This window comes from Legionella sp. W05-934-2, from assembly GCF_964199965.1.
Classification (GTDB): Bacteria; Pseudomonadota; Gammaproteobacteria; order Legionellales; family Legionellaceae; genus JAFIFT01.
Genome location: NZ_CAXMZT010000009.1, coordinates 57,672 through 115,342 on the forward strand (window position 1 = coordinate 57,672; position 57,671 = coordinate 115,342).

Genomic DNA, 57,671 nt, shown 5'->3' on the forward strand with positions numbered 1-57,671 from the left:
TCAGGTGAAACCTTGCCCCAGTCTTGGTTATCAAGCCATGGAATTACCCCATAATTAGCAAGAAAATAGTGTCAAAGCCAATGGTTGGTAAAATTGGGGGTAGGGGTTTATTAAAGGCTCTGTGGGTTAAAATTGATCAGTGGTTGATTTTTGTTATAATGCCTTTTTGTCCATTTTAAATGGTGTTATGCGGATAATTCAATTTTACCAAAGCAATCATCAGCCAGCCTCTTCTCAATCTGATAATCCTGCAAATAAAAAGGTTGATTCAGAACTTTTTATTTATGGAGGCTCTGGTGTTGGTAAAGGGGAATTGATCAAAGTTGCTCAAGGTGCTGAATTTGATCCCTATCCATCTCCATTAAAAGAAGAACGTACCGATTTAATAGTACCTTATGGAAATCAAGAGGTTAGGTTTAGTGTGTTTCAAAGCCCCGAGCGCGAGAAGGGGGCGGGTCTGGCGTTTTATGGCCAAATAAGACTATTAATTGTGGATATGACCTCCAGGGCATCCCTGGATGAATGCAAAAAGGTTTGGGAATCGTTTGCAACCGGTTATCAATTTGATAAAACTTCAATTTTCCTGGTGGCTACTAAATCTGATTTGACGCAGGAGTATGAGCTGAGCAATGATGAGCTTGTGGCTTATGGAGAAAGCCTGGCAGAGAAACATCGCCAGTTTGCAGGCCTTGCTTTTGTCAGTGCCGCAAATCCTGAATCCGTTCATGGCCTGATGCAGATTATAGCTCAGGAAGCGCTTTGGCATAAAGGATTGGCAGAGCAACCAGTATTTAAAAATTCGCCAGATCCATTTATTGCTTTGGCCAATCAAAGCAATTCCGTTGAACCATCTGTTAAAAGAAAATACTTTATCACATTTTGTGATATCCCTGTTGTAACCTGCATTACAAATGAATTAAGTGCACAAGCTGTATTAAATGATGTTTTAAGTAACAGGGGAAAAAGGAATAAAAAAATACTGATTAAGAGAATGCCAGCGCGAATGGGTTATGCTAATCACCTGGAAGAAACCAGAAATCAGGGATATAGGACGGTACGTACTTTATTTGATTCTGGTGCTGATTTTAATTATTTTGACAGTATCAAAGAAATTCAGGGGTACTGCGCTTCTTTTTTCGCCCAGTTAAAAACGTTCGGACTGTGCATTATCGGTGAGGTAGTTGATGATAATCTGGTTCAGGTTTTTGCTCTGAACTTAATCAGCTTCAAAGAAAAAGTCGAAGATCATCAATATTATCAGAGCATTCTGCCTCTTACTGCAATCGATGAGCAAACTACATTGGGAGAATTAACCCGTACTTGGCGAGAAGCGGTTACTCTTGCCCAGGCGGTGTACCATTTTAATTTGTCGCCCGTAAAAGAACCCTCAAGACAAATGATAGCGGAGCAGGGAGATCAACTGGTTTTACCCTATGTTATTGATGATGGAAGGCGTTCTATCTATAGCCAGCATTTAACGAGTTCAGAAGATGATTTACCTGAATTTAATACGATGTTGGCAATGACTCTTGATAGCATAAAAAATACACCTGTTTTATACGGTGTGGATTATACAACGTATAATCTCATAAACTTTATCCGTTTGAAATTTACCTTGATGACCGGGATGCAGCAGCAGATTCTGGCAAGGACAGCTGATATAGAACTTATTAATAATGCAGATCTCAGGAGTACTCTGATCCAATTGCTGGAATTGATTTACCACATGACTTTTAAGAAAGGTAGAGAAAAGCAATTAGTTATCAGCAGTGAGCATGATGTTTATTCTATATTAAAAAAGGCTAATAGTACTTTGCTATCAGAAAGAATGGCACTTCCTGGATTGGTCAGCGAAAAGAACTTGCGGTATTTGTTAACTGACGAGGCCTCTTTGCATGTCTTGCGTTCATTTGCTATTGATGTTTTGTTTCTTAACAGGGTAAAAGCGGCGAAAATGGTTCATGAACTCAAAGAATTGATTTATTTAAAAGCTTATGTATCCATGCCTCCTACCATCAGCAAGCGTTACCTGGCATTACAAGACAGCCATATAGGCTCCATGTTTTTTACTTTTTTCTACTTAAACCAATTTAATGTCCCTCAAGTTAACCATGTACAGCTATTAGCGCAACAGGAATTACCCAAGGTATTCCATGCTTACATCGGGCGGAATAAAAGTGAGGTGGGAATCACACGTATGAGCTCTGAAGCAGGGTTTTACCTGGTGATAAGTCCAAAAGACAGTGCTGTTCTTCAGCGAGTTTCAGCGTATATGTTGTTTACTTCAAAGTGGGGGATTCAGTTTGATTTTCCTTCCATGCGTAAGGCTACATTAAAAGAAAGCAATGAGTACTATGGTCCTTTAGCGCCCCAATACCAACATAATGCGGAGCAACTGTTATTCCAGCAACGTCTGGCATTTAATAAAGAGGACATTCTTGATGCTTTGATCTTTTTACTGCATCATCATTTTATACCCGATCAAGAGCCTGGTTATTCACAAGGTTATTTTTGTAGCTGGATAGTTTTGTTGCTTTATCAGGCTGCGTATTTTGATGTCTTGCTGAGAAACGACCTTGAGCTTAACAAACCTGAGATTACCAACTTAGAAGGGTGTAAACATTATGCTTTAGGTTTTTTTGCCCGGAAAGGCGAAAGGGATTTTATCAATGCTCTACCACAAGGCTTAAGGATATCTGCAAAAACTACAGCACCTTTTACTCTGGCTCACTCCTTAATTCAAGATAAGAAACATTTCAGTACAGATGGTTATTTCGTTAAATCGCCAGAGCTTTGAGACTATGGATATTTATATTTTTATCAGAAAAAGAAATGAAAGAGTCTATAAATTTGCGGTGTATGCAAAAAATAAAGAAAATGCGGTGTTTCATATGCAGCAAATGCATCGTTTGTTTGTTGAGCAGTATTCAAAACTGGAACAAGCTAAACTGGATGCTTCTTTTAATGAGTCTTCAGAGAATCAGGCGAGTTGGCAAACCGTTGTTGAAGAAGCTGAAACACTTTCAGATTATATTTTTGATTTTGGTAGTGAAGAATTAAAGTGTCTGGAAAATCAATTTAATGACTATCTTGGTCGACGTTTGGGCGAGCCCTGGTGCATGTTTACGGTTTTTGATGCAGAAATGAAACAGGAATTATGTCATTTTCAATTACCATCAACCGAATTCAATACATATCCCGAACAAGTGAAAAAGGACATAAAGCACTATGAAGAAACTAATAGCATTGCAATACCTGCTATAGAACATTTTGTCACTGACTTTTTTAAATTAAATCCCAGAAATAAAGAATTACACGATATTATGAAATTGGTACGAGATCGCAAGCATTTAAATGAGGTGTACCAGTTAGATAAAATTGACAGATATCTATTGAGTGAGGAATCAAAGATTCTGCTCGAGCTTCCGCAACAATTTATTGATGAGTGTGTCAGAAAATATGCAGATGCTATTGCTGCAGATCCATTGTTTGATCAATTTATACTGAACTTGCGCCAAAAGCCCACCTATGTTGCCGTTGAGCAGGCAGCCAAGCATCAACTGGACAGAAAAACGCGCTTAACACCCTTGATGTATGCAGTTGATCGGAGAACAGTCTGGGGGAAGAGTACTGAAGAAGCAAAGATGTACGCATTAAAATCCTCCCGGTTGCTACTTGAAGCAGGTGCTGATGTTGGTGCGCGAGATTGTTGGGGACGGACGCCATTAATGTATGTAGTGCTGGGTAAATACTCTTTGGACAGGTGCCAGCAAACTATGCCAGGAAGGGAACAGGTAGCGCGCTTATTGCTTGAGTACGGTGCCGATCCAGGAGTAAAGGATAAGCTGGGATTATCTGTCATTGATCATTATATAGCTGAATGTGGTGAGCATCACCCAGTGGTTACTTTGTTGCGATGCGCAATAGTGTTACGGGATTTGGCTACAGTATTTGGCAACAGTTCATCTGAAGAGCCGAATTCTCATCTTGCGGATCATTTGGATAAAGCCGAGTTAATGCAATTTATCTTTTTTGTTGCCCATGAATTTAAATCTCATCCTGGGAAATTGCAGCAGTTTCCTTTTGAATCCATGAGGTATCTTCATGGAAAGATAGACGAGATAAAAAAGAGTGAATATTTTGCTGGTTTGGAAAACGAAACCCAGCAGCATTTTCTGTCATTATTCGTTCGATCTCCTTATCCGCATTTTTTAAAAGATATACCCATTAAGGTTATTAAGGTTAATGATTTATCAGAAGGTAATGGAGCGAATGCGGCGAGGCTTTCGATAAGCGATAAGGCAGAGTTGAATTTAAGGAATCATTTGTTTTTGTTGGGGGCAAGCCAGCGGGATTGCAAGGTTACCGAAAAGGATCTGGATGAACATTTGAGTCGGTATAAGATATAAAGAGGAACGGTTGTTCTGCACACCCTCCCCCGGGGGAGAAGGCGCATGCAATAGATTACATCAGAGAAAAAGTGACAGTCTTGTTTCTTTGGTTTAACTTAAGCTCTTCCTGTAGTGTTATAAGCCATTCACGATTTGCGATAGCGTTCTGTTGTGTTTCAGGATCCATTGTTCCATCAAAAGTCATTATATGAGCCAAATGTTCTGAATTATGGCATTCCTGATAAAAAATTTTTCCAGCCTCAGGATGATTGTTAATTCCATTAAGCACAGTGCGTAAATTAGGATGAGCGCCTATACAAGTAGCAAGACGTTTGAGATAGGATTTTTCTTTCCAATCATACCATGATAAATCGAGTGCTTTCAGGCTTTGGTTATTTTCCAAATAATTGAGACAGTCCTCATATTCGCTTTCTAAAGTAAATCGTACTCCCGAATACGATAAATAGGAGAGTATTTGGCCATTTTTTTGCGCTTTATTTAAGGCTTTAAACAGCTGATTCAGCCTGCTTTGCTGATCTTTTGTACCAGTAAATTTATCACTGCATTTACGCAGGAATAATCGTTCCAGGGATTTGTTTTTTGCTAGGGCAGTACATAATTGTGCAAATTCCTGATCGCTTATTCCAGCCGGTGATGCTAAGCCAAGAAAAGCCAGATTGAGTTCTTTGATTTCATTGTCTTCAAGTTTCTGCAGAATAGCAGGTAAATCAAAAGGAATGTATTTACGGTAAAGAGCCAGCAGATTACCACCGTTATGAGCATCATTATTGGTATAGTGCCAGCCTTCGAGGAACAGGTTATTAGCATTAGGACCAATCCAGCGTTTGAACAAGGTTGTTACTTCCATTGCAGTCAGTTTATCCAGATCGATTTCCAATTCTTTAATCAACAATGCTGGATCAACAGTTTGGTATTGTGCGGGAATTGTAGCGTTGTATTTTTTAGCCAAAGAGAGATTCAGTCCAAGACCTAGACGAATGTTCAGTGAGAGCAGCTTTAATTCCGTTTCCAGATTCTTGAATGCTCCATGGGATAATGCATTGTCAAAAATATCATAACAGTATTTGATCTGTGTTTCTGCTAAAGCCAAGTCTTCAAGTGCTTCAGTCGTCTGACGCAAACGCGTTTTGGCGGAGGTTCTTTCCAGGAGGACAATTAATCCTTCAATAGGTGCAAACTGAGTGTAATTTACCTGGTGCAAGCAGTTCAGCGCCTGTAAAGAGTCCTCCTTTTTAATAGTGACTGGATCGCCTTGTGCATCAAAGTCATCATAATCCTGACAGTTAGAAAATTGGCGACCTAATTTGTTATAGGCAATAGCCATTTCCAGATGAAGTACTTGTTTTAAAGAGGATAAACGTTGGGTAATTACTTTATTGTCCGAATGTTTTTCTATAAATGAAAAACATTCGCGCAGCTGATTAATGGCAAATTCAGGTATTACCTGTGCTCTGGCCAAATGAATGTTTGCCAATAATTGCAAATAAGTATGAAGCGCGCTTTTGTCAGATATTTTCTTCGCATTTTGAATAAAGGAAGTGAGGTACAGTTGTGCCTCTTCATAATTACCTGAAATCACATACAGACCACCAAGAACAACTTGTGCACTTAACTTTTGGTAGGCGGTGAGACCAGTGAGTTCTACGTAAGAGCGCAGTGCTTTAATTGCCATATGGTATTCACCCAGATAATAAGCTTGATGTGCCAGTTGCAACTGCTGTTCTGGGGTTATTTCCAGAGAGGTGAATTTGGTATCCAATGGCCTGATGTTAATGCCTCGGTCGAGCAACTCCTGTTTTGTCAGTAATTGAACATTATTTTGTTGCGCTATCTCAACAAGCTGATCTATTTGATGGTAATTGAAATCACCTGGCTCGGGTTTTACTATAGCGAGACACCGACTTTTGTCTTTCGTGTTCATGGGCATGAAAATTTGAGTGCCGCCGCCATCACACCAGACCTTTTTTCCTGTCTGTGACCAGAAATCCGTTACTGGGCTTGCTATGGATACAGCAACAGGACTGGAGAGCTCATCAATTACTATTAATTCAGCATGCACACGGTCTATCGATTGTGTAGGATCGTTTGGATCGCTGATTTGATCGGCTATGCCTAGTTCACTGGGTTTAAAGTGAATTTCATCGGTAGCATATTCGCCAAGCCATCCTTTAGGACGCAGATATTTGAAAATCCGACTGCCTACGGGAATTCGCATAAAATGAATCGGCTTCCTGGTTTCTGCTGCATTAACATGGCTTGGAATCTTATTTTTCTGCATACGGGAGGTAGGATCTTTGGCGAAATCTTCATAAATTTTGCCTAAAGCAATGGCTTCAATCCCCTCAAGACCCAAAGCTCTGGGATTAACCATTAAATTGGCAAAAAGTAAATCTTCAAGAAATTGAATTTTTTTCGTTTGAATCGATTCACCTTGCCTGGTGAAATAATGGTTGGGGCGGTATAGACTATCTTGTGATGGTTTGATATCAAAAAGATTGCCTTTGTCGAATTGCCTCATCATGAGTTTAAGAAACTGCATGAGTGTAGAGGAGATCATCCTGCTTTTGTCTCTTAAGGTTACTTTGAAATTGTTAAGCAGTGAGTTCAGGCTTTCCAGAGCGGGTTGATAGAAAAGGTGTTCATGTCCTTGTTCATCAAAACCCTTAATCGTTTTTGTTTTCGGATTACGACGTGCTTCTGTGCCCATTCTTTTTAGTTCTGGCGCAGTGAATAAAATGATGTGATCGTTTTCTGAAAATTCAATAAGGATGTGTGCTAGTGCAAATAAATGCTCTGCATTTTCCTCCTTATTGAGTAGTGTTTCGATTTGAGTACTTAAAGGTGGTTGTACTGTTTTTAACAGTTCCTGAGCATATTGCCTTATTAAAGTATAGTCTTCTGTGCTGTAAGGTTGGTCTTCCGGATGTTCATAGCAAATCCTGACCGCTGCTTCATAGGCTTTAGCTGTCTTTTGTAAATAGCTATTGGAATCCATGATCAATTGCTGTTGTTTTTCCTGTGAGCCATATATCGGGATAATGATATTCGCATGGAAGGAAATGCTGCGTTTTTTTTGATTGATGAAATTATTTAAATTGGCTGCTATTTCTTCAATCGTATTGCCAGGTCCTGCATGTAACTCTGCAACAGACAGCAGTACCTGATCTTTACAGGCGGTATAGAACGGGTAGCCTAATTCTTCATGCAATTCTCGTAAAGCCCCATCCATCAAGGTTGCATCCTGATCCTCAATAACTCCTGTAGCTGAAACCAATACTCCTCGAGCATTATCGCCTTTACGCTGGCTGTGTGCGCCTGCAAAAAGCAAGGCTCCATCGTCTTGCAGCAAACATGGGGTAATCCCGGCATTACAACGTATTTTTTTATTCAATAGTTCCTTCAGTTTAACGAGATCCAGTTCAGGTTGGCTTTTTCGCAGTATATTCATCAACTCATCATCAGTCAGTTCAGGTTGATTGAGAATATGGGTTTTGATGAATTGGCCGTATGTTTGTTGCAGAAAGTCTTTAGAAAAAAAAACATCGAAGGGTAGGTCTAGCATGGTACTGCATCCTTAACAGATTTGGGTTGTATGTACTGTAGGTGGGGCCCTTGGCCCGGTAAGCCATTGGGCCAAGGGGCAACCTGCAACTATAAACTGGATACTACTTTTAACTCTTCACTAGGGACTACGAGGCTTCTTGCAATCTCGCATGGTTTGGAGATGAAGGGAGCAAGGAACGCCAGATAAGAGTTAATTCGGCTTGGGTCAAAGGTCAAGTGTGAATGAAGATTACTGAAAACAGTGTTTATCTGTACAGCAATTTGATCAATTATTTTATTGTCATCCACTTGAGCCAGCCAATTTCTGGCGCTTGAAATCTCTGGTTCAATTTCGTTGGTTACGTGTGCTTGTAAAGTCTTTACTATGGCATTAAAGATATCTTCATTTCGAGCCTTGATAAATTCAGGGGTTGCTTTATCTTTACCCAATATCTTTTGCAAAGCTGCATAGTCTTCAATACCGCGGGGCTTAAATACGGATTTGTCGAATAATCGTTGTAATAAAGTATTTTTATCGCCAGCTTTAAGTGTATTCTCCCAACCCAAAGCCACTTCAGTAGAGCGTGGGATTATAAAATCGTTTTGTCTTGGCAGACGTGGGCCAGTTAAATCAATGTTCACCAATTCCCAATGCTCTTCCCTTTCAATGAGAAGCATATTGTCCATGCCCAAATCAGCGCTTTCACCCATTAAATGACGGAACAGGATTCCTGCACACAGTCCTTTTATTGGTTTGCCTTTTAGTTTTGCTACTAAAGTGTCGCAGCCTCTTGCAATCCACGCTTCGTTGTCTTCACCTGGTTTTTGTTCGGTTGCAAAAGGTTCTATGAGGAATTCGTGCAGGCTGATTGCGTTTGGAACGATGTTGGAAATTTGATATAAACCCATTCTGTTGCGGGTAACCAATAAATGGTGGTCTGCAATAGTAATACCCGGGATTATAGATTGCATGTAAATGTTGTTTAATTGTTGTCCGAACGCGCACATTTGATCAGTAAAGGCACAGTAGGCAAACATATCGCGTAAATCAGGTTTCTTTTGAAACAGTTTTTCTGCAAGAGAATAAACTTCATTCACTGTAAGAGTTTGCTGTACAGAAGTTTTATCGTTAGATAATGCTCTGTTGATGCGGGTCTGCATTATGTTGTCGAGCATCTCGATGCCTTCTTCAGAATTTAGAAATTCTGAAAAGCTTTCAGTAATGTCTGTCTTTAATTTCGTTTCTTTTTCTTTTTTAGCTGTTTCGCGCGCGATTTTATCTTGTTTCGACTCATTTTTTGGTGCTTCTGGCTCTGTCAAACGTAAATAGTTGCCTACAATATAGCCCAGTAAAGTGGCCCATTTGGAACTGGATTTCAGGGTATCTTCTGTTGCTTTTGCGATAGTTTCAGCAACTTTACGTTTCTTGGCAGGTGGTAGGGTTGAAAAGTTGTTCAGATCACTCTTAAGTTCATCGGGAGAATTTAAAGCAATTTGGAGCTTACTGTATGCATTAACGTATTGTTCTAAAGCTTGCATTAATAGAGAAAAATTAATACCTATTTTAGCAATTGCTTCCTGGTTGCGAAATGCAAACACATGACCTACATCAGTGCCACCTGGCTTTTCTCTCAGGTAAGGTAAAGCGGTTTTGGTGTTTCTATCACCCATATCCTCATCAGTAGAAATAACAAAACCGGTGAAAGGATTGGCTTCGCCTGGTTGGAATATACTTCTCTTCTCTCTTCTTTCTTGCATAGTTACGACTCCATAAAAATGAGTCGTTATTTTCTACTGGGTGATTTAATTGTGTAATTGGTGGATCTGCCCGGGTAGATCTACCTATTGCGTTTTTTAGTTCTACGATTGCAGGGTGCACTGTGTTACTCTGTGCCAATAATGGCTATTCTTGATCATTTAACTTTCTTTAAGCTCTTTAAATAAAAGCTGGAAGAATTCTTTGTATTGACCGACCAGATACCCCAATTGGAAGGGGCTGTATACTTGCAGTTTTAACTTAAGTTGTTGCACGTATTTCTCTGCTGTTCTGGGCGATATGTTTAAAATCAGAGCTATTTCAGGTACGGTTTTACCCTGATACAGCCAAAAAAGAGATTCCAGCTCTCTGGGAGTCAGATTACCCAACTGATGGTTTTCATGGGGGATGAGCATATCCTTTAACAAGAATTCAGGTTTTGGATCCGGGTGCAGAGCAAACTGGTTTTCACAGCAGTGCTTTTTTAACAGGGGGTGGAGCAGTAGCTGGAATTGAACGAAATGATTAATCTGGCGAAAGTGTTTCATCAATAAATTATTTACTTGATGATGTCCTCTGCCAAGTGCTATTTCGAAAATATCGACATAATCATTATTTTTGTAATAAAGAACCAGTTCGGAGACTATATTAAAATCATCACGCAGGGGTTGTAACAGCTGGATTATTTTTTCAGGAGCAGACGGCCAGGAATCAGATAAGGCGAAACCTGAATGATAAAACTCATAACTTCGCTCATTCATTCCCAGTAAATATTTTTTTTCAGAAAAATACCATTCTAACGCATCTGGCCTGGTAGTCAGGATAGCCAAGGTATTATTTTTGAATAATCGGGTCAGGCGAATAAAGCTCAGGGGTAATTTATCAATTAAAGGCTGGCAAAGCGCTTGAAAATGAGATGACTGATCCAGCGTGGATTTTAACCAGGGTTTTAATTGAAGTTCGTTCATAATTCATCAGGCTGAAGACGAGGTTCAATAATAACACAGTGTGAGTTGATTTGAATGGGTCATAGTGCTCGCATTACTCTCAGTTTTAATATAATGAACCCAAATCATGAATTTGATGACATCACAAGGAGCACGTCTTGCCTTGCAGCACGAAGTCGCATCGCATAGGTTTTATTATGCATACCGATTGCATCAAGACTACGCTTGCTACAGCTTAAACAATTAAATCAATAACATCAGAGAAATAGCGTGGCTTCTCTACTCTTGTATACCATGCAAGTACTAGTTTATTTTCATAAGAGAGGCCGGAATTGAGTAATATTAACTCTTTCTTATCTAGATAAGGTTGGCATAATTCGGTGGACAATACTCCAAATCCATACCCATTTATAAACAACGATAATAATGATTCATTGATGTTAACAAAATGGCGTTCTGTTTGAATATGCTCTAGTAAATTATAGCGCTTGAGGTAATTTAAAGTCATAGGATCAGATTCATCAAAATCTATTATTCGTTCTGTTTGCAATATCTCTTTAAAATCCCTTGACTTCCAAGATGAAGTGCATACCAAGACATAATTCTCCGCTTTGATAGGCTTTACTTGCATTTCTTTGAAAATATGTTGAGGCTCAATAATTACAAAATGACTAATACCAGTTTGCAAAGAAGTAATTCTTTGTGCGGAATCATTTACATTGAAGGTTATTACCAAATTAGGGTATCGTTTCATTAATTGACCGCACCTCGGAATAATGCGAGAAGCCATAATACTGGTGGGACCACTAATACATAACCTCACTGTTGAATCAACCCCTGCACCATGAATGTTGGCTAGTGTATGGCCTTCTAATTCTTGTGAGGCATAACAATATTGAAGCAATGCTTCACCTTCAGAGGTTAATAATACACCATGGTGTGTACGTATAAATAAAGTTGCGCGTAAACGTGCTTCTAAAGTTCGTATTCGTTGAGTCACTGCTGTTTGAGTTAAATGAATAACTTTGGCTGCAGCATGCATACTTCCATGTTGAGCTACAGCAAAAAATACTTGGAGTTGAGGATCGAGTAAAGTAACTAATGATTTCATTATATCCTATTTATTAATTAGCACCATTAAGGACGAATTTAAACTGAAAAAACTGCGTCTGTATATGAATTACAATTTTTTTTGATAAAGCTCATGCCTCTTTTATTAGGTAAGGTGTATTTACCTAGTTCTACTAAATAAAATTGCTCAAATCCAGGAATAATATATTTTACACAATGAAATCCAGTATCAATATCTGCGATTGTTTTGGTATAGATTGCAAAATCTTTATCTCGAATTCGTTGGACGATTGTATTAAGTTGTTGTTTAAGAGACCTATCTCCATTATATGAGGGAAGTGAGTTGAAATTTACAATTTGAGAATTTGGAGTAAGTTGCGCAATATCTGCTTTTGCGCATTTTGCTAATAATGGGGTAATAGCAAAATTATTTAATGTTTGGATTTGATTCTCAGCTAAATGTTGATTAAATAAATGCAAAGGTTGTAATGATTCCAGAAGAGCTCTTTCTAACGCATAGCCTTTGAATAACGAAGTCCCACATCCAATAGGCTGAATAGCCATGGATTGATTAGTCATGGTTACAAGGATGGTAGGGATCCCAATGTCGCTGGTTATGTCTACAAGAATCAGCTCTTCAGCATATTCCTTTTCAATCCGATCAATTATCTTTTTTAAGTATTCTGGTACAGTTTGTTTATCGATTATGGAAATTTTTTTATTCAGTAAAAATGCTTGAATGAGGAATAGAGAGTAAGCATCTCGCTCTACAGCTTCATTTAATGCATGGATGCTTGCCTCTTCTCTACTGGTCCCTGAAGCTATACCAGAATCACAAGCATTCCATGCATAAGGTTGATAATTAAATTTATCTGAAGAGGGGGGATTTTTTCCATATCGGGGATCAAGAAGATAAAAAGGATAGAACAGAAATTCACCAGTTATCAATTCTTCGCATTGTGCAAATGGGATCTTTTCTTTGTGCAGGAAAATTCCAGGATCTAAAAGGTCGAGCTCTTTAAGCTTATCAACAATTAATGGATTATCTAACGAATAATAGTGTTCCTGATTATGATTATATTGGCAAAACGAATGAACTGCATAATGCTCTATAGCTTCAAAGCAAGCACTGACCTTGGATTGAACTCCTATACCTTTACCACAACCATAAAATATAGTGTTGTTTTTTGTGTCTAATAATTTGCAATGATAGGTTTTAAGCTCGTTACCATAAAAGCTGAATTCGGCATGTAACTTTAATTTAAGTATCGTAGATTCCGCAATCTTCATAGCCATTTCTGGTAACATCTGTCTTTCACAATGGTTGTTCATTAAATATCTCCAAACCACGGGTTTTTATTGGTAAAAACTTGGCATCTCTAATCAGACTAAAGTTTTCTAGCTCAGGGATGAGGGTATAAGTTATCGCTACTCCAATGGATGACTTATATAAGACTTGCGTGTATATATTTGCACCCTGTTTGGCTAAAAGATTCACCATAAACTGGATTTGTTGGGGAAGGCTTTCATGCAAGGAATAGGATGAAATATTGTTCCAGTCTATTTCGGTATATAATTTGTTAACTATGAGATATTTTAGATCCCCAATCATTGCTTTTAACAATAAAGGACAGCTGGATAAAAGGGCAACATTTTCCTCCCTATATTTTTTGGCATTTTGATTAAATCTATCTTTGTATTGTATTGATTCAAAAAGTGCCTGTATTAGAGCTTTTTCTTTGAAAAGTGATGTGCCAAAGCCCTGAGGCTGTAATAACATGTTTTGCTTTGTAAAACTAACTACAAATGAAGGAATATTAATATCGCTTGTCATATCCATGATGATTAGTTTTTCATTAAATTGCTTCTCTATTGTTGAGACTATTTTAGCGATGTTTTCAGGAAGAGTTTCTTTTAAAAGCAATCGAGCAGGGCATGGGTTTTTGTTAATTATTGTTTTTAGTAAAAATAAAGAATAGGCATCTCTTTCTACCCATTGATTTATACCATGGATAATTGCTTCATCAGTAGTCGCACCTATTGCTAATCCTGTATTATCGCTGAGCTCACTCAGATAATCTTGTCTAAAATTTTTTAATCGTGGCGTTGAGGCATAAATTAAACCTAGAGGGTAATGGATTTTTTGAGTTGGATTTTGATAATGAATTAACTCAATCCAGGGGTACCTATTATTTTGATAAATTTCTTGCAATAAAAGCTTGGGCATTAACCGTTTCTCAAGCAAAAATTGAGTTGATGGGGATGACTTAGTGGAAAAAAAATACAGTTCATCAATCAAATTATTGTTACATATCTTGAAACTAATAGATTTTTCTAAAGACTCATATAATGCTTTTATTTTAGAAAGTTGGGTAAAACCGCTAGCGCCTCCTATAAAAGATAGTTTTAATTGGTGATTATTTGTAGAACAAAGATAAGTACTTAGATGGGTGTCTTCGTGCTTAATATTATTAAGACCTTTGAACAGAGGCGTAATATGATTTTTTGCGGCTTCTTCTAGACCTATCAATAAGGCATCATCAAGTTTATATGCCCGTTGATTGATTGCTTCAAGGGAATTATTCATAGCCACTACTCCTTCAACGGGACCATAAAAATTATTTAAGCAATTCTTCTAATTCTTTATATTGCTCCAGATCAAACTCGCCATAACCTGGACCCGCAAATTTTGTACGCCCATAATCTTTATCGAGTGTTTTATAGGTAATGATGCTTTCTTGTTCATTGTTCTCATCGAGTATTTCCATCGTTTGTATTCCTTATTTTTTATTTGAATTGATAAGCAAATTTTTTCTTATCATTCTAGATAATATGACTTTTTATATGATTATAAATAATGAAAAAAATGAGTTACGTGATAAGGAATTATCATATCTACAATAAGTGAATAATGGCGTTTCAGCAGGTGGTACGCATTTTGGAAACCAAGTACTCTATCATTAAAATTGAGCAAAATAGAAATATATTAAATCATGGTGTTCTATTAATGAGCGACAAGTACTGACTTAAGGACACGTTTTGGTCACAATTGTCCTAAAAACCAAGTTCTCTACATTAAAATTATAATCTTAACTTGTTGAATTTAAAGTAAAAAATGGCGCGCTCGGAGGGATTCGAACCCCCGACACCTTGGTTCGAAGCCAAATGCTCACTATTTAAAGTCTTTAATAATCAATACCTTACGATGCATCAAAATCGTAAAATACTGCCTAGAACCGTCTAGAACAGCCTAGTACTGCCACAGTTATGCCACAAATCGTGACACAGTAATGTGAGATAATTTATGCCACATTTGGTTTAATCTTTATTACTCTGAAAGATATGATTTTTGCAGCGGGCGCTGCAAAAAGAGAGATTTAAATTGATAACAAAATTTAGCATAATATGCTATTATTTGTTATATATATATATATATTATTAGGAGCGATTTAAATGAACATTTCACTTACCCCAGAGCTTGAACATTTCGTACAAGATAAAGTAAATAGTGGCATGTATACCTCAGCAAGTGAAGTGATTCGTGAATCATTAAGACTACTGCACACGCATGATGATTTACAAAATCAACGTATTAAACAGTTGAATCAAGAGATTGATATTGGATTACAACAATTAAATGCCGGAAAAAAAGTTCCCGCACATGAAAGTTACAAGCGTATGAAACAAAAAATTAATAAGTTGGCTAAGGATGCTAAATGACTTCAAGATGTGTTCTATCTGTCGTCGCAGAACAAGATATTGATGAAATAATCACTTATCTTGCACAAGAAAATCCTGTAGTGGCTCAAAAATTTCTTGATGCGCTATTTGATGCAATGGATAAGTTAGCTGAATATCCAGAACTTGGTCATCTTCGTGAAGACCTGACTGATAGGCCCGTAAAGTTTTGGCCGTTTAAATGGCATTATCTTATTATCTATAAACCCACTTCACCTCTTGAGATTGTCAGAGTTTTAAGTGGGTTCCGTGACATTATTAGCTTGATCGGGTGATTATACTATGGCAGTTCTAAATGATTATGCCATTATCTTTTTCCTCAAAACTAGCTATCAAGTCAGGAATAATATTGATTAGTTGTATCATCGTTTGCAGTACTTGATTTACTTGCTCTATACCTAAAGTTTTTTGCTCTGATTCCTCCCTGGTACAGGCTCGCTCGATATTATAAACCATCCAATTAATCCAATTACCTAAAACGGCATTAAAAGCTGCTTCAAGAACAGTTTTATCTAATTGTCCACCTGAATTGCTATAAGTCTGTATCATTTTGATAAAAATAGCCTGATTGAAATGGGTGGTAATTCCACTCCAATCTAAACTTGCATTGACTATTTCATAGGTTAGATTTAGTTTGCGAGCACATTCCCAGTCTATTAGTATAGGATTATCGTTTTTATCCCATAGGACATTTTTTTGATCCAGATCCCCGTGACTAACTACACTGCTTTGTTTGAGAAGAGGGAGCATATTTTGGTAGTTAGTATTGATTGTGGTAATAGTCTTTTGATGTTCTGTTAATGCGGCTGCAAATGGACAGTGGTAACTCTGAGCTTTACTGAATAGTTCTTCCAGACTGTCATTGGTGTGAATATCAAATTCTGGTTCCTTAATTTCTGGTACTGCAAGATTAATCAGATGCATCTGTGCAATAATTTCAGCTATTTTTAGGGCGTGGGATTTTGAAACGGTGTCTTTATGAAGTGGTTTCGCATCGACCCAGGGGTAAATCAAAAATCCAGTTCCATGAATCAATACAAGATACTTTCCTGATGGTTTCAGTGCGCATATAGCAGGAATTCCACGTTCAACAAAACGAGTAGCTATTTCTTCAGTTAAGTTATAATTCTCTATGATGCTTTTATTTTTAAGTTTAATATCGGGGGAAAGTTGTTTGATGGCATAAGAGGCTTCCTCTGTATTAATGCGCCACATTGTATGCAATAAACCTCCGTGTACCCTTTTAGGTGGGCTTAATGGTGTACCTAATTCAAGTTCGTTGCAGAGATTAATAAGATTACTGTGGTTCATTGGATAGGATGCCTTAATCGTTAAATAAGCTTATTTTTATTTCACAAGATTATATCTATTTCAATTTCTTTGTGAACCACAACACCAAATCGTCATCAAGACAAACTTGACTCCCAGGCTCAATACTTTTGTAATCATAAGTAATCCCCAGTCCATCGGGTTTATAGCCTTTTGCTATATAGAGCTTTTGAGCACTACCGTATCCGTCATAAAGACCGACACCAAGCCCTACAATATCATAAAACTTACCAGCCTCTTGTTCAGCAATATCCAGCATAGCAGTACCAAGGCCCTTATTACGGTATGGAGGGAGAACATTTAGGTCCATAATCTCAGGAATGTTTTGTTGTTTAAATGAAGGATATAAAGAGCGCCACTTCAAGGTAATATAACCAGCAAATTCACCTTCATAAAAAGCTAACCAAACCATTCGCTCTTTATTTTCGTGCTCATGCCAATAAGTTTCAAAAGTAGACTGTGGTTTTGGCCAATTGTGTTTAGCAAAATTGCTTACGAGAAGGGGGATATCCTTTGCAACAAATGACCTTATGCTAATTGCTTGATTATTGCAGTTTTTAAATTGATTTAGGCTCAAGGCCATATAAACCATATTCCATTCATAACCAATGGGTTTTAAATTCAGTAGAGAATTAAACCCATTATTTTTATAAAAGTTATAGGTCTTTAGATAATTTGCATCAGACTCTGCAGGAGCAAGGGTTTCAACAGTCATGGTCGTAGCACCTTGCAGTCTTGCATAATATACCGCTTCTTGAAGCAATAAAGACCCTATGCCTTGGCCTTGAAATGCACGTAGAACGCCCATCCAATAAATATTGCTGTTTGCAGGATATGGAAAATCAAGGCTTAAAAGCCCGACATATTTTTCTCCTGCAATTGCTGCAAAATTAATGCGCGAACAAACGCCTAATGCATAATGTTCATTACAATCGGGTAAACCAAAATATTCTGGTAAATCTGCCGTGATTTGGCGACATAAGGTTTGCGCGATTTCAGATGAGATTTGTTCTATTTTATAATTCATTAGTATTTATCTTCAGTGACCTGAAATGCAGGATAAAATTCAAGCGGATTTACATCTGGCCATAGCCTTGAGAGCTTTTCAAGCATTGTTGCTGACATTAGTCTTAGGTTGGGAAATTGATTGTGTTTCGTTGCTACATCAACAAAGGCTTGTAGTCGAGATAATACCCTTGGTCTGACCCAATTGTCTTTTGGTTTCCACAAGGAATGGTCTGGTGTCGGTCCAGAAGGGCCTACTCTATCGATTTCCAGTGTGGAATTGAGGAAGTGTAGAGTTTGCTGCAATACCCAAAAACCACAGGCCTCTGTATAAGCGGTGCTATAAGCTAAATCATCCGATGCAGCGGGAATTAATTGTTTCAATTCATTTCTATAAATCAGTTCAAGAGGTTCAATAATAGGGGTAGGTATGGCTTTCGCACACCAACAGGTGGGCATGCTCATGCGCAAGTAGGTTGCGTCTAAAAGTGCATTTCTAACACTGCCCCACTCAAAGTCTATGAGCTGTAAGTCACGGTTCTCTTCGTGATCAAAAACATTGTCGGGACAAATATCTCCATGAGTTAGAACTGTAAAGGGGCCTGGGAGGTGCACTGACTGTATAATATGACGGGCTTCATTTATAAGGCTTGCACTTATTGACAAGCCTAAATTTTGATTGGCTAATTCAAGGGTTGGTAATAAATCATTAAAGCAAAAATCTAGATTTTCTTGCAGGGTTTCTAATCGGGGATTAATCTTTTTTAGGATTTGTTCATATCGATTTGTAATACCAAAACTTTCTCCATGAAAACTTCCTAAGGCCTTCATAAATCGTTCTAAAGCCTCAATTGCTTTACTTTCATTTGGCAATGTTAGCGAGTCCACAAGGCTGATATGTTTATGACCTAAGTCCTCAATAAGAATAAATCGCTGTTGCTTACTACCGACATAAAATTTGGGAACATTATGAACGTTTTTCTCAACTCCACTTATAAATTTAAGCCCAGCCCAATCTCTTGAAAACCGCGCATAAGCGTCTTTATCATCTGAATCAGATTGTTCAGGCAGTGATTGTTTTAATATAATGCTTTTTGGAACGGTTGATGAGGGGCTGGTGAGAGTTATCCTTAATAGTACATTTCTCCGATCAGCTTCACTTAAAAATTTAATAGAGTTTATCTTTATATCAGATGCAAAGTGATCCTTAAGAAGGTGCAAGGCCTCTTGCAAAATGTCTGGATGAACTAATCTATCTTCTTCAATCATTTTTTCTCTGTATTTATTTAATCGGAAGGGAAAGAGTCATTATAATTCATCCATTGAACCTTACCATCATTTAATTTTGGAAGTCTTATTAGTGATCGAGATGTATTAATTGTCCAATGGTATGAAAATGTAAGTTAAGGAAGCTCAGATAATTTTTTCTCCATGATAATGGTCCTTTCTTCCCCGTAGTACTCATTGCGTAACGCACTATACCCAAGCTTTTGATAAAATCCCTCCGCAGTAATTGATGAGGAAACTGTCAAACTGGAAATACTTTCTTTACGTGCCATTTCTTCTAAGTAGTGCATTAACAAGGATCCCGCTTTTTTACCTTGCTTATTGGGTAATACAAAAACCGTTCGCACTAGGTTTCCCTCAAGACTTGCTGTACCAATAATGTGGTTCTTTTCTGTTATGACAATAATTTTTCTTTGTTTCATTTTTACAGTTATTTGTTCTTTAGAAAAACTTTTAATCACTTCATTGATCACACTGTCTGGGTAATCCTTTGAACTTACTTCTTTGAGTGTTTGAATGATAACGTGACTGATTGCTTCGGCATCAGCAAGAGTTGCTCTTCGTATACATAAATTGGTCATCATTCTGATTTTATATCGTCAATAGTTTTCAAAATATATTCGGCACGTTCTATAATGGAAATCTTTGGTACTTCTATTATATCGTACCCACATTTTAGATACCCTTCTTTAACCGCATGATAAGTCTCTACTGCTTCATTAAAATCCTGTTTTCTTTCGGTATCATGGCAATAAATTTCAGGCCAGGGAGGGAAGAGGAATGCTTTTTGGTTGTATCGATAGTTATTAACTGCCTCATTAATTTCTGAAGTTACTCCGCCACAAAATCGTTCAGAATAGCTATACAAATCGGGGATACCGCGATCAAAGAAGATTATCCTTTCGGTAACTGGCAACATTTTAGTATAATCGGCAATGGATTTTTTGAGCATTAAATCACAATATATTATTCTATTACCGGTATGAGTAGCATTACCACCAGTAGCTTGTTGATTTATGATAATATCACGCGCCACTTCGGCTATAGCCAGATGTCCTTGTTGTTTTAACCCATTCAAAACGGTTGTTTTACCTGCACCTGGACCACCAGTGAATAAATAAAATTTGGGACTTTGAATTAAATTCATTGAGTTTTCATCATGTTCGGTCCTTTAATCCTGTTGAGTTTTCCCCATCTTGATGTAATACCAAATGTGAAACTTGTCCGCTTTCATTTTTGAAAAAATTAATTTGGATATCTGGTATTTTCCCAAAAAATTTAGTTTCTGATTCAGGAAACAATTTCATATTCGGTTGGCCTGTTTCCTGTACCATTAAATAGCCATTTTGTAGAGAAATAATAAGTTGCCTCAAGCGGGTGAGGCCATAGGTGCCGACATATGGTTTAATGTTGTATGTTCCAATATATTTAGCAAGCGATTCAGAAGAGAGAACTATTTCTTTTCTCTCGGAAGGTAATGTAACAGATCTCCCATGAGCTAAGCCTACCAATTTTAAAGCAAGATCTTGCGCAACATAACCTAAGGCATTTAGGTTGGCTAAAACAATAACCGTGAGCTTATCGTCTGGGAAATAGATTAATTTGGTGTTAAATCCACTAGTGCCACCAGCATGGGATATTACTTTATGCCCATTCAAAGAGTATATTCTTACACCCAAGCCATAATCATTTTTAAAAGGCTCTATCATTTTTTTAAGTGATTCTATTGATAGAATTTTTCCTCCAAACAAACTTTGTTCCCATCTTAGCAAATCGTGTGTTGTGGAGTATAAAGAGCCTGCTGAATAAGGAATACTCATATCTAAATAATCTGCATTACGAATTCCATTTGAGCTGACCATATACCCAGCAGCACGATGTAAAATAATTTCTGAGTGAGAGTCATATCCTGAATCGTTCATCTCAAGAGGTTTGAATATATTATTTACAACAAAATCTTGATAACTTTGACCACTTATTTTTTCAATTAGATATCCTAGGAGCACATAGGCCGAATTGTTGTACTCAAAGTTTGATCCAGGTTGGAAATTTAATGGTTTGTTGCGAAAAAATTCGATTTGTTGTTCTGGTGTTTTGGTACTTGTTGTAAATGCAGCAAAATCAGGGAAACTAGTGTAACTAGGAATTCCAGAGGTGTGGTTTAACAAATGGAAGAGTGTTACCTTGTCCCAAGCAGAAGGTGCATTTGGCATGTATTTATTAGTGAAATCGCTTATTTTAAGCTTACCTTGTTCTTCAAGCAATAAAATCGCTACGGCTGTAAACTGCTTTGTGAGCGAGGCGATGCGAAATTTTGTAGTTGTTGTATTAGGTATTTGCCACTCAAGATTGGCGTAGCCATAACCTTTATCCAGAATAATATGCCCATGTTGTGCTACAAGAATTGATCCCATGAATTGTTTATCTGCTACATACGTCTGTACAACCTGTTCCATGCGCAATACTTGTTTATTCATGGCACAACCTCCTAAAGGACATAAAAGCGATCATCTATTTTTTGCTAAGATTTCAAAAAAATCCATCTAGAAACTGTCGGTGAATCTGATAAAGACGGGCGTGGCGTTTCGCCCATGTTCCATGTTTAACTGTAAAGCCAATTGTAGCAAAAGCTCTGCTCAGGCGTAAGAGTGGCATTATGGCACTATAATCAGGAATTGGGCGAATGCTTTCATAACCTCTTAAAAAGGACTTTATTCTAGTAGGCCTCTCCCCCCATTCCTTAAGCTCCAAAGGACAAAAATCTTCTTCGGAAAAACTGGAACGGCCTGAAGCCCAATCAATAATTCCTTGAAGTTTGCCATTATTAATGATCACATTACCTGGACGAAAATCACGGTGTATCATGCAAGGACCATCTACTGAGGACAAGAGATTGATATGATCATCATAATATCGGTGGCATTGATCAAGCAGAGTTTTAGGCAAATGATCGCTGCATTCCGCAAAGCCTTCTTCAAATTTACAAGTAAAGTAAATACGTGGGTCAGAGCTTAAATTATGAGGTTGTGTAAGGTCGCCATAACCATCTACGCGGTTGAGATGGATACCGGCGAGCTGCGAACCAATGTCATAAGCCAATGTATCGGTAAGGTCTATTATTTTAAGCAGGGTGCCGGGTAGGCACTCCATTAAAATTGCACCATGAATACCTGTGTCTGGTGGCACTTCTTGTATAATACGCGGTACTGGTAATATCCCTGCAAAGTGTTTTAGAAAAAAAAGTTCGCGTAAATAATCTTGAGTTCGGGTACTTATTTTTAAAATAAGAGGTAAACCAGTAGGCTCTGTTACTTTATATACGATGGCAACCATTGCATCATCATGGTCTATGCGTATAAAGGTAGCGCCATGAAGATTAAGGCGTTGTTTATACAGAGTGATAAGATTATCCAATTTAATCCTAAATTATGGTACAGCTTTAGATGTGGGTAAAAATTCTTTGCGTAAAAAATAAAACACCGAGTTTTTTTGAAATCCATGTCGTTCAAATTCAATGGTAAAGCCAAGTTTTTGATAAAAACCAAGTGCTTCCCAATCCATAGTATTAACGGTGGCAAAGGTGCAGCATTTGTCCTTACCGTATTGGAAAGCTGACTCAATAAGTTTTGTCCCCAAACCTTGATTTCGAAGTGAGTCACTTACCCAGAGTTGGTCGATATAAAGACAGCCATATAGAGTACAGCCATTACAGCCGCCGACGATAGTATTGTCTTCTTCACGGATGAATAAGCTAAAAAAATCCAGAGGCTTAAATCCTTTTTTCTGGGTGGCTTGGTTCATAATAGCATCACCAAGAACCTGAATATCCTCAGGGCGTGGATTGTTTTCAAAGATCACTTGGTAAGTCATGACAAGATTTTCCTAAAGCAAATTAAACGATTTATTTATCATGCTACAACTGGTGGAATAAACCCCTCAGCCTGCATTTGCCAAAGTTTGTAAAAATGGCCATATTGATTCTTTAATAAATTCTCCAATGAACCATCCTCAACAATTTCACCGTTAACAAAAACTAATATTCTATCCATATCTTTTAGGGTGGATAAGCGGTGGGCAATAACAATTGTAGTTTTATTAGCCATGACTTCATGCAGCGCTTCATGAATTTCGTTTTCAGTAAGTGAGTCAAGTGAGGAGGTTGCTTCATCCAGGAGCAGAATAGGGGCATTTTTAAGAAACGCTCGTGCTATGGCAATACGCTGTTTTTGCCCCCCAGATAACTTAACCCCACGTTCTCCAACTAATGATTGATATTGTTCGGGTAAATCCATAATAAAATCATGGCAACGCGCTTTTTTTGCTGCGTCAATTACCTCTTCATCTGTAGCACCAACCCGTGCAAACTTGATGTTTTCCATAATGGAACGATGAAATAATTCAGGCTCTTGCGGAATGGTTCCAATTTGCCTTCTTAAAGAACCTTTAGTGACTTCTTTTATATCTTGGTCATCAATTAATATTTGGCCTGATTGTATCTCCACGAGGCGTAAAATTAATTTGATAAATGTCGATTTCCCTCCACCGGAATAACCAACTAGTCCAACTTTTTCGCCTGGATTTATTGTAATTGTAAGGTCTTTAAACAAAGGCTTGTTGTTTTCATAATGGAATGAGACTTCACGAAATGAAAGCTGACCTTGTGTCACTTGAAGTGGTTGTGCATTTGGTAGATCAGTAATTTCATGAGGTTGTTTAATAATACTTAACGCTTGATTGCAGGTCCCAACCACTTTGGAATAACGTTGCATCTGTTTGCCCATATCATGTATTCCCCACATAAAGGTAATTGATAAGGTCAACACTAATGCAAAATCTCCTGCACTTACCCATCCCAGCTTAAGGCCGTAGATCAATGCAATCAGCATGGAAACAATCAAAACCGAGCCACCCAGGCCTTGCAGAAAATTTATTTTTAAATTATACCAAGACAGTTCCCAGTCACTTTTTACGACCCGATTGAGGATAGTATCAATGTTCGAGACTTCATGAGCAATATTATCAAATAATTTGGTGCTCATGACATTTGAAACACTATCAGAAACCGAACCTGAAAGTTGGGAGATATTTTCTGAAAATGTTCTTGAATAACGCTCAGCACCTTTTGATGCAATATAAGAAAGGAGGACAAATAACAGAGCCCACAAAAATAATATCATACTAAATATTGGATGAACTACTTGATACAGAGTTCCGCAGGCAATGATTGCGGCAAAGAGCCTTGGGTAAAACCATTCATTGGGTATGCTAATTAAAGGCTCAATATTTTCCATTAGATCAGCTATTTTTTTAGTCAAAGCGCCAGCAAATGTATTTTGGAAAAAAGTATGTGAGTGATGCAGCAAATAGCAAATTACATCCCTCTCAACAGACGATCTAATATAAGGATATAATTGCAAATTAACGTAATCATATAAGCGGAAATTCAAATTAATAATAATGGACATTGATGCATAGATAGTCGCAGGGAGTATGATGGCAGCTATCATTTGAGTTTGATCGGCCGAATAGCGAATGACCGTATCAATAATCACCTTTAGCAAATAAGGATTAAGGGACATTTCTATCGCCCAGACAAGAGCTGTAAGGATAAATCCAGCCAAATACCATTTTTTATGTTTTAAATAGCGCCAGACAAATGGGGTTAGTTTGTTGGGCAAATTTTTAATCTCATACATGTCTTGCATGACTTAAAAGTCCCACATAGTGCTTTGCTAATATTAGTACAAAACCCCACTTATTATTTTTATTTAATATTTTCATCGTCATCCTCATTCTTAACCCAATAATCGGCGGGGCCACCGCCAGGTGTTGGCCTGGTTGATAATGGGCTTAGCTTATATGTTGATCCTTTCTCGTTGCTGCTAGATCCACTAGATTCTTTTTTTCGATTTGCAATGATGGTTTTGTTTACCGTATCAATTAAAATTTTATCCTTAAATAGTAAGAATAAATCGTTAGCATGTACCGTATTATCGTCCTCAAATTTACAAACGACAAATAGATTGGCATCATTTTTATCATTAAATTGAGCAATTGTTTTTCTTTCTAAAGAATCGATGGTTTTAATCATGACTTGGAAAATAAATGGGGCTGCATTATTAAAATCACCATTACCTTCCGCATATTTGGCATGGGTAATAGAAATGCTCTCTTTATTTAATTCATGCAATAGTTCATGGTCGTCATATAGTCTATAAATAACCTTTTTTCTTTCTTCATCATTTATAGATGATTTTTTTGTCATAAAAAATCTTGCGTCATTTAATTCATTAAACTCAGCAATGAATTTTTCTTCGCCTCTGGCATAATGTTCGGTAATTTTATAGTTCATATGACATCAAAATAAATAGTGATTTTTAATGATAGCATATTGATGTACTAGGGAAGCCAAGTAGGTTCCCTTAAGCACCGAATAGTTCTTATTTTTACCTGACCAAGAAAGTAAAGTGTCGTATTTATTTTCCAATAGCATTAATAATGCTTGATACATGTTCTTCGATAGCTCCGTCATCAGAGCTGAGCGAAAAACTGGCTACTTGCTCATATAAATCATCGCGTTCCTGGCGAAGTTTATTTAGAAATGCTTTGTAGTCGGTCGTAGGTAGTAGTGGACGATTATGAGCAATTCTATCCAATTGCACATCGAGACTCACTTTCAAATAGACCACAAATTCAGAAGATAATAATTCCTGGTTTTTTTGATGACAGATGATACTATCATCGGTCGTTACCACTATATTTTCTTTGGTTTTTTGATAAGACAAAATATCTGATAAGCATTGATGGAAGGCGTCTTCACCTTGTTTTCCAATGATTTCCATTACGGGTCGACCTATTGAAGGAGCCAAGGCAAAATCAGCATCAATGAATTGCCAGCTCATTCTTTTTGCAAGTGCTTGGGCTAGAACGCCTTTGCCTGCTCCTGAATGACCAACGATAAAAATGCGATTGTATTTACTCATTTTAATATTCTCCAGATGTTGTGTTGCTATCTATTATGATACATTAAATTCTTTGCTCTATAAGCCATTGTAACTTTTCGTTTAGACCTTAGTTTCTCTATCAGGGTTGATCATGATATAAAGCTATTAACTCTTTGCTTGAGGTACATCCCAGTAACTCCATTGTTTTAGCAAGATAATCTTCTACTGTTCTATACGAAATATTCATTGTACGTGCAATTTCTTTTGCGGCTTTTCCTTGAGCCAGTAATTTAAGACAGGCAGCTTGTTGATCGGTTAGCTGTACTGGAACATGCTCGGTTTTATGAAAAATGGTTAAGTCTTTTTTATTTAATTTTAATGGGTTAATAAAAGATTTCCTGTCTTTAATTTCTAATACTGTGTTGAGAATGCGGAGCACATGCTTTTCAAGGGCATTGTCGTCACTGCTAATAGTTAAACTTGCCACTTGGTCATACAAACCGTCGCGTTCCTGATGAAGTCGGTCTAGAAATGACTGGAGTTCAGTATTCAGTAACAGAGGGGAAGGTTGACGAGCATTGCGCTCGATCTGGACTGGTGTGCTCACTTTCAAATTCACAACACATTCTGTTGATAGTAATTGGCGATTCTGTTCGCTGCACACAATGCTGGCATCAGTAGTTACAACAATGTGTTCTTGATTCATTAGAGTAGCTAATAGTTCAGATTGACAAGCATAGAAGCTATTTTCACCTTGTTTTCCTAAAATTTCAGTTAAGGTGCGTCCCATTCGAAACTCTAGTCCCAGATCAGCATCGATAAACTGCCAACCTAGTTTTTCTGCCACAGTTTTTGCGACTAAAGCTTTGCCAGCACCTGGATGACCAATAATGAAAATACGTTTATATTGACTCATGTTGTTAGCTCCTGAACTCGTTTAGCAATTTAGTATTATTTAGAAAATGATACCACCACGAAGGTCATAAATAATACAGTATTTCTACGGTAAGCCTTTACCCTGGCCCTTTCATGAAATAGTGAACCCTCATATTGAACCCATTAAAGAATTGATCCCTAAGTCAGAAATTTGTTCAATAAATGATATTTTAAACTGTTGCATGATATTATTCCCGAGGAAACCATGGTTTTGGACTATTTTTAGTCAACATTGGTGTATATTCAACAACTACAAATTTTAAGAAAATTTTTAAATTTACTATTGACCCTGACATTATGTCATCCCCTATCCTTGATAATGACAGGAGAATTAAATGAAAGTATGGCATATAAAAGAAATCAGCGAGTTAACCAAAACATCAATTCGTATGTTAAGACATTACGATAAAATTGGATTATTAGAGCCGTCTTATCGTGAGTCTAATGGTTATCGTTGTTATACAGCACCAGATTTGGCTAAGTTGCAGCAGATTGTTGCCTTAAAGTACTTTGGTTTTAATTTAAGTATTATAAAAAATATTCTGCAAAAACATAACAATATCTATGCGCATCTTCAAGCACAGCAACAAGTGATTAAAAAACAATCTGATCATTTGCAGCAAGTACATAATGTGCTGGATGGAATTCTTAAACGTCTTGCTCCATCTAAGTCTCCTGATTGGAATGATTTATTACTATTAATTGAGGGGTTCAATATGACAGACAATCTGAGAGAAAAATTAAAAGATTCATGGGCTGGTAAAACATTATCAGAATCTCAATTTGAAGAATATTTATTTCTTTATGAGCAATTCCCTGAAGAATTTGCTCAAAGGGATGCCATGATTGATGAAATTAATCAAAAACTTGTAGGTGATCCTGAGGGGCCAGATGGGGAAAGAGTGGTTCTTTTTAGTCATGATTTGGCCAAAAAAATGAAACAATTTTTTACGCAAAACGTGAAACTCAGTTCAAGTTTTCTTGAAAGTATTAAATCAGGAAAGGTGACGCAACTTGAGATTACCCCAGAAGGGGCCAACTGGATAGGAAGAGCGACATTAGCGTATTGGCTGAAACGATGGAATGGACTTTATGATAAAATTGTAAACAGTCTTGCTGCGGATCCCAATGGAAAGATTGGAAAAGAATTGGCTAAAGAATGGCGGACTATACTTGATGATTATTTTTCCGTTGGTTCTAAGGATTTCCTTAATGGAATACTCTTATGGCAAGAAACTGCAAGGCAGGACGAAGAAATTAAGTCACTAAAAACGATACCAACACCTCAGGAAATGATGAACCGGGTTCATATTAAGTTGTTGTTTAATCCACAAGCTGCAAGCTGGATTAGCCAGGCACTTGAAATGAATTCTCGATAAATTTTGCTTACTAGCATTAAAAAGATGAGGTGTATTATGTTTGCTAAGACTTCGAAAGATTTTATTACTCTTCCATAAAAGTGTCACTTTAATAAGGCATGGATGCCATTAAGTTGTTAGTAATTTTTAAAACATAAGGTGGTCTAGTGAAAATTATATATTATTTTGCTTTGCTTATAATTGGTATTTGGCTTTTTGATAAAACCTGTTTGTGGTTAGAACGTAAGGGCTGGTTGTATTATCGATTTGAGAAGCCACAGAAAGGAATTATAGGTGATGTGTTGCAAGAATTAAACGCACATCTATCACCAAGTAATCGCCATGTCGTCGAGATGAAACAAAATACGGCGAGATTTAAGAAAAGTGAAGCAGATGCACCTAGCGATCCAAACGATCATTTTTCAAATTAAATATTAACCCAGCCACAACAGAGGTAATAATGCGAGATAACCTACGAAACAAATTTGGAGTTTTTTTGATATGTTTAACAGCTGTTTTAGGCGTTGATGTTTCTTATGCCGGATGTGGACAGAATATTAATGAAGGCATTCAAAAAATTATTGATGAAGAACGAGTAAAATATCATATACCAGGCATTGAAGTGAGTATTAGCTGCCCTGGTGAAGATTCACCACGCGATTTTGTTAGTGGCACAACAACGTTAAATGGTGACGTTCCGATTAGGCCCGAACATTTATTTCAAATTGGCAGTGAAACAAAATCGTTTATCTCCGCAGTTATTTTACAACTTGAAGCAGAGGGGCGGTTATCCATATACGACCCGATTGGCAATTATTTAAAAAATATTCCCGAGGCCTGGCAAGACGTTACAATTCAACAATTACTGAATCACACCAGTGGTATTTTTAATTATACTGAAGTGGTTGAGTTATGGACCGCACTGATGACTAGTGATTTCAAAATGCAATTTTCCTCAGATGAGTTAATCAGCTTTGTAAAAAATAAAGAATTTAACTTCTTTCCTGGGTTGGGTTGGAGCTATTCAAACACAAACTATATTTTAGCTGGAATGGTAGTACAGGCTGTGACTGGCAAATCCATTGAAGAGGAGATTAATACTCGTTTATTGCAACCATTACATCTTTCCAATACTTATTATTATGCAGGCGCCTATAATGACGACATGCTGCAACGCATGGCACATGGTTATTCATCAATAGGATTGTTTCCTGATGAACCAAAAGATATTACAAGTCAAAATATGTCATGGGCAAATGCGGCTGGAGCTATTGTTTCAACATCACATGATATAGCCATTTGGCTAAGGCATTTATTGACTGACGATAACCTATTATCCGCGAATCAGCGGCAAGAATTACTCAGCCTTGTTGATGTAGAAAATGGACAACCCTTGCCGTTCGAAAGCGACAAAGTGGGTTATGGTTTAGGTGTGATTAGATTTAATTTACCATCGGGTGAAATTTGGGGACATGATGGTGGCACATTTGGATTTATTTCTCATATGTCTTGGCTTAAATGCAATGATGTGGTGATTACTGCGATCGTGAACCATGTGGATAAAAGTGAAGCAGATGGGCTTGGTAGTACGGCAATAACAATGGATTTAATTAATTTCATCCAACAGGCGGATACAACAAAGCAATGCCAGATGGGATTGATGCCAAGCAAGCGGTCTTTATCCAAGCAGCTGCAAAGTATTCGTAGTTTAGATCGACTTGTTCCGAAGCGATCACAATGATCGCTTTAACAAGATTTTAAAAAATTGATTTTACCTATTGACCTTAACGTTACGTAATCCCTTATCGTGTATTTGGTCAGTTAGAGGAACTTAAAATGTCTTACACGGTAAATAAATTAGCGAAATTGTCAGGTGTAAGCTCACGCACTCTTCGTTTTTATGACGAGATTGGTTTATTAAAGCCTGCCTTCTATGGCGAGAACCAATATCGTTATTATGAAGAAGAGCAACTTTTGATGCTTCAGCAAATTTTGTTTTTTCCGTGAATTGGGTTTTCCTCTCAGTGACATACAGCGGATTATCAGTAGCGATGACTTCAATAAAATTGAAGCCTTGAATACTCATAAATCCATTCTTCAATCCAGTCTTGAGCGAACCGAAACACTCATCAAGACGATTGATAAAACCATTTCACATCTAAGAGGTAAATTAATCATGCGTGACGCAGAAATGTATGATGGCTTTGATCCAAACAAACAACAAGAACATGAAAAATACATGGTTAATACCGGTATAATTACTCAACAGCAAATTGATGACAGTTGGAACAATGTACGGCATTGGAAGAAAGATAATTGGGAACAATTTAAGCAAGAAGGCGAACAGTTAAATCAAGAGCTTGCTAAGGCGATGAGCAATCATCTTAAACCAGCTGATATAGAAGTTCAGGCTTTAATTCAAAGGCATTATTCCTGGGTAAAAAATTTTTGGACTCCAACAAAAGAGAGTTACATGGGACTGGCTCAAATGTACCTAGATCATCCTGATTATCGAGAGTTTTATAATAAATATCATCCAAACTTGGTTGAATATTTAATTGAAGCAATGGGGGTATTTGCTGAACGTAAACTCTCTTAATAGTGAGAACCTGCCATGTGTTATCATGGCGGGATTATTTTCCCAAGATTTACTGGTGTACAATCATGAGCAATAAGATAGCCAATGATAATTTGTCCATTAAATTAAACGATGGTAGACAGCTAGGCTTCGCGGAATATGGTGATACTAATGGTCAACCCATTTTCTATTTCCATGGTTTTCCTGGGAGCAGACTTGAAGCAGGTCATCTTCATGATATAGCCGCTTCTAATCGATATCGACTGATTGGTATTGATAGGCCAGGCATGGGATTATCTTCCATTGATATAAAACGAAGCATTACTTCATGGGTGGCGGATGTTGAGGCTTTTGCAGATTCTTTAGGTATTGAGAAATTTTCAATCCTAGGGCACTCGGGTGGAGCACCCTTTGTTGCTGCATGTGCCTATATGATACCTCACAGACTAAACGGTGCTGCCATTGTTTCAGGAATGGCGCCTTTTGAGAATCCTGAGTCACAAGTCTGTTTGGCGTGGGGACAACGGATAGCTAATCATATGATCAAAGCCATGCCATGGCTTGCGTTAGTAATGATGAAGTTAACCGCCATGATGCTTAAGAATTCCAGTAGTATGATGAAGCAGATGCTCAAACAACTGCCGGAAATCGACCAAAACGTTTTTCATGACCCTGCTAATAGCAAAGCAATTATTGGCGCAACCCTTGAAGCCTTTAGAAATGGAGTCGGTGGAGCTTCTCAAGAAATGAAGTTACTTTTAAAGCCATGGGGATTTGATTTGGAAAACATCAAGTATCCGATATCCATTTGGCAGGGGGCTTTAGATAAACAAGTACCGGCGTCTCATGGAACTATTTTTGCAAATTTAATACCTAATGCTCAGTTGAAATTATTTGAACATGAGGGGCACCATTCTTTGATACGAAATCATGGTGAGAAAATTTTGCAAACTATTTGTTCGGGAATAGATTGACTCTAATGCGTAATATACGAATTGCTTTATTTTTAAATTTTAGGAGTTATTGAAATATGTACATGCTTTATTTTCTCGTCCCGGAAACACATCTTGATTTTAAAGCGACTATTGCTGAAGCTCTTTATAAAAATGGAACCATCCCTGTTAAAAAAATTGCTGAACAGTTGGATATTTCCAAAACCACGCTGTATTTGTACTTACGATCTCGAAATGTTCCTGTAGGAGAAAAAAGTTGACACTTCAATTTCTAGGAAATAAATATCACATCTTGATTTGGTTATTCGAGAAAATCCACCTAATGATAATATCCCCGAAGAGGTACTAATGTACGATAGATTATATCGTTGGTTTTCTGCTATATCACAATTTAGTAAAGCCCTTTACGCTTCGTTCTATTCTTCTGTTTTATATGCTGATGTAGTGAAGCGTTGGCACGGTTTGGGGATTGGGTACCTTTTATTCCTCATTATTTTGGGAGCCATTCCTTTATCTGGGCGGGTGATCGTAGCATTCAATCATTTTTTTCAGGAGGAAATTCTATTCCCCATCCAAGTGCTTCCTTTACTGACTATACAAAATGGTGAGATCACTTACAATCAACCCATGCCCTATTTAATAAAAAACAACAAAGGAGAAGTGGTCTCAATAATAGACACGACAGGAACCGTGTCTGAAATGAATCAGGCATACCCTCAACTTACGATTTTAATTACCAAAAATAAAATTGACTTCAGACCACCTAGTTATAAGCAGTTTTTAGGTTTGGTTAAAAATGCCATTGGCAACCCTATTTATACCCGCACTTTTGACAAAGGGCTTAATGGGTTATTCTCTGGCACTGAGTGGCTTCATTCCTCTGGGATTTCCAGATTAAATACGCTGATGCAAATCCTTGTCTTTCCCGGCGTGACTTTATTTTATTTTGGTGTTTTTGGGGTTATTTTACTCCTAATGTCCGCATTGGTGCAGCTGTACTCTGATATTTTTTTCGGCTTTAAACTCCCATTTAAAGCCTCATGCCGTCTGTTGGTTGTAGCTGCAACTCCTACCTTGGTGCTATTCTTTTTTATGCGAGGTGGTAATTTCGCTGTACCAGGAATGGCTTTGGTTTATGGAGTACTCATTCTCAGTTATACTTCCTATGGGCTGTATTCAGCCAAACGGTTTAGTGTTTGATTTTATATATTCTAACTGGACATAGTCCCCAACTCATTAACTCTACACCCTGATAAATGGATTCAAATTGTTCGTGATGTATCATTCGAGTGGTGACAATAATTCGGCTACCTGGTTTTAGACCAGCCATCTTTGAAATTAATTCATTCCAGGTGGGATCACTTAGGCAAGTGGCTGCTACGTAGATGATATCGGCATCCCCAAAATCATAATGCGAAAAACTGTCGTTGAAAAATTGAACGTGCTCCATTTGAGGTAGGTATTCTTTCTCATCATCATGTTTTTGAAATTGTTGAATTGCCTTTTCAAGCTGTGTATTCGATTGTTCATACAGAGGAGGTAACAACTCAATACCAATAGATTTGTTAACATTAAAAAATAATATGGCACTCAATACTGCTTTTCCTGACCCCGAACCTAAGTCATAAAAGACATCTTTCGTAGAAGGAAAGGTTCGTTCAAGAATGGTATAAAACGACAAAAAATCGATTTCTCCATAAATAAACTCTTTATTTTGAATCAAATGCAATAATCGATACCTTATCGATGAGGATTTCGCATGAACTTTTTTGTAAAGTTCCTCCAAAATACGTGTCTTTTTCTCTATATTTGACCAATCAGCCCTCTGACTTAACTGTTTTTTTTGCTCTTTTTTTTTGAAATGGGGAACAAGTATATTGGTTAATAGGAGTTTTGAGATAACTAATAAAAAAGGTATGGTGATAATAAAGTAGAACATAACGTGTCACAGTGTTTTAGAGAGCTTTATTATAGTATTACAGGTTATTTCGTAAAATAAAGTAAAAATTCCATCAAAAAAATTTCACATATAATTTCTCTATTATTACAGATTTGAAATTGGTTCTCTTCATGAAAAAAGACAAAGAAAAACATCGGCACGTCCCTGAATCAACCACAGCAGATGAACCAAAAGTCTCTTCAGTTACACTAACGTTACAACTATTAACCAAAGAAAAAGAAAAAAATAAAGAAGCAGAAAAAAAGAATCTGCTGATGAAACAGCAAAAGTACGCTGTAAGGTTTGTTTTAAAGAAATCGCACCTAAACGTCTTTGTTCTGGACATGGTGGCGGCGGTGGTGGAGACAAAAGAAGCCCTGAAGTAACATTACTTGATGGATTTGGATAGTGTACGCAATTTGCTTGCTGTTTATCCTTTGGGGTAGCTATGAATTTCACTTTATCACGCATTCCATGCTCATGTGACCTTTAGTACAATATGATATATTTAGCAATTAAACCACGGGAAAACCTTTATGTTTGAAGCGATTATTTTTGACTTTGACGGTGTTATTTTAGATAGCGAGCCGCTGCATTATGAAGCAGTTACTAATGTATTAAAAAAAATCGGGATAATACTAAGCTACAAAGAATATGCAAAAAAATACATTGGACTATCTGACAAAGAAATGTTTCCCTTATTATTGAAAGATAAGGGATGTGTATTTTCAGCAGGCGCTATTGCTTTGCTTATCAATGAAAAAATCGACGTGTATACCCGTATCATAGATGCTTGTAATAAATTACCCATTATCACAAGTGTAGATCAATATATTTACAACGCCCTTCAAAATGACCAAAAAATTGCCATATGTACAGGCTCAACCAAAATAGAAATTTCGACAGCTCTCGATAAACTAAACCTCCGTCAGCATTTCGATACCATTGTTACTGCTGAAGACGTTCAATCTGGAAAACCCTCCCCAGAGGGATATCTATTAACCGCCAAGCGACTTGGGGTTCCAACTAATAAATGTTTGGTTATTGAGGATTCACCACATGGCATAACTGCCGCTAAAAATGCGGGAATGCACGTAGTAGCGCTAGCCACTACACATGAAAATCAATGGCTTCAAAATGCAGATCAAATTGTAACTGGTTTTGAAGCATTATTAGATGTGACAGGCCATGTATAACGAAATAAACCAAACAAATACTATTCGTAACGATGGAATTGATTTAATAAGAGGTTTGTCTGTTTTTTCAGTTATCCTGTTGCACTGCTACATTCACTTACCGTTTGGGCAGAGTATTCTTCCTCAGAGATTAGTGAATATCCTATTCAGGAGTGGGTATTATGGTGTGATGGCTTTTTTTGTTGTTTCTGGATTTTTGATTACGACATCAACCATTAAAAAATGGGGCGATCTTCAGAATATCCAATGCAAGCAATTTTATTTGATGCGTTTCGCCCGAATTATGCCCTGCCTAGTGGCGCTTTTAATTGTTTTGAGCCTGCTTGATCTAATAAAAATAAATGGATTTATCCTACACACCACCACGCTGGGAAAAGCATTATTTTCTGCGTTTACATTTAATATTAATTGGCTAGAGGCCAAAACTGGCTATTTACCAGGTAATTGGGACGTGCTTTGGTCTTTATCCATTGAAGAAATTTTTTATATGTTTTTCCCCTTATTATGTATCTTTTTAAAAAATAAATATCAATTGATAGTGTTCATGCTCATTTTAATTATATTAGGGCCATTTGCTCGAACAGTGTTTAGCCACAATGAAATCTGGAGCGATCACTCGTATCTGTCCTGTATGGATGGCATTGCAATTGGCTGCCTAGCAGCCATGTTAGCTAAACAAATCAAACTGAATCGACCATTAATTTTATTCTTTTTCACAACAGGCTTATTGTTATTTATGTTTGTGTTTTTCTTCAGAAAGCAAGTTTTTGACATAGGATTGACTCCAGCAGGTTTAAATGTGACATTTTTAGAGATAGGTATTGCTTTAATTATCATCGCTACTACTCAAGAGCTGCTTACAAGGGATAGTCGTTATGGAGGTCAATTAACATCCTTAATCAGATGGTTTGGTAGAAATAGTTATGAAGTGTATCTTACCCATATGTTTGTTGTGATGTTTATAGGCAATACATTTTATTACTCCAAGCAATCAGCCATTTATATTGGACTCGAGTACTTCACTATATTGGCGCTTTCTGGCTTGTTAGGACATTCTATTGCCAAGTATTATTCAAACCCAATTAATAAAAAGTTAAGAACAAGTAAGTCCATAAAATCTGCGTCTTTTTCATTGGAGATGGGTTAGACATACAGACCATCCCCAATGGGTTACAAAGCATTTTTTGTCTTGTTCTGATTGCTCTTGGGTTGAATTCTTCCCTAGCAAGACTTGTTCAAGATAATAGCGGCTGTCTTCAAAAAAACGCTGAAGTTTATAAAACTCACATAAGTTATGATTGATTTTATAATGAGGATTTAGTTTGCAATATTCATCAACAAGAGGCACCTCTTGATAGTGCCAAAGATCGCGCTCAATAGGCGCGATTTTTAATCCATCCCAATCAACTAACCATACTTCATATGGAGTTTGCAAAACATTATAGTGGTGAGCATCACCATGAGTAATGACAAAAGGCATTTTTCCCTTTGAAAATTTTGTCTGCCATTGTTGAATAGTGTTCAAGTGCCCTGGTTAATTTTTCTTTATTCTTATCTAAAAGAGAAAGAATCGATTTTGCATGGTTTGTATATGTTTATGTTCTTTTATTTTTACTTAAATTTAACTTACTTTTAAGATATTTTTTGGCAACACTTGAGCCGATGATCTTTTGTATAACACCTTCACTGTTCCCATTTTTGCTGGAGAGGTTACATTTTTAAAATATAATTTTTAATAGATGCGAATAAAAGTAAGACATTATTTTTATTCGCACTTATTTTACCGAGGTTTCATATTAAAGGGAGATGGGTTAAAGATTTCTTGCTCCTCTTCCTCCGCCTTTTTAGGTTCTATATCCTTATTAGGCTCAATTTCTTCTCGTTTAGTGGGTTTATCTTTATTAGAATGCTTGGGTTCCATCGAAAGTGGATTTGGAGCATGACTTTGATCTTTCGTGACTTCATCCTTTTCTTGTGCTTTCGGACTGGATATGGGCACTAAATTATTTGCTAGCCGTTGGTTAAATGCATCGTATAAGGCTAATGTGGGCATGGTAATACGAAGAGAAAGTATGTTTCCTTTCTCATCTTGAATCATTTTCATACAATCATCGGGAAGATGATTTTCTTCTTTAAACTCATTAAATTCTTTTATAATCGCTTCCATGAATTTTTTTAATTCTTCTCTTTGTTCTTCAGTTAATGCATTAGGCTCACAAAGCAATTTAATGGTAAGGGTCATTGAATCGCGATCACTATCAACCAGCAATAGTCCTTTGGCGATCAAATCCGCAATTATTTCTGGGTCAAAACTAGACTCTAAATCAAGTGCTTCACTATCTCCCATTGAAGCAAACTCCCCCAATTCATGCGTAGTCTCTAATACCTTGCCTGATTTAGTTAGAGATTTATCTTCCCCAGGACTTGCTGTTTCCTCGGATGTCTTACCAGAACCACCATCACCTCCACCGCCTCCACCACCACCATGTCCGAAACAACGACGGGTAGGGGCTATTTCTTTAAAACAAGTCCGACAGCGTGATTTTGCTCCTTCAGCAGCAGACTCTTTTTTTTCTATCTCTTTAATTTTTTCTTTTTCTTTGTTCAATAGTTGTAACGTTATTGAAGCTGAAGAGGTTTGTTCTTTTGCTCCACCTGCTGTGGTTGGTTCAGGGATGGGCTGATGTTTTTCTTTCTCTTTGTCTTTTTTCATGAAGGATACCAAATTAAAGTTTATAAATAAGTAAGATAATTATACACAAATATTAAGTTATCTGCAAAATTCCTGTCAAATAATGTTATATTTTAATTATTTTGATTTAATTTAAATCAAAAATTGATGTTGAGTAGTACTCATTGGTTGTACAAAACAAATGGGCATAATTGTTCTAAACTTAACTGTAAGAGAAGAAACAGAAATTGCAAGGTATGGGGTGAAATTAATTAACTCGGTGGAAGGGTGATGGGTATTAACGCGCTCACGAATAATTAGGTTTAGCTAAGAAAATAGTTGAGGTTCTATATGGCTGGTACATGTACAGGCGGGACAGTGGCATGCTGGATATCGAGTCAGGTCGATGTATTAAATAATATTGCAAATAACTTGCTTCCTGTAGAGCGCTTGATTACCGGAGGAGCCTATCTTATCGGTTGCGCCTTTTTATTTAAGGGTATCTATTGTTTAAAGCAATATGGTGAACAACGAACAATGCAATCGAGTAGTACCAATGCTAAAGAACCAATAACCTATCTGTTAGTGGGTACAATGCTGATTTATTTTCCAACGACTTTTGCAACATTCATGCAATCTACTTTTGGTTATCAAAATATTCTTCAATATGCACCGGTAAACAGCGGTAATTCGACTCTTGATACATTATTTGGTAGTGGAAGTGTCGTTGGAAGGCCGTTGACTATTATTATTCAAGTCATCGGTCTGATTGCTTTTGTAAGAGGGTGGGTATTGATTGCACGCGCTGCATCTTCGGGTGGGCAACCAGGAGCAACTGGAAAGGGTTTAATGCATGTGTTTGGTGGAATTCTAGCGGTCAATATTGTAGGTACTCTTGAGATGATTAATAACACCCTGTATGGGTCATGATGCACACAGTTCTGCAATTTTTTCCAAGTGACGCATTATTTTGGGTTCAAATTGGATCTATCTAGCGCTATTGATGCAGCAATAATGAGTTAACTTGTTGGTGGGAGCAAGTCAAACTCGTTGATAGGTAAGGTATCAATTTGACGACCCTCTTAGGTGATGAGCAAGAAAGTCATAGGAACAAATCATAAGAAAACAATTTGAGCTGTAAAAAAACCGTAAAAAAATCATCACCCAATGTGATCGCAAATTTTTTAGGTTAAAATGTGCGCAACACTTCTATTTTGGTTTTCCTTTTATGTCCACATCCAATACAGAAATCGCTCAAATTCTATCAGTTAAAAAAATTTCAGGTGAATGGGCACAACACGATCTTTTTCACTCAGTACCAAAGACTGAATCTGGTGCAATTGATTTAACTAAAGCTGAGCATATCGCTGAAGGCGGGACTCATGTACTTTATCGATTTCCAGATGCGCCTTTTGTTATTAAATTAATGAAACAAAATCCCAATCCTATGGAACTTGAAGAGTTAGAGAAAAAATATGCTGTTTTATACGATTGCTTTGACAAAGATGGAAAACAACGATGCATCAGGGAACACCACATTACATGTCATGTACAACTTTCTGGAAAAGAGCCTCAAAGTGCTGCGTTATCAATCGTACCCTATGAGAAATGCTTCAAATCTAAAGTAAAATTCGATTTTAAAATAGAACCCGCGGAACTTGACATTTACTTAATGGAGCATAACCAGGACTTGTTCGATAAGGCACATAAAGCGCTTATTCAAAAAGACGAGGCTGGAGTAGATTTTGAGCTTAATGATTATGCGATCATTGATGAACGAATCGGTGCCATTTTGCAACGTTTGGATAGCGATCCCAAGCTCCGTGAAGTCATGATTGAATTTTTAGATCATTATCGTGATTTTTATCAAAAGACCAATATTATCCTGGATGCCATGGGATTTGAAAACATTCTGTTTTTTAAAGACGAACAGGGTGATTGGCAGTTTAAAGTAGGCAGTGCGATTAAGCACGATACTGGAAAATACACGCAGGAGTTATTTGATACATTACATTCTGGAAAAGAAGTAGATTTGACTGGGTTTGTTAATTTTACTCATGCTTATTTTTCACCGGCCAACATTAGGGCAGTCAATGTATGTGCCATGAAACTTGGTTTAGAGCCTGTTATTCATGATGTCACGATCGATTCAAACGATTTATTGAGAATCTCTCAAGAATTATCAGTAGGAGAACGAATGCTTGCCTATGCGCGGCATGGAGATTTTGAAAAAATGGATAAAATTCTCCAAGAACATAGGGATGAGCTTAGTTTTAATCTCAGAGATTTTTGGACATACTCGCTAATCTCTGAGGAATACATCAAGCATGGACAGCCACCAACAGCACTTAAAAATTATCTGGATACTGTGAGTCAATTACCCATTATCTTGCCTGAAAATGAGGATGATGCCAAACGGGTAGCCGACTCAAAAAAAGCCATCATAGACCAAAAAAGCATGCATGATAAAAAAATAATGCTTCACCAGGAACTCACAACTTTTGTACTTAATAAGGGGCAACTACAAAAAATAATCGATTCTGCTCATACTCCAGCTGTAAGTTATGCTTATGTCGAATCCAAAGAACAACACAAACACGAATTGGTAAAAACTTCTCTTGCTCTTGGCAAAAAAAATGGTCAATCCACAGGTACTGAAAATACCGTAGATGGTAATACGAGATTTCCAGCCTCTTCACTGAGTAAAATTGTATTTACTTATTTGGTATTACAGCTGGTTAAAGATAAGCAAATCGATTTGGATGAGCCATTACTTTCTATTCTGCAACAAGAAGGTGAGGAATATGAACGATTCAAGGTACATGGTGAATATCCTGAAAAAGCCACACAATTAACAGCGCGACATGTATTATCACATACCACAGGCTTACCTAATTGGAGCCCAGATTTATCTTCTACACTAACGTTTGATCCTAAATCAGATCTAGGTACGGGATATTCGTATTCAGGCGAAGCGTTTCTTTACTTACAAAAAGTCATTGAGACAAAAACGGGTAAAAATTTAGAGACACTGGCTAAAGAATATGTTTTTGAACCTCTAAGAATGGGTCGCTCTACGTTCCGGCCACAACCAGAAGACGACAAAAATATTGTAGTAGTTCATACCCAGCTGGAAAAATCGACTCCCATATTAGAAATAGAGCCACCACTTCATTCTGCCGCATCACTGCTTACAACGGCTAATGATTTTTCAAAATTTATGAGTGCTTGGTTGGATAGTATGGATGATCCAATAATAAAACAGGCATTTGAGCCAAAAAGTGCTTACAGTATTGCGAATACATGTGGGTTGGGTTGGCATCTTTATAAAAATAAAGATGCAGTCATTGCCTATCAATGGGGTGCAAATCCTAATACACGCTCTTTTATTGCACTAAATGTTACAGAAAAAAAAGGTGCGGTATTTTTTACAAACTCAGAAAATGGGATGAGTATTGCAACTCAAATTTTGAACTCTCCTAATTTACCTCCTATTGGTGAAATGCAAGAGCTCTTTAAATATATGAGTTTTAGTCAAAGCGATGAGCCAGGATGGCAAGAAACCATTGCAGGTAAGATTTCTGAAGATGAGGGCAGACTTGAAGAAGCGAGACATTATTTTGAAAAGGCCATTGAGCTAAGGCGTTTGGAATGGTCGAATGCAGTTCATCAAACATCCTCTCCAGGAAAAAAAGAATTTACCTCTCCATTGGAAACTTTTGTAGGAAATTATAATGATGAAGCAGAAGTCTGCCTAAGAGAAGACGGCTTGATATGTAGGCGTTTTAATATTGAAACAAAGCTTGTGCGAATATCAGAGACCGAATTTCTGCCTGAAGAGGATCCATCGTTTAAAATAAGTTTCAAAAGAGATCTCGTGGAAATCCTTTCTATCTATGGTGATCAACCCTTATTGTTTAAACATCCTTTACCAAAATCTCAACTAGAAACAGATCATGAAAAAACAGGCGGAGCAAAAGAACAACCCTTTTTAACAACCGTTGATTCAGAAAAAAAAGTGATGTTGCACGACTTGATGAAAAAAGCCTACACTCCTGGAGTATCCATTGCCACTATTTCTGATGGAACACTTTCTTGGAACGGTGCTCTTGGTATTTCTGATATGGATTCAGGAGATTGTGTTGATGAATCTACTGTATTTGAGGCGTGTTCATTGAGCAAACCATTGTTTGCTTATTTAGTATTAAAACTGATAGAAAAAGATCAACTGCCACCAGACTTCCTGACACAATCCTTGCCTGAAATAGAATATGGACGATTTAAGAGTGAGGATAAAGAAAAAGTAGTGTCTTTAACGCCACAAATGATTTTGTCGCATCAAACAGGATTGCCTAACTGGGAGCCCGGTAATAATCAACTTGAGTTCCAATTCAAACCGGGTGATAAATACCATTATTCTGGTGAAGGGTATCACTATTTACAGAAAGTAATTGAAGCAAAAGCGGGTAAAAGTCTTGAAAAGCTTGCACAAGAGTATGTGTTTACACCGCTTGGAATGAAAAACAGTCACTTTGAACGTGCTCGTTTTAAGCCAGGAACAAAATTTGCTTCTCGTCATAATGAACTAATGCAGCCCCAACCGTATAGAGACGAATCAACTGCTGCTGGGTCGCTACAAACTACCGCATATGATTATGCACAATTTGTAATGGCATTACTCAAAGAGCAAACGCTGAGAAAGACAGCAATGAAAGAGCTGGTCTCAACAGAAAAAGATGAACTAGCAAGAAAGAAAGAGATTCTTCAAGAAATAGTACAATCTGTATTTTGGGGATTAGGATGGGGTTTAGAAAAAACAAAGGAAGGAACATTGGCATTCCATTGGGGAGACACACCAGGAACGAAGGCATTTGTTGCAATAAACCCTGAAACTGGTTCAGCAATTTGTTATTTTGCTAACAGCCAAAATGGTTTATCTCTTGTCAAAGAAATAGTAACCCCTCATGTTGGTTTAACAAAAGGTCTCGATTACCTTTGTGGCAAATATGATTATACACAATATGATAAACCAGGTTATAAAGAACGACATGAAGGCTTATTGGCTGAGTCACGAGGTGATTATGTCACTGCAAAAATCCAATTGCTCAAGGCCATTGAATTGGAGCCTAAATACACTTCTGAACTGATTCTACGCATCGAATGTTATGATAGGCCAGGTTGGAAAGAGCAACAGGAAGGAATAATCGCTGAATTAAATGGTGATTATAAAACCGCCATAATCAAATTCAATCAAGCACTGGTTCAAGATTTAGACTCTGAGCAACAGATCAAAAAACACCTTGCATGGTTAAATGATTTGGATCATCCGCGTGACGTACGTAAAGAAAAATTACAGGAATATACGGGCAAGTATGGACCTCATGAAATAACACTTGAAGGAGAGTCACTCAAGCTTCAATCATTCGGGCAAAGTTATAAGCTTATTCCTGTTGGTAAGAATATTTTTTCACCAGAAAACAATCTAAATTTTCGCCTTAAATTCGATAAAGAACGAGGGCACGTTGCTTACCACTTTCTCGATCTGGCATTTCAGCCAATTATAGAGAAGAAACAAAAAGCAACTGCTCCTGCATCAAAAATGAAATGGGAAGAGGTGATGAAAAAATCCGGTATCCCAGGCATATCAGTTGTCACGGTAAATCATGAAGGAATTATTTCTCCGCCACTAGTTAAAGGCACTGTCAGCTCAACCCAATGTGGGTTATTGAAGATGTCTGTGGCTAAAACGATAGAAGAGCAAAGCAAATTCTATAAATCGTATTACATCCTTACCGAAGAAGGCTTGCTTTATTATAACAAATCGAAGGATAAACTTCATAAGCTTGAACTGGATGAATATCAGTTAGAAGAATTACGTGAAAGTTTCGCTAAAGACGAACAAATAGATATCTTGTCCGATGATCAATTAAGTGAGATTACCTCGATTACAGACCATCTTCACTCAAGCCCCTCTATGGAAGTAACTCCTGAAACAGTTTTTGGAGCCGCATCGCTTAGTAAACCCGTATTTGCCTATTTAGTATTACAATTAATAGCAGCAAATAACGCGAATGAAGCCCAACCTGGGCTAGGACAATTTAACGCCAAATTTAATTTAAAAACTCCTCTCTATGAGGTTTTTCCAGATATACTAAAAAAATTCCACAAAGAAGATGAAGATAAGGCCAAGCTTTTGACCGCAGAGATGGTATTATCCCACACGACAGGGTTACCTATTACGCATGATGGGAGCAAAGGGCTCATTGAATTTCAGTTTGACCCAGGCACAAAGTATGCCTATTCAGGTCCTGGAATTGCTTACTTGCAAGAAGTCATCGAGGCACTAACTGACTCAAATCTTGAAACACTTGCCCAAGAACACATCTTTGGGGAAAAAGCTTTAAACATGAAGCACAGCAGTTTTCATACGGATAAAAGTAAATCTCCGCAGGCAGCAAATAGTCTATATACAACGCCGAGTGATTATGCCAAATTTATAGTAGCCTGGATGAATGATGAAGAGCTACAGTATGCATTTCAACCCAATGTCTTCATGAACAATGATTATTTGCCTGGGAACTGGCCAATAGAGGCAAACATATCAGAACAGGATCGAAACCATGTGGCATGGGGTTTAGGTTTTGGACTACAAACCAATGAGCAATGTGGGTGCGGTCTTATTAAAATGATAACTGATCCGAGCCAGTTCCCCTTTGATTGCATAGAAAGCTTATTGGAGGATAGAAATGCGGTTATTTTAGTTAATGATGTGCTTTTTTATGCGGATCAAACCAGTCGAACTGTTAATAAAATTGAATTGACTGAGAGTAATCAGGATGATTTTAACAGGCTGAAAGCAAAATGTACCGAGTCTTATAAATTAGCTGAAGGGAATGAATTAAAATTAATTACCTCTGTAACAGGCCGTATTCATCTTGCAAGCAGAGCCTATCATTCTGGTGATATGAATGAATGGAGAGCGTGGGTGGCAATGAATTTAGAAGACAAGTCGGCTGTAGTTTATTTTGCCAATTCGCATAATGGACATATTCTAGCAGATTCAATCATATCTCCAGAAGTAGAGATAGATAACGTGTTTAATTACTTTTTTCAAACCTATGGATTTGCACGGAATTTTGATGAGCTAGGAGGGATAACTAATTTCCATGGGGTAAACTCCAATTGCTTAAAGAAAACTTCGCCTAAGATTGAAGAAAAACCAGATACATCAAAAGAATTAGAAAAAGGAACTACTAGTGAAGAATCAGCACCACTAACCACCTCTTTACCAAAAGCAAAAACATTAACTTTAGGATTTTTGACACCTGAAAAAAGAAGAGAAAAAAATCAACAGGATAATTATTGTGGATTTAAATCAGGGTTTCTCATAGGTAAGTCTTTTTAAACTAATTACCTAGAGTTTATCTGAATTTTAATTTCACAATCCATGAGCAACAAGCTAGTCTAAGCTCATGGAAAGGTTTTTACACACATTTTTACCTCAAATATCCCTTTTCTTACATTGGGGTAGCTGGGAAGTTACGAAGAAACTACTATTACGAATAAAAAGGTCGGGAAGACGGATTTAAATAAAAGTGTTATTACATTTTGAGATGACACCATACCTATAAGGGAGTATACGGTGATGGATGATAAAAATTGTGAGCATTGCTATCCTGAAAAACGCTGTCATGTTAGAAGGAAATTTTTTAGTATATTCGATTATTGTATATTCAATCCATTGATCTATGTTTTATCTAAAATATTTCTCCTCTCAGAGAATGATTTTTTACGATTCGATAATCTATTAAATAGGGCATCCATTAATATTTTTCAAAAATTAAATTTATTTACCAAAACCAATATCATTGATAGGAACCAATTTAATAATAGCGTACTTGCACTATGGGATGAAGCGCATACAAGGGGTTTAGAACTATACAACTTTAAGGAGTCGAACTTACATACGTTGTATTTCATGTTGGTACTCAATACAAAAAAATATTATTTTACGCAGACCCCTATCTCCCTTATTTATCAAAAAAATCAGTTTTTTGATAATGATATCAAATACGACAACAAATGGATTTTTAAAAAAAAGTTATTAAACAATAAAATACCCTGTCCTGTAGGGATGGCTTTTATTTCCAGTAAAAAAGCTTATAAGTACGGCATTAAATTAGGATTTCCTCTTGCTGTAAAACCAGTATCCGCCTCCCTAAGTATTCATGCCTTATGTAATATTCAAACACCAAAGGAATTAGAAGATGCCATTAAAATAGTAAAACAAGTTGATTTTCGCGTACTGGTTGAGCAACACATTCCTGGTAATGTATATCGGTCATTGATTATTAATGAATCATTAATAGCTTGTGTTATGCGCCAACCTGGCAGCGTTATTGGTAATGGTGTCTGTACTCTCCAAGAATTAATTGCTAAAAAAAATAAAGCTACTGGGAAAGAAGAGGGTGGCAAACTCTTGTTTAAAACCAACCCAGATACTTACTTGACGAAAAACTTAGAAGTCCAGGGAGTTACTCTTAACACGGTACTAAACAATGGACAACAAATTTTTATTTCAAAAAAAGTGACTATGGGTAGTGGTGCAAAAATTAGTAACGTTACCGATTTGATGCACCCAGAGAACAAACTGTTATTGGAAAGAGTACATAAAATGCTAAATATACCACTTACAGGCCTTGATTTTATTTGTCAGGATATTTCTCTTCCATGGCATAAGCAACAATTTGGAATTATTGAAAGCAATAGCTTTCCCTATATCGATTTGCATCTTAACCCCTCTGATGGGGAGCGAATTAATGTGTCAAGTAAAATTTGGGACTATGTATTAAATGTTTTAGGTCAAAAAAGTGGTGATGATTCGATTAAAATCGATTAAAACTCAGCGAGTTCTCTTACTTGTTTATTCACTTATTCTTTAAAAATTTCTTAGGCAAAGAGCTAAGACAATTAGACTATTATTAATAGAGCAACGCATAATATCCAGATTATTGTACTTGTTATATAAGGGTATTGATAACCCTTATAGTTTTTCCTTCGAGTAAATAAATCAATAATCAGCACAGGAACAACAGAAAAGAAAATTAATAAGATGACTAATGCTACGGATTTTGCACCTTGCTGAAAAGGCATAAGCCTTATTAAAAAGGTCAGTATAAAGTGCAAAAATTCACTCAAATAAAAGATTACCCACAAAAACCAAAAATCAAAAGTATAGATAAACCAAGAAGCAGCAAACAGTGGCAGAAGTAACTTAGCTCCTTTTATTGCCCATAGCTTTTTAAAGGATTTGATAAACTCCTCTGAAAAGAGGACGATAATAGCACCCAAAAGAACAACCAAAGCCAATAACATTTATTTGTTCCTTTTCTCAACATCGCTCAATGCTTCCTAGTGTGTATCAAGTTGCATTGATAAAGCCTCATCTTCTTATGAATGTATTCTTGACACGTTCAATTGCACGACGAATTTTTTGTTCAGGTCGAGCTCTAAATGAATTTCCATTGAAAAAATACTCTTCGCCTTCAGGAGATTGCTCAGAAAAAAAGTAATTAAACACACAACATCGAGGCGCGTCACATAGAACCGGATTAACAGCATGCCAAGATGTTCGATTTGTTTCCATCACAAGCAGGCGATTAAAAAGACTAGGGACAATAATGCGATTTTTAATTTCTTTATCCCATAGTTCATAATTTCCACCATTCTCGAGTCGCCAATTAGGAGACAGATAATAGAGTACATTTACCGTTCGATAGTGTTTTCTGTCCACATCATGCGAATTATCTAAATGAGGATTAAGACGATATCCTTTAAGTAATGTGCTAATTCCACCAGCATACTGTGATGGGTCAGGAACTTGGTTTTTAATCTCTGTTATCTCTTCAATCAAAGCAACAACTTGAGGGTCTTGAATCGCAAAATTAATATCTTGCAATAAACTGGATACATCTTTTAAGTGGCTATATTTCAACTTTAATTTTCCAGGAATATTTAATAGATGCATTTGGCTTGGTTTAGGAAAGTTAGTGTATATTCTCTCAGCAATTTCAGTTGGAAGAAGATTATCAAGTGTAAAGTGACGGGCAACTTTTATATGATGCTCAAGGAAAAATTCTTGTTTCAAGTGCTCTTTAGTTTCATTTAATCTTTTTACGATTAGATCCTTTAATTGACTTCTTATATTAATTGTCATTTTAATTTGTCTATATTTGTATACTTATTAATATAATAGTCTATTTTTTTTAAACTCCTTGAAACAATGTTCAAAAATAGCCTGCCTCATTTTTTATATGGTTTAAGGTTATAGAGGCCAGGCTTGGTTCAAATGACGAATCGGACTGTTTAATGTCCATTTTTGGTTCGATTTAATTCCATCAAGAAAGACTTTTCCTTTTCTTTTTTATATTTAAGTGGCGGTATTAAAATATTGCAATAATATGCACAGCTTTATAGTGTTGAAACACGTTCAGATGATATTTTACTTTTTTCCCATTTCTCTAAAAATTCGTTAGCCAGCGTAGTAGGATTTCCTTTTGCAGTATTAATAACAGCATCAAAGTCTATTCCTTCTGGAATATTGAGCGAAGCACGTTCTTGATTTTCAAAAAAACCAAACCGATTGGCCAGCTTACTATACTCCTCAATGGTTTTTTTAGAGCCTATGCGTGGTAAATCATCAGAGGTTAATTTCAGCCTATCATCGTTAAGTTGCAGTTTGACCACACTGTCTGAGTTAGTTACTATCTGAATTTCTTCGTCGTAACTTTGTTGTAGTACGTCAGGGTCAACAGGGTTTTCTAAAAATAATGGATCACCATTTTTATCCGTATTGGCATGTTTATTGACCATATAAAACAGTTCATTTCTTGAGAGAATATGCTCAGAAGAATCATCAAATAATTTATCTGCCGTGACTAACGTTGCTAACTGATGAAAGGGAAATAATCCTATCCGTTTATCCATAGGATTATCGATGTCCGCTTTACGATTTCGTTCTTGAATACGTTCACTTAATTTCTGCATAGGACAGTAAGCAAATACTACAGATGTGGTTAACGCTTCATTTGGATTTTCTTCACAATATTGTTGAGCACGCTTTTGAAAATACTCTAAACATTCTTTGGCACTACCATCTGGGTTTGGTACAAGATCAATAACAATGGATTCCCCAGAATTACCTTTATCGAACACCTCATCATAAAGCCTCACCATAGCATCACCAATTTCGGTAACAAGACGTAAATTTTTAGCCAGTTTGGTCCCTTCGGCCTTAAATCCCGCTTTTATTAGGACGTTTTCGAGGTTAGGAAGCGAGGGATTAGGGAATTGATGAGCCGTAATTAGATGACTTCCTTTTGATATGGTAAGAACACCTCTACCACATAATGTTAAAATTTCCTCTTCAGTCATTAGTGTTTGAAGGTTTTGTATAACATCCGATTTATCAAGTTTCTCAAACATTAATAACTTTAGATCACTCGGACTCAGATTAACAATCTTACCCACTACTTCATCAATGCTGGAAGATTTCCACCCGTGTGTTAAAACCAACTCTCTGCACAGTGATGATTTTCCTGCGGTTGATGACCCTAATAATAAAACAACATGCATGGTAAACCTCTTCAATAGGGGACAATGTGATACAGGGTAAGATATCTTGGCGTAGTTAAACTCATATTACTCTGTTCGTAGATTATACAAAAAACAGATGCTCCATTTTTTCAATTCAAACTATTTTGCAGAAAATTTACATTGAATGATCTTTTCTAAATGGTTTTTGATATGGTTATCTTGTAGGGTTTTACGTTTAATTTCGTCGATATTCTCTTCAGTCGTTGCCTGAATTGTCATTAGCATTGCAGAAGGATGTCCATCAGAGCTCGCTATCCAATAAACATATTTTCCGTCACAATAGTCTGAAGGTTCTTTTCGGTCATTCACGAAATTTAAAATATCATCTTTATGGCCCTGTGTGTTGTCCCAGAATTCTTGAACAAATTGCTCTGTAAGCCAACCGAAAATAATATCGAGATGATTTAAGTTGGCTTTTTCAAAATGTATATTCATTATGTTAATCTCTGTATATGTTTCAAAATGTTTTCTGCTACTTGTGCGGCAGACAATTGACTCACATCTAATTCTAATAAATGCGGATGCTCTATAGTGATGAGTTGCTCTGTTTGGTATACATCCTGAGGATCAATTGATTTCCATCTCACTCTTCTGGACGGTTCAGTGATACGCCTTAAATGTTCTTCTTCTGAGATGAGCCATACTAAGGCCTCATGATATAATAGTTAGCTGTAGTAAAAAACAAGATAGGCCAATTTTTGACCTATCTTATAGTTTGAATACGAGTTGAAGAGATAAAATAGCTTATGAAGATTACGTTCACGCAACTAACTGAATCACATTTTCCCCTACTTTTGAAGTGGCTTGAAGCAGAGCATGTGAAAACATGGTGGGACCAGGATGTCCATTGGACGAATGAATTGATTTCTAAAAAATATGCCAATTATGTCAAAGGGTATAAGCTAGTTCATGGTACTCCTAAATCCATTAACCCTTATATTATCTGTGTTGATGAGAAACCTGTGGGCTATATTCAACTCTATAATGCGTATGATTTTCCTCGCTCAAAATCACTTCAAGGCTTGCCTCAATGTCTTGCAGCCTTCGATGTGTTGATAGGCGAGACAGATTATTTGAACCGTGGCATTGGTGCATCTGCAATTACAGCATTCTTAAACCAATATGCGGCTTCATATACCCATATTTTTGCTGATCCTGAAAGTACCAATCTTGAGGCAATTCGATCCTATGAAAAAGCAGGTTTTAAGAAAATAGGATTACAACCAGATACAAATGAACTATGGATGATAAAACAAAAAAGTACTTACATTATCTACTTGTTTGGCCATCCTGGCACTGGGAAATATACAATTAGCCAAGAATTGCTAAAAAATGGATTTATTGTTTGCGATAATCAACTCATCAACAATCCAATTTTTGCATTGCTAAATTACGACGGCTTTAGCAAAATCCCTGAGTTTGGATGGGATGCCATAGGGCGCATTCGCACTGCTGTTTTTGATTTCATCGCTATGGAACAAAATCACAATTACGTTTTAACCAATTGCCTATATGAAAATGAAGGCGATCGGGATTGCTACATACAAGTAGAAACTATGGCATTAAAACGCAACTCGATCTTTATTCCTGTAAAATTACTTATCTCAGAAGAAGAAAATCTAAGACGTATTACAGATCCCTCTAGAAGAGCGCGATGGAAATCAGTTGATCCTCAAGACGTACATCAAAGAGAGCAACTCATTCACGTAGACCATCCACATTTGTTGGAATTAGATGTCAGCGCTTTGTCCGCAGTTCAGGCAGCAGTAAACATTTTAGAATATGCATTCAAGTTAAAAAATAATAACGGTGGAACACATGAGCAATAAATCTGATCCACTAAACATCAGATACCGCAAAGCCAATATAAATGATCTGCCTTTGATCGTGACTTTTCTCCTTGAAGATGAGCTTGGAAAAACACGAGAAAACAAGCAGTCAGTGTTAGATCAGCGCTACGTTGATGCGTTCTACAAGATAGACATTGACCCTAATCAATACTTGATGATTGTAGAAAACGACGATGAAATTATCGGGACGTGTCATTTAACGATCATGCCATCACTTACTTTTACAGGCCAAACTCGAATGCAGATTGAAGCTGTAAGGGTTTCTGAACAATTTAGAGGTCAAAAAATTGGTGAATGGATGATGAGTGCTGCAATCAATTATGGGAAATCCAAAGGCGCCTCAATTATTCAATTAACAACCAATAAAAAACGCTTAAGAGCAAAAAAATTCTATGAGAAATTGGGTTTTGAAGCTAGCCATGAAGGGATGAAATTGTATCTGGAGAAAAAACAATGAACCTACAGTTTAAAAAAGTCAATGCAAGTGATATCGATACAATTTTTGCCTGGCTTGCAGAACCTAACGTTCAAGAGTTCTGGGATAACACACAGGGGCATAAGGATGATATCTTAAATTTTATTGATGGACGTATTACACCTTCATCTTATGCAGACGGCAAGTATGTTTATTGGATAGCAAGCTGTGATGGTCATCCATTCGCAATGCTGATGACTATCCAAGAAACAGCAGAAGATCATATTGATGACATTAAATTAAATCACCTTTCAAAAACAGGCCATACTTACGGTATCGATTACATGATCGGGAATAAAAATTATTTTGGCAAAGGCTATGGCGCCCAAACATTATCAGAATTTCTTGATTTTTTCAGAAAAGACTTCGACGTATCAGCGGATACATTTATAATCGACCCTGCTAGCGATAATCCTAGAGCAAAAAAGGTCTACATGAGGGCGGGGTTTGAGCATATTGCTGACTTTGTAATGTCTGGCGATGTTTCTGGCGCTGGTAAACCACATCATTTATTGATTAGACGTTATCTGTCTGTGAATAATAATCATATCAAAGCAATTTGCCATCATTTTAACCTTGGGGCGCCCATTCAAGTGCCCACAAGAGTACACGGCGGCTTACTCCACAAAATGTGGCGTCTTGATACAGATAAAGGCTCTTATGCGGTAAAGCAGCTATCAAAAGACATTAATCTGAAAAATGAGCAAGTCATTAAAAATTATGAATTGAGCGAAAGACTTGCATCACGCTTTGTAGCCCATGACATCCCAGGCATCTGTGCAATTGCACAATCTGGCAAATATCTTTTTATGATAGACGGAACTGGTTTTCTAGTGTACCCATGGGTTAATGCAAAAGCATTAGATCAACACGCCGTTTCAGAACATCACGCCCTAAAAATAGCCACTATCCTCGCCAAAATGCACTGTCTTAATTTGGATGAACCTGAGATCACCCAGCCAGAATTTTATACTCACACAAACCAAAAGATTCTTGAACTATTTGACAAGGCTGTAAAGTTTGTGTGCCCTTTTGCTGCAAATTTACGGAAAAATCAGAAAAATATATTGGCGGCTAATGAAGCTTATCAAAATTCAATACCGACACTAAAAACACATATTATCGTCAGCCATGGTGATTTGGATCAGAAGAATGTTTTGTGGGACAGGAGCAATAATCCAATCCTAATCGACTGGGAATCTTCCTGCAAAATCAATCCCACTTATGACATTATCAACACAGCATTTTATTGGAGCGGAATTACAAGTACCTTTGACAAGGATCTCTTTTTTAAAATGATTGAGGCATACAAAAAAGCTGGTGGCGTTATCAATAAGGATCATGTTGTCGCTGCTTGTTATGGCGCTTTTAGTTGGATTGGCTGGTTGGTTTATAACATCGAACGCTCCTGTGTTTCTGGCAATTCTGAACATAAAGCCATGGGCATTGAACAAGTGAATCAAACTTTAGCCACGATTCTACGCTTACAAACCATCATGCCTGAAGTCATTAAAATTATTGAAGGTAAATTATGATCACTATTGACCTACTTAAAAACCACCCAGCGAGCATACCAAGATGCGCAGAAATATGGCATGAGGTTTTAGGTAAAATCTGGATGCCAGAGATTGGAATTGAAGAAATTGAATCTTTGTATTATGAAGAGCTGAAACCAGATATGCCACTGACTTACATTGCACTAGATGGTGAAATTCCTGTAGGTTCTTGCACATTGGAATTAAATGGTGGCATTCGGCCAGATTTAGGACCTTGGATTGGTGATTTGGTGGTTGATCAAAAATATCAAAAACAAGGGATCGGCAAGATGTTAATTGATGCCATCACAAACAAAGCCGCTGAGCTAGGATTTCACAAATTATATCTTTTTACATTTGATCCAACTATTACTGACTATTACACTCACCTAGGTTGGAAAAAAATCGGCATGGATGAGTTTAAATCGAATCCTGTAACTGTGATGGAGGTAGTGTTATGACCAACGCCGATCAACCATTCAACATCACACCTGATCTTGCGCATAAGCTCATAGCTGAGCAATTTCCAGAATATGCTCATTTACCCATTACATCAGTTGAAAAACAAGGGCATGATAATCGTACCTATCGTTTAGGGCCGGACAGGTTAATCCGCATGCCAACTGCGGAATCTTATGCTTTGAAAGTTCCTAAAGAACAAGCCTTATTACCGAAGCTAGTGTCCCACTTAACGGTCAGCATTCCTGTTCCAATTAAAATGGGTGCTGCTTCACAAGATTATCCATACCCATTCTCCATTTACAAATGGCTGGAAGGAGTGAGTATTAACCTTCTCGTTTTGAATCATGATTGCCTAGAAAAGCTTGCATTTGATTTAGTAAAGTTTTTAAAAGAGTTACAAAACATCGATGATGTCGATGGACCGGCTCCAGGCCAGCATAATTGGTGGCGTGGCGATCATGTCAGTGTTTACGATAAAGGTGCCCGAGAACAAATTTCAGAGCTATCAACTGTTATCAAAGAGGGTAAAGCGATAGATCTGTGGGAACGTGCCTGCAAGACAAAATGGGATAAACCTCCTGTATGGATTCACGGCGATTTTGCGATCGGTAATATGCTGCTTAAAAATAGCAAACTGTCCGCTATTATCGATTTTGGCGGTGTGGCTTTAGGTGATCCTGCTTGCGATCTGGTGATCGCATGGACTTTCCTTAAAGGAAAGGCACGCGACATCTTTGTCCAAGAGATGGATTTAGATGAGGACACTTGGCTTCGCGCAAAAGCCTGGACCTTATGGAAGGCAACTTTTGAATTATGCCAGATAGCAGATAAAAACAGCCCTGAGGCACTTATACAAAAAAGAATTATTGAGGATGTAATTGATGAATAAAGATTCAAATACTAAAACCCTCGACACCTATCTTGGGGAGCTATCTGGTGAAATAAACAAACTCTATGGATACGTCAAAATAGCCGGTGATAATTTTGGTGAACCAGCCATTAATTCTGGTCCATGTGGTCCATTTGCCAATGCTTTTTTCAAGCTATGGAATCTGAAATTTACTGAAAAAGTAAATATCGTGTTTATTATGGTTAAAAAATCTGAAGAGTGCTGGCACGTTCTTATACGTTTACCCAATGGGTCGCTTTATGATGGAGGCCTTGGGGTTCATAGCGAAGAAAAGTATGGCGATAAATTTGATATAGAGGACATGATTGAATATGACATAGAACTTTTAGAAAAACGTTCCTGTGGCTTAGGTCGCGAATACCCGCGTTATTGCCCCAGCTTCTCGATAAATGCCGTCGAAGATTTGATAGAAAAGTATTTGAATCTCATTGACGAAATGGAGGTACAGCATGCAAGTAGAACTAATTAAAGCCACCATAGAGCAGAAGCCATTGTTGGCGAATCTATTAGAGTTATACGCCTACGACTTCACAGAGTTTTGTGACTTTGATATTGGTGATGATGGTTTTTATGGATATGAGCGCCTGCCTTTGTATTGGACAGAGTCTACTCGCTTTCCCTATTTGATTTACGTTGACAAAAAAATAGCCGGGTTTATTTTGGTGCAAAAGGGATCCCCTATCTCGGATGATACGACGGTTTGGGATATTTCTGAATTTTTTGTCATGAAAAAATACAAGCGACAGGGTGTTGGTACTGCAGCCGTTCTTAAGATATGGGAGCAATTTAAAGGCCAATGGCAAGTCAGAGTATTAGTGGGCAATCACATAGCCTGTTCATTTTGGCTGCAGGCAATTAAAAAATTCATTTCAGTAACACCTGCTAAAACTGAGGCAACTATTAAAGGAGAGGACTGGGTTATTTACGCATTTGAATCAAAAAATAGGAGTGGCATATGAACGCTCCATTAATAAATTTATACCGCCAAGCCGAGGATTATTTTTTCAGAGGCATTTCCTCAAAATGCATGGATCCAGGCGACGGCGCTCATGCCTACATGACCGGTGGCGCCGAACTAAATTTTATTTACATTACAAAAAACACAAACGCTCTGGATAAAGTCTTAATCCAAGGAAAGGAGTTTTTCGACCAGAATACCCTTTCTTTTGATGTGATCATTCCACAAGAATTGTGCACACCTCAAATGGCAGATGTTTTAACCACAATGGGTTATCCCCAGAAAAGCAAATCAGTTTCAATGGTTGTGGATTTAGATAAATTTTCATTTGCCCAAACTGCGAGTTTAGATGATGAAACTATTATCAAAGCGAATGATGATCAATTAAATGACTGGATGATGCCATTGATAGGCGCATTTGAATCTACTTTTGAAATTTGTTCGATCTATGCAGCCACTCATGAAAATGCCTTCAAAAGGAATATTAATCTTCGCCATTTCAGCTTATACAAACAGGAAAAACCAATCGCATCAATTATCCTATCAATGCACGACAACACCATTGCAAGGATAGACGATGTGGGTACCCTGCCTGAGTTTCAAGGCAAAGGATATGCTAGCGCGCTCATGCGTTATGTGCTATCAGAAGCCAAAAGATTAGGCGCATACCATTGCTTTTTAGAATCATCCGATTCAGGGCTTGGGGTCTATCAAAAACTTGGGTTTGAACCTCTGTTTAAAAACAATATTTATTCGAGGAAAGCATGAGTGCTGATATTGGGGTACAAAGACGATGCTAACAAAACCTGGCCTTAAAGATGAAAAAATCATTGCGTGTTTACGGGATGCGTATGGATTGACTGTGGAAAAGATAGCGTTTCTGCCTCTTGGCGCTGATTTCAATACAGCTGTTTATCAGGTCACGACAAGCAGCCAAGTGGATTACTTTCTAAAGTTACGACGCGGTGAATTTATTGATGCTTCAGTTTCAGCTCCTAAATATCTTGCTGACTTGGGTATCAAGCAAGTGATCCCGCCTCTTGCAACCAAGACAAGGCAACTTTGGACAAGCTTGGCATCCTTCAAGGCGATTCTCTACCCTTATGTCGAGGGTCGTAATGGCGTAGAAGCCAAACTATCAGAAGATCAGTGGGTTCAATTTGGGGCGGCCATTAAAAAGCTTCACAGCACCGATATTCCAAACGCCCTAACAAGTGGCACACCACGGGAAGTATTTTCTTCCAAATGGCGAGAAACCGTCAAAGCATTTCTTATGCGCATTGAAAATGAGGTTTTTGAAGAGCCTGTTGCTGTAAAAATGGCATTGTTCCTGAAATCCAAAAGTAGCGAAATACTTAAACTTGTTGAGCGCGCTGAAAAGCTTGCGGCAACGATCCAAAAACAGCCCCTCGAATATATTTTATGCCATGCAGATATCCATGGCTGGAACTTGATTGTTGATAAAGAAGGAGCCCTTTATATTGTTGACTGGGATACCCTCATCTTTGCCCCCAAAGAACGTGATTTGATGTTTGTCGGCGCTGGTATTTGGGACAGCGGTCTAACCGCGACTGAAGAGGAATCACTATTTTATCAGGGCTATGGCCAAACAAAGATAAATCAGGATGCCATTTGCTACTATCGTTTTGAACGTATTATTCAGGACATCGGCGACTATTGTGAATACATCTTTCTGTCTGATGAAGGAGGTGACGACAGGATGCAATGCTTTGAACACTTACAGCCCGTTTTTCTTCCGAATGGTGCAATAGAGAGAGCTTGTCAGTCCGACAAGACGAGGGAGATTTTATGAAATTATATTTTATAGGTGGTGCCAGTGGCAGTGGTAAAACGGCAGTAATGCCCAATTTAAAAGAACTTTTGGGAGATAGTATCGCTGTTTATGATTTTGACGATATTGGTGTACCCGACGCTGCTGATAAAAAATGGCGCCAAGAATCCACCGAGAAGTGGCTACAAAAATTATTTAGCGATGGCAAAGATGCCTGCTTGCTTGGTCAAATTGTTTTAGGGGAAATACTGGCATGCCCTTCCGCAAAACAGATAGATAAAGTCAATTTCTGTCTTTTGGATGTGAGCGATTTCGAACGTATTCAACGCCTCAAAAAACGTAATACTTATGGCCTTGATCAAAACATGTTG

At 37.4% G+C, this 57,671-nt stretch carries 52 protein-coding genes and 1 pseudogene (1 of these 53 only partly in view); 27 read left to right on the forward strand and 26 right to left on the reverse strand.

Translation table 11 applies throughout. The annotated features are described in order from the left end of the window. Positions 1 to 139 precede the first annotated feature (139 nt). Positions 140 to 2,797, forward strand: a complete 2,658-nt coding sequence (locus AB3348_RS11015; RefSeq protein ID WP_367607672.1) for a hypothetical protein — start codon at positions 140 to 142, stop codon at positions 2,795 to 2,797. A 4-nt stretch (positions 2,798 to 2,801) separates the two neighbouring features. After that, positions 2,802 to 4,409, forward strand: coding sequence for an ankyrin repeat domain-containing protein (locus AB3348_RS11020; protein WP_367607673.1), 1,608 nt, complete (start codon positions 2,802 to 2,804; stop codon positions 4,407 to 4,409). A gap of 55 nt (positions 4,410 to 4,464) precedes the next feature. Here AB3348_RS11020 and AB3348_RS11025 read toward each other — a convergent pair whose 3' ends face one another. The 7 genes from AB3348_RS11025 to AB3348_RS11055 all read right to left on the reverse strand — a co-directional run bounded on the left by AB3348_RS11025 (position 4,465) and on the right by AB3348_RS11055 (position 14,497). Further along, complete coding sequence (locus tag AB3348_RS11025) at positions 4,465 to 7,860, reverse strand: hypothetical protein (protein WP_367607674.1); 3,396 nt, start codon at positions 7,858 to 7,860, stop codon at positions 4,465 to 4,467. 203 nt (positions 7,861 to 8,063) lie between these two features. Beyond that, complete coding sequence (locus AB3348_RS11030) at positions 8,064 to 9,713, reverse strand: hypothetical protein (RefSeq protein WP_367607675.1); 1,650 nt, start codon at positions 9,711 to 9,713, stop codon at positions 8,064 to 8,066. A 159-nt stretch (positions 9,714 to 9,872) separates the two neighbouring features. Then, positions 9,873 to 10,679 (reverse strand): helix-turn-helix transcriptional regulator, encoded by an 807-nt coding sequence (locus tag AB3348_RS11035; RefSeq protein ID WP_367607676.1) that lies wholly within the window; start codon positions 10,677 to 10,679, stop codon positions 9,873 to 9,875. Between the two features lie 214 nt (positions 10,680 to 10,893). After that, entirely contained in the window at positions 10,894 to 11,769 is an 876-nt protein-coding gene (locus AB3348_RS11040; protein ID WP_367607677.1) for a LysR family transcriptional regulator, read from the reverse strand. 38 nt (positions 11,770 to 11,807) lie between these two features. Beyond that, entirely contained in the window at positions 11,808 to 13,061 is a 1,254-nt protein-coding gene (locus AB3348_RS11045; RefSeq protein ID WP_367607678.1) for a YcaO-like family protein, read from the reverse strand. Further along, a complete protein-coding gene (locus tag AB3348_RS11050) occupies positions 13,045 to 14,316 on the reverse strand; it encodes a YcaO-like family protein (protein WP_367607679.1) in 1,272 nt (423 codons plus the stop codon). The genes AB3348_RS11045 and AB3348_RS11050 overlap by 17 nt, the downstream gene beginning before the upstream one ends. A gap of 31 nt (positions 14,317 to 14,347) precedes the next feature. Beyond that, the gene (locus AB3348_RS11055) at positions 14,348 to 14,497 is read right to left on the reverse strand and encodes a hypothetical protein (protein ID WP_367607680.1); all 150 of its coding nucleotides are present in this window, start codon (positions 14,495 to 14,497) and stop codon (positions 14,348 to 14,350) included. Positions 14,498 to 15,182: 685 nt separating this feature from the next. Between AB3348_RS11055 and AB3348_RS11060 the strand changes: the two genes are divergently transcribed. Together AB3348_RS11060 and AB3348_RS11065 are read left to right on the forward strand one after the other, a co-directional pair. Then, complete coding sequence (locus AB3348_RS11060) at positions 15,183 to 15,449, forward strand: type II toxin-antitoxin system ParD family antitoxin (protein ID WP_058491715.1); 267 nt, start codon at positions 15,183 to 15,185, stop codon at positions 15,447 to 15,449. Further along, a complete protein-coding gene (locus AB3348_RS11065; protein ID WP_367607681.1) occupies positions 15,446 to 15,742 on the forward strand; it encodes a type II toxin-antitoxin system RelE/ParE family toxin in 297 nt (98 codons plus the stop codon). Before AB3348_RS11060 ends, AB3348_RS11065 begins: the two co-directional genes overlap by 4 nt. A 16-nt stretch (positions 15,743 to 15,758) precedes the next feature. Here AB3348_RS11065 and AB3348_RS11070 read toward each other — a convergent pair whose 3' ends face one another. The 12 genes from AB3348_RS11070 to AB3348_RS11125 all read right to left on the reverse strand — a co-directional run bounded on the left by AB3348_RS11070 (position 15,759) and on the right by AB3348_RS11125 (position 26,948). After that, positions 15,759 to 16,778 (reverse strand): phosphotransferase, encoded by a 1,020-nt coding sequence (locus tag AB3348_RS11070; RefSeq protein WP_367607682.1) that lies wholly within the window; start codon positions 16,776 to 16,778, stop codon positions 15,759 to 15,761. A gap of 55 nt (positions 16,779 to 16,833) precedes the next feature. After that, the gene (locus AB3348_RS11075) at positions 16,834 to 17,823 is read right to left on the reverse strand and encodes a GNAT family N-acetyltransferase (protein WP_367607683.1); all 990 of its coding nucleotides are present in this window, start codon (positions 17,821 to 17,823) and stop codon (positions 16,834 to 16,836) included. Beyond that, positions 17,823 to 19,070, reverse strand: coding sequence for a hypothetical protein (locus AB3348_RS11080; protein WP_367607684.1), 1,248 nt, complete (start codon positions 19,068 to 19,070; stop codon positions 17,823 to 17,825). Before AB3348_RS11080 ends, AB3348_RS11075 begins: the two co-directional genes overlap by 1 nt. Positions 19,071 to 19,204: 134 nt before the next feature. Beyond that, positions 19,205 to 19,672 (reverse strand): GNAT family N-acetyltransferase, encoded by a 468-nt coding sequence (locus AB3348_RS11085; protein WP_367607685.1) that lies wholly within the window; start codon positions 19,670 to 19,672, stop codon positions 19,205 to 19,207. Continuing rightward, positions 19,669 to 20,235, reverse strand: coding sequence for an AAA family ATPase (locus AB3348_RS11090; RefSeq protein ID WP_367607686.1), 567 nt, complete (start codon positions 20,233 to 20,235; stop codon positions 19,669 to 19,671). The genes AB3348_RS11085 and AB3348_RS11090 overlap by 4 nt, the downstream gene beginning before the upstream one ends. A 10-nt stretch (positions 20,236 to 20,245) precedes the next feature. Beyond that, a complete protein-coding gene (locus tag AB3348_RS11095; RefSeq protein ID WP_367607687.1) occupies positions 20,246 to 21,565 on the reverse strand; it encodes a serine hydrolase in 1,320 nt (439 codons plus the stop codon). 52 nt (positions 21,566 to 21,617) lie between these two features. Continuing rightward, the gene (locus AB3348_RS11100) at positions 21,618 to 22,502 is read right to left on the reverse strand and encodes an aminoglycoside phosphotransferase family protein (protein WP_367607688.1); all 885 of its coding nucleotides are present in this window, start codon (positions 22,500 to 22,502) and stop codon (positions 21,618 to 21,620) included. Positions 22,503 to 22,514: 12 nt separating this feature from the next. After that, positions 22,515 to 22,958, reverse strand: a complete 444-nt coding sequence (locus AB3348_RS11105; protein ID WP_367607689.1) for a GNAT family N-acetyltransferase — start codon at positions 22,956 to 22,958, stop codon at positions 22,515 to 22,517. Positions 22,959 to 22,996: 38 nt separating this feature from the next. Further along, positions 22,997 to 24,793 (reverse strand): ABC transporter ATP-binding protein, encoded by a 1,797-nt coding sequence (locus AB3348_RS11110; protein WP_367607690.1) that lies wholly within the window; start codon positions 24,791 to 24,793, stop codon positions 22,997 to 22,999. A gap of 59 nt (positions 24,794 to 24,852) precedes the next feature. Then, positions 24,853 to 25,440 carry a hypothetical protein gene (locus AB3348_RS11115; RefSeq protein ID WP_367607691.1) on the reverse strand — a complete coding sequence of 196 codons (588 nt, stop codon included), beginning with the start codon at positions 25,438 to 25,440 and terminating at the stop codon, positions 24,853 to 24,855. A gap of 124 nt (positions 25,441 to 25,564) precedes the next feature. Continuing rightward, complete coding sequence (locus tag AB3348_RS11120) at positions 25,565 to 26,071, reverse strand: shikimate kinase (protein WP_367607692.1); 507 nt, start codon at positions 26,069 to 26,071, stop codon at positions 25,565 to 25,567. A gap of 100 nt (positions 26,072 to 26,171) precedes the next feature. After that, a complete protein-coding gene (locus AB3348_RS11125; protein ID WP_367607693.1) occupies positions 26,172 to 26,948 on the reverse strand; it encodes a shikimate kinase in 777 nt (258 codons plus the stop codon). A 355-nt stretch (positions 26,949 to 27,303) separates the two neighbouring features. On the opposite strand from AB3348_RS11125, the gene AB3348_RS11130 reads away from it, so the two are divergent. The 7 genes and pseudogenes from AB3348_RS11130 (at position 27,304) to AB3348_RS11160 (ending at position 33,057) form a co-directional block, all read left to right on the forward strand. Continuing rightward, positions 27,304 to 28,347 carry a MerR family transcriptional regulator gene (locus AB3348_RS11130; RefSeq protein WP_045096640.1) on the forward strand — a complete coding sequence of 348 codons (1,044 nt, stop codon included), beginning with the start codon at positions 27,304 to 27,306 and terminating at the stop codon, positions 28,345 to 28,347. 146 nt (positions 28,348 to 28,493) lie between these two features. Next, the gene (locus AB3348_RS11135; protein ID WP_045096639.1) at positions 28,494 to 28,757 is read left to right on the forward strand and encodes a hypothetical protein; all 264 of its coding nucleotides are present in this window, start codon (positions 28,494 to 28,496) and stop codon (positions 28,755 to 28,757) included. 65 nt (positions 28,758 to 28,822) lie between these two features. Next, positions 28,823 to 30,067 carry a serine hydrolase gene (locus AB3348_RS11140; protein ID WP_172653475.1) on the forward strand — a complete coding sequence of 415 codons (1,245 nt, stop codon included), beginning with the start codon at positions 28,823 to 28,825 and terminating at the stop codon, positions 30,065 to 30,067. 95 nt (positions 30,068 to 30,162) lie between these two features. Further along, a pseudogene (locus tag AB3348_RS11145) lies at positions 30,163 to 30,925 on the forward strand (MerR family transcriptional regulator). Between the two features lie 65 nt (positions 30,926 to 30,990). Further along, a complete protein-coding gene (locus AB3348_RS11150) occupies positions 30,991 to 31,878 on the forward strand; it encodes an alpha/beta fold hydrolase (RefSeq protein ID WP_045096638.1) in 888 nt (295 codons plus the stop codon). Between the two features lie 56 nt (positions 31,879 to 31,934). Then, positions 31,935 to 32,117 (forward strand): helix-turn-helix domain-containing protein, encoded by a 183-nt coding sequence (locus tag AB3348_RS11155; RefSeq protein WP_045096637.1) that lies wholly within the window; start codon positions 31,935 to 31,937, stop codon positions 32,115 to 32,117. 88 nt (positions 32,118 to 32,205) lie between these two features. Continuing rightward, entirely contained in the window at positions 32,206 to 33,057 is an 852-nt protein-coding gene (locus AB3348_RS11160) for a DUF1189 family protein (protein WP_367607694.1), read from the forward strand. Here AB3348_RS11160 and AB3348_RS11165 read toward each other — a convergent pair. After that, positions 33,047 to 33,796 carry a hypothetical protein gene (locus tag AB3348_RS11165; protein ID WP_045096635.1) on the reverse strand — a complete coding sequence of 250 codons (750 nt, stop codon included), beginning with the start codon at positions 33,794 to 33,796 and terminating at the stop codon, positions 33,047 to 33,049. The genes AB3348_RS11160 and AB3348_RS11165 overlap by 11 nt on opposite strands. Positions 33,797 to 33,927: 131 nt before the next feature. Here AB3348_RS11165 and AB3348_RS11170 point away from each other — a divergent pair, with 131 nt between their 5' ends. The 3 genes from AB3348_RS11170 to AB3348_RS11180 all read left to right on the forward strand — a co-directional run bounded on the left by AB3348_RS11170 (position 33,928) and on the right by AB3348_RS11180 (position 36,139). Then, on the forward strand, positions 33,928 to 34,182 hold the full coding sequence (locus AB3348_RS11170; protein WP_045096634.1) for a hypothetical protein: 255 nt from the start codon (positions 33,928 to 33,930) through the stop codon (positions 34,180 to 34,182). A gap of 150 nt (positions 34,183 to 34,332) precedes the next feature. Then, positions 34,333 to 34,992: an HAD family phosphatase gene (locus AB3348_RS11175; protein WP_045096633.1), complete on the forward strand. Its 660-nt coding sequence runs from the start codon at positions 34,333 to 34,335 to the stop codon at positions 34,990 to 34,992. Next, a complete protein-coding gene (locus tag AB3348_RS11180; protein ID WP_045096632.1) occupies positions 34,985 to 36,139 on the forward strand; it encodes an acyltransferase in 1,155 nt (384 codons plus the stop codon). The genes AB3348_RS11175 and AB3348_RS11180 overlap by 8 nt, the downstream gene beginning before the upstream one ends. Here AB3348_RS11180 and AB3348_RS11185 read toward each other — a convergent pair. Together AB3348_RS11185 and AB3348_RS11190 are read right to left on the reverse strand one after the other, a co-directional pair. Next, positions 36,122 to 36,472: a phosphotransferase gene (locus tag AB3348_RS11185; protein WP_052673968.1), complete on the reverse strand. Its 351-nt coding sequence runs from the start codon at positions 36,470 to 36,472 to the stop codon at positions 36,122 to 36,124. The two genes, AB3348_RS11180 and AB3348_RS11185, sit on opposite strands and share 18 nt — an antisense overlap. Before the next feature lie 300 nt (positions 36,473 to 36,772). Then, positions 36,773 to 37,705 carry a hypothetical protein gene (locus tag AB3348_RS11190; RefSeq protein WP_045096631.1) on the reverse strand — a complete coding sequence of 311 codons (933 nt, stop codon included), beginning with the start codon at positions 37,703 to 37,705 and terminating at the stop codon, positions 36,773 to 36,775. A 309-nt stretch (positions 37,706 to 38,014) separates the two neighbouring features. On the opposite strand from AB3348_RS11190, the gene AB3348_RS11195 reads away from it, so the two are divergent. The 3 genes from AB3348_RS11195 to AB3348_RS11205 all read left to right on the forward strand — a co-directional run bounded on the left by AB3348_RS11195 (position 38,015) and on the right by AB3348_RS11205 (position 46,562). Continuing rightward, positions 38,015 to 38,593, forward strand: coding sequence for a hypothetical protein (locus AB3348_RS11195; RefSeq protein ID WP_045096630.1), 579 nt, complete (start codon positions 38,015 to 38,017; stop codon positions 38,591 to 38,593). A 298-nt stretch (positions 38,594 to 38,891) separates the two neighbouring features. Further along, positions 38,892 to 45,068: a serine hydrolase domain-containing protein gene (locus AB3348_RS11200; protein WP_367607695.1), complete on the forward strand. Its 6,177-nt coding sequence runs from the start codon at positions 38,892 to 38,894 to the stop codon at positions 45,066 to 45,068. A 240-nt stretch (positions 45,069 to 45,308) separates the two neighbouring features. Beyond that, positions 45,309 to 46,562: a hypothetical protein gene (locus AB3348_RS11205; RefSeq protein ID WP_367607736.1), complete on the forward strand. Its 1,254-nt coding sequence runs from the start codon at positions 45,309 to 45,311 to the stop codon at positions 46,560 to 46,562. 71 nt (positions 46,563 to 46,633) lie between these two features. Here AB3348_RS11205 and AB3348_RS11210 read toward each other — a convergent pair whose 3' ends face one another. The 4 genes from AB3348_RS11210 to AB3348_RS11225 form a co-directional block, all read right to left on the reverse strand. Beyond that, positions 46,634 to 47,038, reverse strand: a complete 405-nt coding sequence (locus AB3348_RS11210; RefSeq protein WP_058491773.1) for a hypothetical protein — start codon at positions 47,036 to 47,038, stop codon at positions 46,634 to 46,636. A 67-nt stretch (positions 47,039 to 47,105) separates the two neighbouring features. Further along, positions 47,106 to 47,879 (reverse strand): 2OG-Fe(II) oxygenase, encoded by a 774-nt coding sequence (locus AB3348_RS11215; protein ID WP_367607696.1) that lies wholly within the window; start codon positions 47,877 to 47,879, stop codon positions 47,106 to 47,108. Positions 47,880 to 48,133: 254 nt separating this feature from the next. Further along, positions 48,134 to 49,297 carry a hypothetical protein gene (locus AB3348_RS11220; protein ID WP_367607697.1) on the reverse strand — a complete coding sequence of 388 codons (1,164 nt, stop codon included), beginning with the start codon at positions 49,295 to 49,297 and terminating at the stop codon, positions 48,134 to 48,136. Between the two features lie 120 nt (positions 49,298 to 49,417). Further along, positions 49,418 to 49,753 carry a hypothetical protein gene (locus tag AB3348_RS11225; protein ID WP_367607698.1) on the reverse strand — a complete coding sequence of 112 codons (336 nt, stop codon included), beginning with the start codon at positions 49,751 to 49,753 and terminating at the stop codon, positions 49,418 to 49,420. A 311-nt stretch (positions 49,754 to 50,064) separates the two neighbouring features. Here AB3348_RS11225 and AB3348_RS11230 point away from each other — a divergent pair, with 311 nt between their 5' ends. The 10 genes in view from AB3348_RS11230 to AB3348_RS11275 are tightly spaced (at most 25 nt apart) and all read left to right on the forward strand, a layout consistent with a single transcriptional unit that may run on beyond the window. Further along, positions 50,065 to 51,147 (forward strand): GNAT family N-acetyltransferase, encoded by a 1,083-nt coding sequence (locus tag AB3348_RS11230; protein WP_367607699.1) that lies wholly within the window; start codon positions 50,065 to 50,067, stop codon positions 51,145 to 51,147. Continuing rightward, a complete protein-coding gene (locus tag AB3348_RS11235; RefSeq protein WP_045096624.1) occupies positions 51,137 to 51,625 on the forward strand; it encodes a GNAT family N-acetyltransferase in 489 nt (162 codons plus the stop codon). Before AB3348_RS11230 ends, AB3348_RS11235 begins: the two co-directional genes overlap by 11 nt. Continuing rightward, positions 51,622 to 53,178, forward strand: coding sequence for a GNAT family N-acetyltransferase (locus tag AB3348_RS11240; protein WP_367607700.1), 1,557 nt, complete (start codon positions 51,622 to 51,624; stop codon positions 53,176 to 53,178). Before AB3348_RS11235 ends, AB3348_RS11240 begins: the two co-directional genes overlap by 4 nt. Next, a complete protein-coding gene (locus tag AB3348_RS11245) occupies positions 53,175 to 53,639 on the forward strand; it encodes a GNAT family N-acetyltransferase (RefSeq protein ID WP_367607701.1) in 465 nt (154 codons plus the stop codon). Before AB3348_RS11240 ends, AB3348_RS11245 begins: the two co-directional genes overlap by 4 nt. After that, positions 53,636 to 54,529: an aminoglycoside phosphotransferase family protein gene (locus AB3348_RS11250; RefSeq protein WP_367607702.1), complete on the forward strand. Its 894-nt coding sequence runs from the start codon at positions 53,636 to 53,638 to the stop codon at positions 54,527 to 54,529. The genes AB3348_RS11245 and AB3348_RS11250 overlap by 4 nt, the downstream gene beginning before the upstream one ends. Beyond that, positions 54,522 to 55,019, forward strand: a complete 498-nt coding sequence (locus AB3348_RS11255; protein WP_367607703.1) for a hypothetical protein — start codon at positions 54,522 to 54,524, stop codon at positions 55,017 to 55,019. The genes AB3348_RS11250 and AB3348_RS11255 overlap by 8 nt, the downstream gene beginning before the upstream one ends. Continuing rightward, a complete protein-coding gene (locus tag AB3348_RS11260; RefSeq protein ID WP_058491807.1) occupies positions 55,000 to 55,509 on the forward strand; it encodes a GNAT family N-acetyltransferase in 510 nt (169 codons plus the stop codon). The genes AB3348_RS11255 and AB3348_RS11260 overlap by 20 nt, the downstream gene beginning before the upstream one ends. Further along, positions 55,506 to 56,276 (forward strand): GNAT family N-acetyltransferase, encoded by a 771-nt coding sequence (locus AB3348_RS11265; protein WP_367607704.1) that lies wholly within the window; start codon positions 55,506 to 55,508, stop codon positions 56,274 to 56,276. Before AB3348_RS11260 ends, AB3348_RS11265 begins: the two co-directional genes overlap by 4 nt. A 25-nt stretch (positions 56,277 to 56,301) precedes the next feature. After that, positions 56,302 to 57,321 (forward strand): phosphotransferase, encoded by a 1,020-nt coding sequence (locus tag AB3348_RS11270; protein WP_367607705.1) that lies wholly within the window; start codon positions 56,302 to 56,304, stop codon positions 57,319 to 57,321. Continuing rightward, on the forward strand, positions 57,318 to 57,671 hold the 5' end (the start) of the coding sequence (locus AB3348_RS11275; protein ID WP_367607706.1) for a GNAT family N-acetyltransferase. 657 nt of this gene lie beyond the right edge of the window; 354 of the gene's 1,011 nt are visible here — the first part of the coding sequence; the start codon lies at positions 57,318 to 57,320; its stop codon lies off the right edge, out of view. Before AB3348_RS11270 ends, AB3348_RS11275 begins: the two co-directional genes overlap by 4 nt.

Bases quoted from the DNA above. Each gene is read 5' to 3' on its own strand.
- AB3348_RS11265 (WP_367607704.1), top strand. From the start codon at position 55,506: ATGAACGCTCCATTAATAAATTTATACCGCCAAGCCGAGGATTATTTT.
- AB3348_RS11050 (WP_367607679.1), bottom strand. From the start codon at position 14,316: ATGAATAATTCCCTTGAAGCAATCAATCAACGGGCATATAAACTTGAT.
- AB3348_RS11220 (WP_367607697.1), bottom strand. From the start codon at position 49,297: ATGCATGTTGTTTTATTATTAGGGTCATCAACCGCAGGAAAATCATCA.
- AB3348_RS11120 (WP_367607692.1), bottom strand. From the start codon at position 26,071: ATGAGTAAATACAATCGCATTTTTATCGTTGGTCATTCAGGAGCAGGC.
- AB3348_RS11190 (WP_045096631.1), bottom strand. From the start codon at position 37,705: ATGAAAAAAGACAAAGAGAAAGAAAAACATCAGCCCATCCCTGAACCA.
- AB3348_RS11170 (WP_045096634.1), top strand. From the start codon at position 33,928: ATGAAAAAAGACAAAGAAAAACATCGGCACGTCCCTGAATCAACCACA.
- AB3348_RS11060 (WP_058491715.1), top strand. From the start codon at position 15,183: ATGAACATTTCACTTACCCCAGAGCTTGAACATTTCGTACAAGATAAA.
- AB3348_RS11160 (WP_367607694.1), top strand. From the start codon at position 32,206: ATGTACGATAGATTATATCGTTGGTTTTCTGCTATATCACAATTTAGT.
- AB3348_RS11270 (WP_367607705.1), top strand. From the start codon at position 56,302: ATGCTAACAAAACCTGGCCTTAAAGATGAAAAAATCATTGCGTGTTTA.
- AB3348_RS11065 (WP_367607681.1), top strand. From the start codon at position 15,446: ATGACTTCAAGATGTGTTCTATCTGTCGTCGCAGAACAAGATATTGAT.
- AB3348_RS11165 (WP_045096635.1), bottom strand. From the start codon at position 33,796: ATGTTCTACTTTATTATCACCATACCTTTTTTATTAGTTATCTCAAAA.
- AB3348_RS11035 (WP_367607676.1), bottom strand. From the start codon at position 10,679: ATGAACGAACTTCAATTAAAACCCTGGTTAAAATCCACGCTGGATCAG.
- AB3348_RS11095 (WP_367607687.1), bottom strand. From the start codon at position 21,565: ATGAATAAACAAGTATTGCGCATGGAACAGGTTGTACAGACGTATGTA.
- AB3348_RS11130 (WP_045096640.1), top strand. From the start codon at position 27,304: ATGAAAGTATGGCATATAAAAGAAATCAGCGAGTTAACCAAAACATCA.
- AB3348_RS11150 (WP_045096638.1), top strand. From the start codon at position 30,991: ATGAGCAATAAGATAGCCAATGATAATTTGTCCATTAAATTAAACGAT.
- AB3348_RS11230 (WP_367607699.1), top strand. From the start codon at position 50,065: ATGAAGATTACGTTCACGCAACTAACTGAATCACATTTTCCCCTACTT.
- AB3348_RS11025 (WP_367607674.1), bottom strand. From the start codon at position 7,860: ATGAATATACTGCGAAAAAGCCAACCTGAACTGGATCTCGTTAAACTG.
- AB3348_RS11175 (WP_045096633.1), top strand. From the start codon at position 34,333: ATGTTTGAAGCGATTATTTTTGACTTTGACGGTGTTATTTTAGATAGC.
- AB3348_RS11195 (WP_045096630.1), top strand. From the start codon at position 38,015: ATGGCTGGTACATGTACAGGCGGGACAGTGGCATGCTGGATATCGAGT.
- AB3348_RS11020 (WP_367607673.1), top strand. From the start codon at position 2,802: ATGGATATTTATATTTTTATCAGAAAAAGAAATGAAAGAGTCTATAAA.
- AB3348_RS11180 (WP_045096632.1), top strand. From the start codon at position 34,985: ATGTATAACGAAATAAACCAAACAAATACTATTCGTAACGATGGAATT.
- AB3348_RS11260 (WP_058491807.1), top strand. From the start codon at position 55,000: ATGCAAGTAGAACTAATTAAAGCCACCATAGAGCAGAAGCCATTGTTG.
- AB3348_RS11105 (WP_367607689.1), bottom strand. From the start codon at position 22,958: ATGACTTACCAAGTGATCTTTGAAAACAATCCACGCCCTGAGGATATT.
- AB3348_RS11110 (WP_367607690.1), bottom strand. From the start codon at position 24,793: ATGCAAGACATGTATGAGATTAAAAATTTGCCCAACAAACTAACCCCA.
- AB3348_RS11075 (WP_367607683.1), bottom strand. From the start codon at position 17,823: ATGAATTATAAAATAGAACAAATCTCATCTGAAATCGCGCAAACCTTA.
- AB3348_RS11080 (WP_367607684.1), bottom strand. From the start codon at position 19,070: ATGATTGAAGAAGATAGATTAGTTCATCCAGACATTTTGCAAGAGGCC.
- AB3348_RS11155 (WP_045096637.1), top strand. From the start codon at position 31,935: ATGTACATGCTTTATTTTCTCGTCCCGGAAACACATCTTGATTTTAAA.
- AB3348_RS11085 (WP_367607685.1), bottom strand. From the start codon at position 19,672: ATGATGACCAATTTATGTATACGAAGAGCAACTCTTGCTGATGCCGAA.
- AB3348_RS11215 (WP_367607696.1), bottom strand. From the start codon at position 47,879: ATGACAATTAATATAAGAAGTCAATTAAAGGATCTAATCGTAAAAAGA.
- AB3348_RS11240 (WP_367607700.1), top strand. From the start codon at position 51,622: ATGAACCTACAGTTTAAAAAAGTCAATGCAAGTGATATCGATACAATT.
- AB3348_RS11125 (WP_367607693.1), bottom strand. From the start codon at position 26,948: ATGAGTCAATATAAACGTATTTTCATTATTGGTCATCCAGGTGCTGGC.
- AB3348_RS11225 (WP_367607698.1), bottom strand. From the start codon at position 49,753: ATGAATATACATTTTGAAAAAGCCAACTTAAATCATCTCGATATTATT.
- AB3348_RS11070 (WP_367607682.1), bottom strand. From the start codon at position 16,778: ATGAACCACAGTAATCTTATTAATCTCTGCAACGAACTTGAATTAGGT.
- AB3348_RS11090 (WP_367607686.1), bottom strand. From the start codon at position 20,235: ATGAATTTAATTCAAAGTCCCAAATTTTATTTATTCACTGGTGGTCCA.
- AB3348_RS11115 (WP_367607691.1), bottom strand. From the start codon at position 25,440: ATGAACTATAAAATTACCGAACATTATGCCAGAGGCGAAGAAAAATTC.
- AB3348_RS11030 (WP_367607675.1), bottom strand. From the start codon at position 9,713: ATGCAAGAAAGAAGAGAGAAGAGAAGTATATTCCAACCAGGCGAAGCC.
- AB3348_RS11255 (WP_367607703.1), top strand. From the start codon at position 54,522: ATGAATAAAGATTCAAATACTAAAACCCTCGACACCTATCTTGGGGAG.
- AB3348_RS11185 (WP_052673968.1), bottom strand. From the start codon at position 36,472: ATGCCTTTTGTCATTACTCATGGTGATGCTCACCACTATAATGTTTTG.
- AB3348_RS11055 (WP_367607680.1), bottom strand. From the start codon at position 14,497: ATGGAAATACTCGATGAGAACAATGAACAAGAAAGCATCATTACCTAT.
- AB3348_RS11040 (WP_367607677.1), bottom strand. From the start codon at position 11,769: ATGAAATCATTAGTTACTTTACTCGATCCTCAACTCCAAGTATTTTTT.
- AB3348_RS11245 (WP_367607701.1), top strand. From the start codon at position 53,175: ATGATCACTATTGACCTACTTAAAAACCACCCAGCGAGCATACCAAGA.
- AB3348_RS11250 (WP_367607702.1), top strand. From the start codon at position 53,636: ATGACCAACGCCGATCAACCATTCAACATCACACCTGATCTTGCGCAT.
- AB3348_RS11235 (WP_045096624.1), top strand. From the start codon at position 51,137: ATGAGCAATAAATCTGATCCACTAAACATCAGATACCGCAAAGCCAAT.
- AB3348_RS11200 (WP_367607695.1), top strand. From the start codon at position 38,892: ATGTCCACATCCAATACAGAAATCGCTCAAATTCTATCAGTTAAAAAA.
- AB3348_RS11205 (WP_367607736.1), top strand. From the start codon at position 45,309: ATGGATGATAAAAATTGTGAGCATTGCTATCCTGAAAAACGCTGTCAT.
- AB3348_RS11045 (WP_367607678.1), bottom strand. From the start codon at position 13,061: ATGAACAACCATTGTGAAAGACAGATGTTACCAGAAATGGCTATGAAG.
- AB3348_RS11210 (WP_058491773.1), bottom strand. From the start codon at position 47,038: ATGTTATTGGCTTTGGTTGTTCTTTTGGGTGCTATTATCGTCCTCTTT.